The organism is Acanthopleuribacter pedis, from assembly GCF_017377855.1.
Taxonomy (GTDB): Bacteria; Acidobacteriota; Holophagae; order Acanthopleuribacterales; family Acanthopleuribacteraceae; genus Acanthopleuribacter; species Acanthopleuribacter pedis.
Map to the genome: position 1 here is coordinate 115343 of NZ_JAFREP010000008.1, position 57671 is coordinate 173013.

Annotated in this window: 28 protein-coding genes (1 of these 28 cut by a window edge); 12 read left to right on the forward strand and 16 right to left on the reverse strand. The window is 58.1% G+C overall.

From position 1 onward, the window contains the following. Positions 1–46: 46 nt before the first annotated feature. Positions 47–928, reverse strand: coding sequence for a LysM peptidoglycan-binding domain-containing protein (locus J3U88_RS34970; protein ID WP_207858835.1), 882 nt, complete (start codon positions 926–928; stop codon positions 47–49). Positions 929–1048: 120 nt separating this feature from the next. Between J3U88_RS34970 and J3U88_RS11170 the strand changes: the two genes are divergently transcribed. Beyond that, on the forward strand, positions 1049–1753 hold the full coding sequence (locus tag J3U88_RS11170; RefSeq protein WP_207858836.1) for a hypothetical protein: 705 nt from the start codon (positions 1049–1051) through the stop codon (positions 1751–1753). A gap of 46 nt (positions 1754–1799) precedes the next feature. Here J3U88_RS11170 and J3U88_RS11175 read toward each other — a convergent pair whose 3' ends face one another. Together J3U88_RS11175 and J3U88_RS11180 are read right to left on the reverse strand one after the other, a co-directional pair. Beyond that, positions 1800–3899 (reverse strand): PP2C family protein-serine/threonine phosphatase, encoded by a 2100-nt coding sequence (locus J3U88_RS11175; RefSeq protein WP_207858837.1) that lies wholly within the window; start codon positions 3897–3899, stop codon positions 1800–1802. Positions 3900–4357: 458 nt separating this feature from the next. Then, positions 4358–5377 (reverse strand): serine/threonine protein kinase, encoded by a 1020-nt coding sequence (locus J3U88_RS11180; protein ID WP_207858838.1) that lies wholly within the window; start codon positions 5375–5377, stop codon positions 4358–4360. A 395-nt stretch (positions 5378–5772) separates the two neighbouring features. On the opposite strand from J3U88_RS11180, the gene rpmB reads away from it, so the two are divergent. From rpmB to J3U88_RS11200, 4 genes are all read left to right on the forward strand, one after another. Next, the gene (gene rpmB, locus J3U88_RS35300; RefSeq protein ID WP_207858839.1) at positions 5773–5970 is read left to right on the forward strand and encodes a 50S ribosomal protein L28; all 198 of its coding nucleotides are present in this window, start codon (positions 5773–5775) and stop codon (positions 5968–5970) included. A 1753-nt stretch (positions 5971–7723) separates the two neighbouring features. After that, positions 7724–9367 carry a PfaD family polyunsaturated fatty acid/polyketide biosynthesis protein gene (locus tag J3U88_RS11190; protein ID WP_423842045.1) on the forward strand — a complete coding sequence of 548 codons (1644 nt, stop codon included), beginning with the start codon at positions 7724–7726 and terminating at the stop codon, positions 9365–9367. A 92-nt stretch (positions 9368–9459) separates the two neighbouring features. Next, a complete protein-coding gene (locus J3U88_RS11195; protein WP_207858841.1) occupies positions 9460–16746 on the forward strand; it encodes a type I polyketide synthase in 7287 nt (2428 codons plus the stop codon). Positions 16747–16810: 64 nt separating this feature from the next. Then, positions 16811–24550, forward strand: coding sequence for a beta-ketoacyl synthase N-terminal-like domain-containing protein (locus J3U88_RS11200; RefSeq protein WP_207858842.1), 7740 nt, complete (start codon positions 16811–16813; stop codon positions 24548–24550). Between the two features lie 141 nt (positions 24551–24691). Here J3U88_RS11200 and J3U88_RS11205 read toward each other — a convergent pair whose 3' ends face one another. The 5 genes from J3U88_RS11205 to J3U88_RS11225 all read right to left on the reverse strand — a co-directional run bounded on the left by J3U88_RS11205 (position 24692) and on the right by J3U88_RS11225 (position 36146). After that, entirely contained in the window at positions 24692–25390 is a 699-nt protein-coding gene (locus tag J3U88_RS11205) for a HEAT repeat domain-containing protein (RefSeq protein ID WP_207858843.1), read from the reverse strand. Between the two features lie 34 nt (positions 25391–25424). After that, positions 25425–26123, reverse strand: coding sequence for a HEAT repeat domain-containing protein (locus J3U88_RS11210; protein ID WP_207858844.1), 699 nt, complete (start codon positions 26121–26123; stop codon positions 25425–25427). Then, positions 26120–31468: an RHS repeat-associated core domain-containing protein gene (locus tag J3U88_RS11215; protein ID WP_207858845.1), complete on the reverse strand. Its 5349-nt coding sequence runs from the start codon at positions 31466–31468 to the stop codon at positions 26120–26122. The genes J3U88_RS11210 and J3U88_RS11215 overlap by 4 nt, the downstream gene beginning before the upstream one ends. Before the next feature lie 296 nt (positions 31469–31764). Continuing rightward, positions 31765–33936: a M48 family metalloprotease gene (locus J3U88_RS11220; protein ID WP_207858846.1), complete on the reverse strand. Its 2172-nt coding sequence runs from the start codon at positions 33934–33936 to the stop codon at positions 31765–31767. Positions 33937–35366: 1430 nt separating this feature from the next. Then, on the reverse strand, positions 35367–36146 hold the full coding sequence (locus J3U88_RS11225; protein WP_207858847.1) for a HAMP domain-containing protein: 780 nt from the start codon (positions 36144–36146) through the stop codon (positions 35367–35369). 446 nt (positions 36147–36592) lie between these two features. Here J3U88_RS11225 and J3U88_RS11230 point away from each other — a divergent pair, with 446 nt between their 5' ends. Next, positions 36593–38968 (forward strand): amino acid permease, encoded by a 2376-nt coding sequence (locus J3U88_RS11230; protein ID WP_207858848.1) that lies wholly within the window; start codon positions 36593–36595, stop codon positions 38966–38968. A 66-nt stretch (positions 38969–39034) separates the two neighbouring features. Here J3U88_RS11230 and J3U88_RS11235 read toward each other — a convergent pair whose 3' ends face one another. From J3U88_RS11235 to J3U88_RS11245, 3 genes are all read right to left on the reverse strand, one after another. After that, a complete protein-coding gene (locus tag J3U88_RS11235; protein ID WP_207858849.1) occupies positions 39035–39718 on the reverse strand; it encodes a DUF8082 domain-containing protein in 684 nt (227 codons plus the stop codon). Beyond that, on the reverse strand, positions 39715–41271 hold the full coding sequence (locus tag J3U88_RS11240; protein ID WP_207858850.1) for a serine/threonine-protein kinase: 1557 nt from the start codon (positions 41269–41271) through the stop codon (positions 39715–39717). Before J3U88_RS11240 ends, J3U88_RS11235 begins: the two co-directional genes overlap by 4 nt. Positions 41272–41464: 193 nt before the next feature. Next, a complete protein-coding gene (locus J3U88_RS11245) occupies positions 41465–42826 on the reverse strand; it encodes a sigma-54-dependent transcriptional regulator (protein WP_207858851.1) in 1362 nt (453 codons plus the stop codon). 983 nt (positions 42827–43809) lie between these two features. Between J3U88_RS11245 and J3U88_RS11250 the strand changes: the two genes are divergently transcribed. The 4 genes from J3U88_RS11250 (at position 43810) to J3U88_RS11265 (ending at position 49166) form a co-directional block, all read left to right on the forward strand. Then, positions 43810–44811 carry a type 1 periplasmic-binding domain-containing protein gene (locus J3U88_RS11250; RefSeq protein WP_207858852.1) on the forward strand — a complete coding sequence of 334 codons (1002 nt, stop codon included), beginning with the start codon at positions 43810–43812 and terminating at the stop codon, positions 44809–44811. 165 nt (positions 44812–44976) lie between these two features. Next, entirely contained in the window at positions 44977–45708 is a 732-nt protein-coding gene (locus J3U88_RS11255; RefSeq protein ID WP_207858853.1) for a hypothetical protein, read from the forward strand. Beyond that, positions 45693–46709, forward strand: coding sequence for a type 1 periplasmic-binding domain-containing protein (locus J3U88_RS11260; protein WP_207858854.1), 1017 nt, complete (start codon positions 45693–45695; stop codon positions 46707–46709). The genes J3U88_RS11255 and J3U88_RS11260 overlap by 16 nt, the downstream gene beginning before the upstream one ends. 165 nt (positions 46710–46874) lie before the next feature. Further along, entirely contained in the window at positions 46875–49166 is a 2292-nt protein-coding gene (locus J3U88_RS11265; protein ID WP_207858855.1) for an ATP-binding protein, read from the forward strand. A 100-nt stretch (positions 49167–49266) separates the two neighbouring features. Here the strand turns inward: J3U88_RS11265 and J3U88_RS11270 are convergent, their stop codons facing one another. From J3U88_RS11270 to tgt, 5 genes are all read right to left on the reverse strand, one after another. Continuing rightward, positions 49267–51492: a RelA/SpoT family protein gene (locus J3U88_RS11270; RefSeq protein WP_207858856.1), complete on the reverse strand. Its 2226-nt coding sequence runs from the start codon at positions 51490–51492 to the stop codon at positions 49267–49269. 308 nt (positions 51493–51800) lie between these two features. Continuing rightward, positions 51801–53207, reverse strand: coding sequence for a protein translocase subunit SecF (secF, locus tag J3U88_RS11275; protein ID WP_207858857.1), 1407 nt, complete (start codon positions 53205–53207; stop codon positions 51801–51803). 19 nt (positions 53208–53226) lie between these two features. After that, positions 53227–54834, reverse strand: coding sequence for a protein translocase subunit SecD (gene secD, locus J3U88_RS11280; RefSeq protein ID WP_207858858.1), 1608 nt, complete (start codon positions 54832–54834; stop codon positions 53227–53229). Between the two features lie 75 nt (positions 54835–54909). Further along, on the reverse strand, positions 54910–55236 hold the full coding sequence (gene yajC / locus J3U88_RS11285; protein WP_207858859.1) for a preprotein translocase subunit YajC: 327 nt from the start codon (positions 55234–55236) through the stop codon (positions 54910–54912). Then, positions 55227–56417 (reverse strand): tRNA guanosine(34) transglycosylase Tgt, encoded by a 1191-nt coding sequence (tgt, locus tag J3U88_RS11290; protein WP_243435889.1) that lies wholly within the window; start codon positions 56415–56417, stop codon positions 55227–55229. Before tgt ends, yajC begins: the two co-directional genes overlap by 10 nt. Before the next feature lie 582 nt (positions 56418–56999). On the opposite strand from tgt, the gene fliS reads away from it, so the two are divergent. Both fliS and J3U88_RS11300 read left to right on the forward strand, forming a co-directional pair. After that, positions 57000–57458, forward strand: a complete 459-nt coding sequence (gene fliS / locus J3U88_RS11295) for a flagellar export chaperone FliS (protein WP_207858860.1) — start codon at positions 57000–57002, stop codon at positions 57456–57458. Between the two features lie 190 nt (positions 57459–57648). After that, positions 57649–57671, forward strand: the beginning of a protein-coding gene (locus J3U88_RS11300) for a GspE/PulE family protein (RefSeq protein WP_207858861.1). The gene runs 1759 nt beyond the window's last position; only the first 23 of its 1782 coding nucleotides appear in the window; the start codon lies at positions 57649–57651; its stop codon lies beyond the right edge, outside the window.

Here is a 57671-nt window from a genome sequence, read left to right on the forward strand (position 1 = left end):
GGCTTCGTAGCAGAATTCCTTGTGAGTAATGCGGGCTAGCCCGCTACTATAGGATGCGCAGGGGCAGGCCCACTTTGATCGAGGTCGACTTCAAGCCGTTGAGCTCTTGCAGCGAGGCCACGTCGGTTTCGTACTTGCGCGCGATGACGTGGAGTGAATCGCCGCGGCGGACCGTATGAACCTTGAAGGAGCGTGAAGGCAGCATAATGGTTTTGCCGACGCGGGGGATGAAGCGGCCGCCGTTGTGCATGAAAATCTCCCGTTCTTCCACATCGTATTTCGCGCTTAAATTGCGAATGGTTTCGCCCGGTCGAATCCGGTGGGGTTTCCAGAGGGCGCTCGCCTTGGTGTTTGGTGTGAAGGCCGGGGTTGCGACGGGTTCGCTTTGCGCCGTTTGGTTCGTGGACGCCGCTTGTGCCGCGGCGGTTTCAAGCTCGGGTTCGCGCGGTGGATCGGCTTCAACCACCGTCGCGGGCAAATCGCCGAGCGGTGGCAGGGCGGTATTTAACGCGGGTTCGGTCGCGGGCGGGTTGGGCGCGGGCATGGCCAGAAAGGCGATGATGCCGCAAAACAAAAAACCCAGCAGGAAACTGGCGGCATGGCTCAAAAACCATGCGTTCTTAAACGCGCCCGGTGCTTCACTTATTCTGAATCGGCTCATAACGGCAGAAAGGCCGCCGCCGCGACGGCGCGCCTTGGCGGGTTCCGCGGTCGGTTCCGTGACCGGCGCCGGCGCGATGGGTTGAAGCGGTTCGATTACCAGGGGTTCCGATGGGGGTTCATCCAAAGGCACCCGTTTCAACGGGCGTTCCCAGGCGTCTTCCTCGGCTGCCGGTTCGGCGCCGGTTTGTGCGTGCGGTCGTTTCTGTTTGCGTTCTCCGGCGCCTTCATAAAAAAATGGTTCGGTCGAGAATTCAGGATGCGACACGGCAACACCTCCTGCGCCGATAGGGAAGCACTTGTGCCATTTCTTACAGCCGGCTTTGCACTGGACGTGCCATGTTTCGTGCGAGAATACTGCGCAGCATCAAACGTGTTGGGAGACAGGATGGACGACGCGACAGCCAAACAATCCGTTGCCCCGGACCCGCGCCGCATACAACGCCGTGCTTGGCTGTGGTGCCTGCTGTGGTGGCTGTTTTCCGTTTTTGGTTTCTTCCAACTCCAGCACCATTTCCTCATTTACTGGGATCACCGCGAACCGCTGGCCCTCAGTTTGGACGCCTACCTCGATTTCCAGCCCCGCGACCGCCTGCTCGAACTTTCCCATTGCAGCATCAACTACACAGAGGCTTGGCGGGCCGATGGTGACGCGGACGAGCCGCCCTTGCTGTTGGTTCCCTTGCGGCGCGACCACGACTTTACCGGTGCGGCGCGGATTGTGATGCTGGAGCGCGGGCAAGGCGAAAAGTTGGCGCTGGTGAAGCAGCTTGAAATGATTGAAGAAGCGCCGGCGCGCGAGGCTTTCCTCAAAAAGCATTACAACGCTTTGTTTCGCGAGGAAACCGTGTCCGGTTGGTTAACCCCGGCAAGCGAGGTACCGCGCGGGTTACGCGCCGCCTTTGAAGCGGCGGAAGGGGAAATCGATGCCCATTTTGTGTTGCTCGAACGGGATTGGAATCCCGGATTGCGGCCCTTCCGGTTGTGGCTGATTTTTGCCCTGGTGACCTTTGGAATTGGTTTGGGTCAATTGGCCTTAGGCAAGGCGCTTGTGCGTCGCGTGGAAGCCAAAGCCGCGACCGGTGTCGATTAGGCGGCTCGGAGCTGGGATTGGCGGAACCCGGTTTGGAAGCGCGGGGTTACTTGCGCTCGGGCAGGCCTGACACGACCAAGGTCAAGTCGTCGTTTTGTTCGCCGGACGAAAGGAAGTTCAGCACGTCCTCAAGAATCGCGTCTTTTAATTGGTAGGCGTCGAGGGCGGCGTTGTTGCTAAGCACTTCTTTGAGCCGTTCGATGCCGTACATCTCGTTGTGGAAGGTCATTTCGTCCAAGCCGTCGGTGTACAAAATGATTTTGTCGTCGGCTTCCATTTCGAGCTCTTCCACCTTAATAATGCGGCCGAAGACCTGGTTTTTGGCGATGCCGATGGCCATGCCCGGCGGGGCCAGTTCGTGGACAGTGCCGTCGCTTTTGACGTGGTACGCCGGGCAGTGGCCCGCGCGGGCCAAACGGCCGCGTCCCGTGACCGGGTCAACCAGCAGGTACGCACCCGAAATAAACACATTTGATTTGAGCGCGCGAAACAAAATTTCGTTCATCTTGAGCATCAGCTCGTGGGGATCGTTCCACAGGTGGTTTAGCGCCAGCAGCACGCCTTTGAGTTCCGCCATGTAAAAGGCGGCCGAGGTGCCTTTGCCGGAAACGTCGGCGATAAACATGCCGACCTCGCCGCTTTCCACGTCCAAAATCTCGTAGTAATCGCCGCCGACCTCGCGCGCGGGAATACAGGTTGCAGCGATGTTGCCCACCCATTTGAGCGCGGCCACGTCGGTGAGCAGGCTCATCTGAATGTCGCGGGCAATGCGCAGTTCTTCCTTAAACTTTTGCTGCTCCAGCACCTGCTGGACCAAGGACTGAATGTTGTCGACCATGCTGTTGAAAGAGCGCCCCATCGAGCCGATCTGGTCCTTGCCCAGGTAGGGCAGGCGGTAGTTGAGTTGGCTTTGGCCGACGCGCTCGTGGCCGGTGGCGATGATGTTCAGTGAGCGCGTGATGTAGGAAACCAGCGAGATGCCGTAAATGATGGCGATGAACTCACCCAGCAGCAGGAATAAGGCCACGCCGATGATGATTTTGAGCACGTGCTCCTTTTCTTCCGAGTGGAAGATGTTGAGCGCGCCGCCGCGGTTGGTGATGTCGGAGAGCAGCGAGGGTTCGATATCAAAACGCATTTTGCCGTAGTGGTCGTAATAACCCGTTTCCCAATCCAAAACCTGAATGTCCCAGGCTGAGGAGAAGATACGCAGTAACAAACGCAGGTACCACTTGCCGTCGGAACGGTCCGAGCTAATCGTTCCCGCGATGCTAACCAATGAGATACGCGCGTTTTCGGCCTCGCGTAATTTGTTCAAAAAACCTTTGTTGGTCGGCAAGGAGGCCACCACTAGGTAGCTGCCGTTGTCTTCCATGTCGACCTTGCTAATGTGGGCCAGGTAGAGGTTGCCGTCGCGGCTGATGATGTCGGTGAAGCGGTGGCGCATCCAGTTGGGGTAGATGCGTTCAAATTCCGGGGTGTCCTCCGAAAGGAAACCGGCGGGAATCGAGGGATTGCTTTCGGCAAGGATCGGCAGCATTTGGCGCGGCGCGCTTGGGAACTTGGGGGTGAGGTAGTAGACGTCGACAAAACACTCGCCGCTCCCCGAAAACCGAGGCAACTCTTTTTTGCGGACTTCATTGATGAACTGCGCGATTTCTTCCTCGTCCATCTGCGACTCGGAGGTGAACTTGAGTTCGTTTTGGATGCGGGTCACGTATTCTTCCAGCTCGTTTGCGAACTGGTCGAAGGTTTTTTCGACCGATTTCACGCTGTACAGACCGAAACCGGTACGGACCATTTCGCTGAAGATCATGGTGGTGGTGATGATCGGAATAATCGCAAAAACCAGGTACGACAAAAACAGTTTGCGGTTGAGGTAATACCTGGCCCATTGCCGCAGGCCCAAGAAGAAAAAGACATTGAACAGCAGCCCCGAGACCACCAAAAAGAACAGCCGCGGCAGGGCGTGGTAGGCCACTTCCGGGGCCTGGCCCTGGGTTTTGTTGGCCGCGTAAACCAGCTCGTGAAGCGGCTCCACCGAGAACAGCGTCTGCAGGGTCAAATACCCAAACAGCACCGCCAAGACGGGGCTCACATAACCCTTCCAGGAATGGTTTTTAAAAAGCTCTGGCAAAAAGTTCATGCTGGAGTGTCTTTTCCATAGGTTCGGTTGCGGGGCGAATTGACACGGAAGGGGGAAGGGCTGGGCAGCACATCGCTTAATCTACCCTGTTTCGGGATCAGAAGAAAGCGAGGGTTTGGGGCGGAATTGCGCGGGCCGCTCTTGGCGGGGGAGCGGCGGTGATCCGTCTTGAACCCGCCCGACCCAATCTGAATGCGCCGGCTCGATTCGCGTGCCCTGTGCGGGAACACCTTGGTCGACAGCACGAAGCGGGCCAACTTGACGGGGCAAGCGGCTCCCGTGGTGGAACGGATGGGTCGATCCTGCAAAATGGTCCAAGGCGCGACATCCTACTAGACGTTTCACGTCCTAAAAAGTGATCAAGGAAACCTAAAAAAACGGAAAATTTGTGAAGGTGTTGTCAATATCGCCGGGTGAGTTGGTGAAAAGTGCCGTTAAATGGCGAAAGGTTGCGTGCGTTAACGCAGGTCCACGTTGCAGTGGGGGCAATGGTTGGAGCGGCGTTGGACTGGACGACTACAATTCCAGCAAAAGAGGTCGGACAATTCGCGCGAGGTGACTTCCTTGAAGCGGCGCGACAGTTTGACCGGTTCGACTTGTTCTTCAACGAGTTGTGAGAGGTGTTGGGAGCCCGTGGCGGGGGGGGCGGTTTGGGGCGCGGTTTCTGAGAACTTCATGGTGTGCAAGGTGACCTTGCGCAGCGCGGCTTGGAGCGCGCGCGCATCGGCGAAACGCGAGCCCATCATGCGGTGCATGGCTTTGCAAATCAGTTGGGAAAGTTCGAGCGGGACCTCGGGGTTCCAGCGGTGGGGCGGAACCATGGCACCCTCGCGGGCGATTTTGGCGAGGCGCACGGGGTCGCGGTCGAAGTAGGGCAGGCGGCCGGTGAGGCATTCGTACATCAAGACGCCGAATGAGTAGATGTCGGATTGGAAGGTGGCCTTGCCTTGAAAGTGTTCGGGTGCCATGTAGGGCGGTGAGCCGATGCGGGTGGAGGCGAAGTGTTGGCTTACCAGGAATCGGCTGGTGCCGAGGTCGGCCAGTTTCACTTGGTTGTCGGAGGAAATCAGGATGTTGGCCGGGCGGATATCGCGGTGGAGCACGTTTTTGCCGTGGGCGTAGGCGATGGCGTCGATGATGCGTTCGAACCAGTGGAGGGCGAGATCGAGGGCGAGCCGTTTGTGTTGCCGTAGATACTGTTCGAGAGAAATGCCGTCGACGTACTCCATGACGATAAAGAAGACATCGTTAATTTGTTCGGCGGTAATGACGGAAACGATGTTGGGGTGGTTGAGTTCGGCCAACATGCGTGGTTCTTGGAGCAGTTTTTCGACGTTTTCGCCCTGTTTATGGGGAACCTTGATGGCGACCCGTTTACCGATCCAAATGTCCTTGGCCAGGTAGACGCTACCGAACCCGCCGGAGCCGATGGTGTCTTGTATTTCGTATTTGCCAATCCGCTGGTTTTTAAAAAACATGGGGGTCGACTTCCTGGGGCGAAGGATGGGGATCGATGAGCCGGATGAGGGGCAGAGGTCGTTGGGCTGTTTCCCGCTGGGCGTTTTGCGCGGCTCGGTGTCGGGCAAAGGCCGTGAGGACGGGGGTTTTCCCCTGTTTGACGGCTTGTGGATGTGTGGGCGCTCGTCCAATATAGCATAAGCGTGTCGGCGCGTTTGCATCATCAAAAGCCCGCGGCGGTGAACCGTTGCCGGTGAGTCTCGCGCGAGGGGGTTGGTTTGGTTGGGGGTACGGCAAGCCGTTATTTTAATGAACTATTCATTGTTTTCTTGTGGATAATTTGCTAGCATCAGCGTTCTGCGCCGGTTTTCGGCCTCACGAATAAACCGTGAACTGATGTAATGGAGCAATTACCATGGCTAAGAGTTGTTCAGTTTGCAGCAAAGGCTATCAAAAAGGGCACAAGATTTCCCACGCACACAACGTGTCCTTGAAGCGCTGGTACCCCAACCTTCAGCGCGTTCGTGTGCAACAGCCTAACGGCGGTACCAAGCGCCAGTGGGTTTGCACGAGCTGCATTCAGAAAGGCATGATCACCAAGCGTTCTGCTTGATTTCAGCCGACACCGAATCAAAAAAAGCGGTCGTCCCTCGGGGCGGACCGCTTTTTTTATTTGGAGCTCCATTAATAATGTAGGGACGGTTCGGCTGGATATGAATCGGGTGAATCGCTCTGGGTACCTGGGTGGTGATCCGGTGGGCCTCCTGCGCACACGCATTGGCGTGGGCGTGCACCAGCGAGGGTCGCATAATCGGATCGTTGGTTGATGAATGTTTCCGGCGCGCCTCCTGCGCATACGCATTGGCATGTGGGTGCACCAACGGGGGCCGCATAACCGGACCGGTGGTTGATGGATCGTACCGGGGCGCCTCTTGCGCACACGCGCGGGCGTGTGCGTGCCCCAACGGTGGCCGCCCAATCGGATCGGTGGTTGATGGATCGTACCGGCGCGCCCCAACGGGGGCCGCACAACCCGATCTGTGGACCATGCTTTGATTGAATGCCGGGCGAAGCCCGGTCACTTTGGACGCACCCTAAAAGGGTGCAATATATTAGCCCAGGGTACGACCATTGAAAATGGTCGTACCCTGGGTGCCTGGGGTTCACGAAGGGTAAAACGCTGAAGGCGTTGACCCCGCGAGGCGTTGTGGGTTGTAATCCGGGTCGAGGCGTTGTGGGATGTAATCCGGGTCGAGGCGGTGTGGGTTGTAATCCGGGTCGAGGTGTTTTTTTGGTTGTTGGGCCGGCGCCTTCAGCGGCCTGCACGACGGGAACCCCCGGGGACCCTGGGTAAACGGTTGCCCCGCAACCATTTACCCAGGGCTGAAATCTCATGACGCCTTCAGCGTAACCAATCGTTGTTCGGCTCTGCCTCACGTTCAAACTAAGGGTGGTCCCTGCATGGCGGTGTGCGTACCCACGTTGGGGTACGCGGGATCACCACCCAACCAAGCATGGGTTGGTGGGGATCAATGCCCGGCCAAGCATGGGTTGGTGGGGATCACCACCCAACCAAACATGGGTTGGTGGGGGTCAACGCCCAGCCAAGCATGGGTCGGTGGGGATCATCGCCCAGCCAAGCATGGGTTGGTGGGGGTCAACGCCCACCCAAGCATGGGTCGGTGGGGATCATCGCCCAGCCAAACATGGGATGGTGGGGATCAACGCCCAGCCAAGCATGGGTTGGTGGGGGTCAACGCCCACCCAATCATGGATTGACATCGATCAATACCCAATCAATCATGGGTCGAGAAGGATCATCGCCCAGCCAATCGTGGGTCGGTGCGGATCAAGGTCCCGCCAATGATGGGTTGGGACGGGCCGGCGCCCCGTCAAGCCCGACAGCACCCAAACCCCCTTCAACCATCCTACTTGGAAAGTACTGTTGCCTGCACCCTCGGGTGGTGGAATACCGGACCCTGGCGAAAGGAAAATGACGCATGCGTCGGTTTTGCGTCCGGCCGTACATTCTTGACCGAATAGGGTTCGGTGTTGTGACACAACCCTTCCGAACCACCCCGCGCGTAAGAACTTGCCGGGAAAATCCGCTTTTTCGCCGTGAACAATGGGCCGAGGCGCTTGTCCCCCAAGGCCTAACCTGCTTGACGTCGCTATCAAAATCGGTGAACATAGCGGGTTTTAAGCCGAACCTTGGGCCGCGGTTTTTCCGAGGCCTTTTTAAGACTTCGCGCTCCTGCCGCATGTTATTCGGTGACGCTATTGAATTTGTCACCGACGGGCCGCCCCCAAGGGCTTCCCGCTGAATGAGTCAGGCACCCGCCTGCACCTACCTGGAGAACCCTTTTATGACCCAGCATCCTTTTTCGCCTTTGGGTTTGTGGTGTGCCGAGCAACACCCACCCGCATTTGATCCCGAGGCGGTCACCGCCGCGCTGCAACAAATCCGGCAGCCGCTCCACATTTTAAGAGACCCGCACAGCGGTGTCGTTGGTGTCGGTCTGGAAGGCCAAGCCGTGCGCGGCGACAGCGATGTTGCCGGTTGGCCGCACTTGGCGACCTTGCCCGCGCTGTTCCCCGAATGGTTGGGGGATCGGAGCTTTCAAGAAGTACACGGCGTGCGTTTTCCCTACGTGGGCGGCGCGATGGCCAACGGCATTGCCACCGCGCGGATGGTGGTCGAACTGGGTCGGGCCGGGATGTTGGCGTTTTTCGGGGCTGCCGGTTTGGATCCCGAACGCATTGAACCGGCCCTGGACGAAATTGAAGCCGCGCTGAACCCCATCGGCGCAAGCTGGGGCAGTAATCTGATTCACTCACCCAATGAACCCGACCTGGAACGCAAGGTCGTTGAATTGTACTTGCGCCGCGGTGTGCATCGTGTGTCGGCCTCGGCCTACATGAAGCTGACGCCTTTTGTGGTGCGTTACGCCGCCACGGGCCTCTACCGCGACGCCGAGGGCCGCATCCAGCGCACCAACCTGCTGTTCGCCAAAATTTCCCGACCCGAGGTGGCCCGTCACTTCCTGTCGCCGGCCCCCGCGGAGATGCTGGACCAACTGGTGCGCGAGGGGTTGATCACCGCCGAGGAAGCCGAACTGGCGCGCCAGGTGCCCGTGGCCGAGGACATCATTGTGGAATCCGACTCCGGCGGGCACACCGATAACCGTCCGCTGGCCTCGCTGTTCCCCAGCATCGCCGCCGTACGCGACCAATGTCAGGCCGAGTTTGGCTATGCGCGCCGCATTCGTTTGGGCGCCGCCGGGGGGTTGGGGACGCCGACCGCCGTGGCCGCCGCCTTCGCTCTTGGCGCCGCCTTCGTGCTGACCGGTTCCGTCAACCAGGGCGCGGTCGAGTCCGGCTTGGCCGAGGACGGCCGTAAGATGCTGGCCCAGGCCGGCTTGGCCGATGTCATGATGGCGCCCGCCGCCGATATGTTCGAACTCGGCGTCGAGGTGCAGGTCCTGCGTCGCGGCACCATGTTCGGGGTGCGCGCCAAAAAGCTGTACCACATTTACAGCAGCTATCCTTCCCTTGAAGCCATTCCCACCGCCGAACGGGGGCCGTTGGAGAAACAATATTTCCGGGCCACGCTGGAAGAAGCTTGGGAGAGCACGCGCCGTTTCTGGCAAGACCGCGATCCCCGCGAGGTACAGCGTGCCGAGGCCAACCCCAAACACAAAATGGCGCTGACCTTCCGTGCTTACCTTGGTTTGAGCAGCCGGTGGGCCATTGCCGGCGACGCCTCGCGCCTGATGGACTACCAAATTTGGTGTGGCCCCGCGATGGGTGCCTTTAACGACTGGGTACGCGGCTCCTTTTTGGAAGCACCGGAAGCCCGCGGCGTGGTGCAAATCGCGCTCAACCTGCTGGAAGGCGCCGCGGTCGTCACCCGCGCCCACCAACTGCGTACCTACGGCGTGCCTGTCGCCGACGCGGCATTCCACTTTACACCCCGACCCTTACACGCCGCGGCGGCGACCCATGCCTAATCGCCCCAGCTTTTTAGCGGCCCCGGACACCCCTGCTGTGTCCCAACAAATTGCCCGATTTTCGGTTGTGTAACCGAACCCAAGGAGCTTTTATGTCTGCCTCATTTCCTCCCATTGCCGTTGTCGGCGTCAGCGCCCTTTTTCCAGGTTCCCTGGACAAAGGCGGTTTCTGGCGCGATATTCTCGCGGGCAAAGACTTGATTTCCGATGTTCCGCCCAACCATTGGTTGATCGAGGACTACTACGATCCCGATCCCAGCGTACCCGACAAAACCTACGCCAAACGCGGCGCCTTTTTGGACAAGGTCGTTTTTGATCCCATGACCTGGGGCATTCCCCCCTCGCTGCTGCCGCAAACCGATACCGCCCAATTGTTGGCGTTGATCGTGGCCCGCAAGGTATTGGACGACGCCAGCCAAAACCAATTCGACACCATGGACAAAAACCGTATCTCCGTCATTCTCGGCGCCACCGGCGGCCAGACCTTGATGGGTGAGATGGTGTCGCGCCTGCAGCGTCCCGTTTGGGTGAAAGCGCTGCGCGAGGCCGGTTTACCCGAATCCCGCGTCACCGAAATTTGCGACGCCATCGCCGGCAACTACGCCGATTGGAAAGAAGGCACCTTCCCCGGTCTGCTCGGCAACGTGATCGCGGGCCGCATCGCCAACCGCCTCGACCTGGGTGGTACCAACTGTGTGACCGACGCCGCCTGCGCTTCGTCGCTGTCCGCCATCAGCATGGCGGTTAACGAATTGAACACCGGCCAGTCCGATGTGGTGATCACCGGCGGGGTTGACACCATGAACGACATTTTTATGTTCATGTGTTTTTCCAAAACACCCGCGCTCTCCAAAAGCGGCGATTGCCGACCCTTCTCCGATCAAGCCGACGGCACCATGTTGGGTGAAGGCATCGGCATGGTGGCGCTCAAGCGCTTGGAAGACGCCGAACGCGACGGCGACCGCATTTACGCCGTGATGCGCGGCATCGGTTCCTCTTCCGACGGCCGCTCCAAAAGTGTTTACGCGCCTGTTTCGGAAGGCCAAGCCAAGGCGCTTGCACGGGCTTATGGGGGTGCGGGTTACGGTCCCGAGACCGTGGAACTGGTTGAAGCCCACGGTACTGGGACCAAAGCAGGCGACGCCGCCGAATTCGGCGGGCTTAAGTTGGTGTTTGACACCGAAAAGAGTGCGCAACGTCAGTGGTGTGCGCTCGGCTCGGTGAAAGCGCAGATCGGTCACACCAAAGCCGCGGCCGGCGCCGCCGGTTTGTTTAAAGTCGTGATGGCCCTGCACCACAAGGTGCTGCCGCCCACGCCTAAAATTGATCGACCCAACCCCAACCTCGGTTTGGAAGACAGCGCCTTTTACCTCAACACCGAGGCCCGTCCTTGGGTACGGGACGCGGCCCATCCGCGCCGGGCCGGTGTTTCGTCCTTTGGTTTTGGCGGTTCCAATTTCCACCTGACCTGCGAAGAGTACCGCGGTTCCGGTGCGCGGGCCGCGCGGCTGCGTCAGGTCCCCAACGAAATGGTGGTTTTTGCGGGCGACAGCCCCGCCGCCCTGCGCGACCAAATTCAAAAAGTACGTGCCCAGGCCGAACCCGCCGGTGCACTGACGTTTTTGGCACACCAAAGTCAACAGGCCGCCGGTCAAGGTGCTTACCGTGCCGCCGTGCTTGCGGCGGACGAACAACAATTGATCGCCAAACTGGACACCCTCGCCGCACACCTGGGTAAGGGCACGGATGACGCGCTGCACACGCCCGACGGCGTTCATTTTGAAAAACACGAACAGGCCCCGCAAACGGCTTTTGTTTTCCCCGGCCAAGGCAGCCAGTACCTGCACATGGGCGGCGATGTGGCGATGGCTTTCGAAAGCGCACTTTCCGCCTGGGACGACGCCGCCGCGATTCAATTGAACGGCGAGCTGCCGATCCACCGCGCCGTCTTTCCGGTACCGGTGTTTGAGGATGCCGCTCGCAAGGAACAAAGCGCGGTGCTGACCCGTACCGAGGTGACCCAACCCGCGTTGGCCGTCTCCAGTTTGGCCCTGCTGCGTGTGCTCGAACAGCTCGGCGTTAAAGCCGACGCCGCCGCCGGTCACAGCTTTGGTGAAGTCGCCGCGCTGCACGCGGCCGGTGTGTTCGACACCGAAACCTACCTCGCGGTTGCCGTGGAACGCGGTCGCTTGATGGCCGAGGCCGCGGTGAAACCCGGTAGCATGCTGGCGGTTTCCACCACGCGCGAAACGCTGGAGCCTTTGGTGAAGGAAGCGGGCCTCGACGTGGTACTCGCCAACCACAACGCGCCGGAGCAAGTGGTGCTCGCCGGCGATACCACCGCGGTGGAGACGGCCAAGGCCTTTTTGAAAGAAAAAGGTTTGCGTTGCAAGTTGTTGAACGTGGGCACGGCCTTCCACTCGCCGATTGTCGCGGACTCGGCCGAACCCTTTAAACAGTTCCTGGCCGACAAGGTCGCCGGCGAAGCAGCCTTCCCGGTTTACAGCAACTCATACGCTTCAGCCTACCCGACTGAAAAAGAAGCCGTTGCCCAAACCTTGGGTGAGCAAATTGCCATGCCGGTTCGTTTTGTCGAGCAAATCGAAGCCATGTACGACGCCGGTATTCGCGTGTTCCTGGAAGTTGGACCCGGTTCGGTTCTGACCGGTCTGATCGGCCGTATCCTCGGCGACCGCCCGCACCTCGCGGTACCCATGGATCGCAAAGGCCGCAACGGTTTGTTGTCGCTCCACGCGGCGGCGGCCCGTTTGTTCACCGCCGGCGTGTCCCTGGACCTGAGCGCGCTTTGGCAGGATCAAGACGTTCCGCAAGATCCTGCCACAAAGGTCCAGCCCAAGGTGAGTTTCGACATCACCGGTTCCAACCACGGCAAACCCTACCCGCCGGAAGGCGGCACGGCGGCCCTGCCCAAGCCCAATCCCGAGGTGAAAGCGGCACCGGCCAAGACATCGTTGCCCCAAACGGCGCCGCAACCGGTACAATCAGGCCCGGCGGTTTCTGTTGCGGCCACGCGGCAACCCGCCGCCCCGGTCGCGAAACCCGCGCCGGCTACGTCGGTTCGACAACCGGCGGTACCCGCGCCGATGCAACGCGCCCAACCTCGGGCGGCGGCGCCGGGAATGCAACCCAAACCCGTGGAGGCCAAAGCCGTTATGACGAACAAGAACACCTCGAAACCTGCTCAAAATAAACCTGTTAGCAAGCCGCGTGGCGCCATGAACGCCTGGCTGGCGGCCTACAGTGAGGTGCAGCAACAAACGGCCAAAGCCCATGAGATGTACCAACAAACCACGGCCCAGGCGCACTTAACTTATTTAAAGACGGCGGAACAGGCGCTGCAGCAGTTGGCCCAACTCGCCGGCGGCACCGTTGCCGCACCGGCCAAAACCGGGCTGGTTCTAGACACCCCGCTCGCGACATCCGCGCCTGTACCCCCGGCTCAAGTGCCGGCGGTTTCGGTTGCGGCGTCGGCGGCCCCCGTGCCCGTCGCCAAACCGGCGGCCCCCGCGCCGGTTGCCAAATCGGTGACCCCCGCGCCCGTTGCCAAACCTGCGACATCAGCGCCCGTTGCCAAACCGGCCGCCCCTGCACCCGCCGCCAAGGCGAGCAGCGGCCCCTCGGCCGCGGCCTTGCTGCTCAAGGTTGTCGCCGACAAAACCGGTTACCCCGAGGAAATGTTGCAAATGGGCATGGACCTCGAGGCCGATCTCGGCGTTGATTCCATTAAACGGGTCGAAATTCTCTCCGCGATGCGCGAGGCGGAACCCAACCTGCCCGAGGTTGACCCCGCCGAAATGGCTTCCCTGCAAACCCTGCAACAAATCGCCGAATACCTCGGTGATCAAACGCCCCCTGCCGACGCTTCCGGCGCCGCTTCTGGAGCAATACCGGTTGCCTCCGCCGCGCCTGCCGCGTCCACCGGCACCTCGGCCCCGGCTCTGCTGGAGCAACTGCTGACCGTCATCGCCGACAAAACCGGGTATCCCCAAGAAATGTTGGCGGGCACCATGGATTTGGAAGCCGACTTGGGTGTCGACTCCATTAAACGGGTAGAAATCCTTTCGGCCGTTCGCGAGGCGTCACCCGACCTTCCCGAAATCAATCCGGCCGAAATGGCGGAACTCAAAACCATCGACGACATCGCCGGTTACCTCGGTCAGTTCAGCACCGCCGCACCAGCACTAACGGCACCCGCCGCCGCGGTCGCCGCGCCGGCCGGCAACATCGCCACCCTCCTGCGCACCGTTGTCGCCGACAAAACCGGTTACCCGGTTGAAATGTTGGATCTGGGTATGGATTTGGAGGCTGACCTGGGTGTCGACTCCATCAAACGGGTTGAGATTCTGTCCGCGGTGCGTGAAGCCGAACCCAACCTACCTGAAATTGATCCCTCCGAGATGGCCGAGCTGCGCACCCTGCAAGACATCGTTTCCTATCTTGAAAAGCAATTCGGCGGCGCCGCGCCCGTCTCGGCCCCGACCGCTACCGTCGCGGCGGTTCCCGCCGTTGGCCGGCTCAGCGAATTGTTGCTCAATGTCATCGCCGACAAAACCGGTTACCCCAGCGACATGTTGAACATGGACATGGACCTGGAAGCCGATCTGGGTGTCGACTCCATTAAACGCGTCGAAATCCTTTCGGCCATGCGCGAGGCGGAACCCAATCTGCCCGAAATCGATCCCTCCGAGATGGCTGAGTTGCGCACCTTGGCCCAAATCCGCGATTACATGGCGAACGCCGGGGTTACGGCTGCACCGATTGCCGCCGTTGCCGCTCCTGCCGCCCCTGCCGCCCCTGCCGCTTCAGTGAATTCCGAGGCACTTTTGCTGCGGGTGATTGCCGACAAAACCGGTTACCCGGCCGACATGCTCAACTTGGACATGGATCTGGAAGCCGATTTGGGTGTCGACTCCATCAAACGCGTTGAGATTCTCTCGGCCATGCGCGACGAGAACCCCGAGATGCCCGAGGTTGATCCCGCCGAAATGGCTGAGTTGCGCACGCTGGCTCAAATTTGCCAATACATGGACGGGCAAGCCGCCCCGGCCCCCGCGCCCAACCCGGCCCCGGTCGCCCCGGTCGCCCAAGCTCCCGCCGCCGCCCCGGCTGTTAAAGCCGAGGTGAAACGCTACGCGCTCGCCGCGGTGCCCACGCCCGCCGGTGGTTTGGCCATGGCTGCTTTCGGCCGGAGCCGCAAAATCGCCGTCACCCGCGATGATCGCGGTGTATCCGAGGCATTGGTCGTTCAGCTTGCCGAGCGCGGCATTCACGGCGAGGTGGTTAACGCGATTCCCGCCGACGCCGACGGCATCATCCTGCTCGAAGGCCTCAACGATTTCGAAACCGTGGAAACCGCGGCTTCCGTTAACGAGTTGGCGTTTAACCACGTCAAAGCCGCAAGCGCCAACCTCGACGCCGGTGCCTTCCTCGTCACTGTTCAAGACAGCGGCGGTGATTTCGGGCTCTCCGGTCGCGCCGGAGATCGCGCCTGGTCTGCCGGTCTGACTGGTTTACTGAAAACGGCGGCGATTGAGTGGCCCGCGATTGACGCCAAGGCGATTGACCTGGAACGCGCGGAGCGCACGCCTAAGGAACTTGCCGCCGCGCTGATCGATGAATTGACCCTGGGCGGTCCCGAGCTTGAGGTTGGTTTGTGTGCCGACGGCACCCGTCTGACCCTGCAAAGCCGCGACGAAGCCGTGCTGCCCGCCGAGATGAAACTCAATGAATCCTCCGTGATCGTTGCTACCGGCGGCGCGCGCGGGGTAACCGCCGCTACCTTAATCGAACTGGCCGAGGCCACCCAAGCCAAGTTTGTTCTGCTGGGCCGCACCCCGCTAGAGGACGAACCCGAGGCCGCCGCCGGCATTCGCGGCGAGGCCGATCTGAAAAAAGCGCTGCTGCGCGACGCCAAAAGCCGCGGCGAAGCCGTTACCCCGGCACAACTCAACCGTCGTGTGCAGCGCATCCTCGCCAACCGCGAGATTCAGCGCACCCAAAGCGAGATCCGCATCGCGGGCGGCAGCGTCCAGTACCTCGCCGTTAATGTACTCGACGCCGACGCTTTAAACGCCGCGCTCGACGGGGTTCGCGCGAGTTGGGGACCGATCACCGGCATCGTTCACGCCGCCGGCGTGCTGGCCGACAAACTCATCAAAGACAAAACCAGCGAACAGTTCCAGCGCGTGTTCCGCACCAAGGTTGAAGGCCTGCAGCGCCTGCTCGCCGCCACCGCGCAAGATCCGCTGGAAATGATCGTGATGTTCTCCTCCGTCGCCGGCCGTTGCGGCAACCAGGGTCAATGCGATTACGCCATGGCCAACGAGGTGCTGAACAAGGTCGCCGGTGCCGAACGCGCTCGTCGCGGCATTTTGGTCAAATCCTTCAACTGGGGTCCCTGGGAAAGCGGCATGGTGAACGACGCCCTTAAGGCGCGTTTTGAAGCCGCCGGCATTCCCATCATCGGCCTGCAGCAAGGCGCCCAAATGATGGTCGACGAGCTGAAGCAAGCGCAACCCGATCAGGTAGAAATCACCGTCGGTGGCGAACCCAAGGTGGCCGCCTCCCTGGGCGGCGGTGCCGAACGCGAGGCGCGCATGGAAGTGGCCGTCGACGCCCAATCCTATCCCTTCCTAAACGACCACAGTATTCGCGGCGTTCCCGTCGCCCCGGTGGTGATGGTGGTTGAGTGGTTCACGCGCGCCGCCAAAGCCTACCGTCCGCACCAAGCGCTGGCCGCAATCCGCGACATCCAGGTCTTGCGCGGCATCCAACTGGATCGCTACAGCAACGGCGGCAACCGCTACTGTGTCCACTGTCGTCCCGCCGCGGACGGTACCAGTCTGGAACTGGCGCTGCACGGCGACAACGATCAGTTGCACTACCGCGCCGTTGCCGAGTTCGGTAGCGAGCAAAGCCAACCTGCCAAGTTGCCCGAGGGCAAGAAGTTGGAGCAATGGACCGCGCCGATTTACGACGGCGACGTCCTGTTCCACGGTCCCGAGTTCCAAGTGATTCGTTCCCTCAACGGTGTTTCCGAGGAAGGGATTGAAGGTGAACTGGAAGGTACCCACGCCCGCGGTTGGAAAGGTGGTTGGCAGACCGACGTCGCCGCCTTCGACGGTGGTTTGCAGCTTGCGCTCCTGTGGGGTAAACACAAACTCGGCGCCGCCACCCTGCCCACCTCGGTTGGTTCACTCAAGACCTACGCCGCCGAGCTACCGCAAGGGCCGATGAAAGCGAGCCTTGAGTGTCGCGCGGTGGGTGGCACCAAAACCATCAGCAACATTGTTTTTCACGACGGCAAACATGTTTTGGCCGAAATGCGGGACGTTGAAACCCATCTGGTCCCCAGCTAATCCCAGACGCGGGCCGTTCCGGTCCGCGTTTTTTTGTTCGGTTTACCAATTCTAGGAGACAACCATGTCTTTTTCGCCGATAGCCGTCATCGGTGCGTCTTGTGTGCTGCCAGGCGCCTTGTCGCCGCAACAACTTTGGGAACAGGTCGCCGCCGGGCGTGATTTGTTGCAGAGCGCGCCCGCCGAACGCTGGCGTGTGCCCTTCAGCCGTCTGGCCTGTGCACCCGACGCGGACAACCGCGACCGTACCTGGTCGGATCGCGGTGGCTACGTGACCGGCTTCGATCAAACCTTCGATCCCCATGGTTTGAATCTGAACCCCGACCTCATTCAGCAGGCCGACCCCTTGGTGCACTGGCTGTTGCACTGTGGTCGCGAGGCCTTGGGCGGTCGCCGTACCGCAGGGCAACGGGCCGGTGCCGTGTTCGGTAACCTGGGTTTTCCCACCGAGGGTATGGTCAACCAAGCCATCGCCCATTGGCTCGGGCAGCAGGGCGATGCCTGGCAAAATCCCGCCTTGCGCGCCAAGTTGGGCGTCGATCCAGGCTTTCCCATTAACCGCTTCATGTCGGGTTTGCCCGCCGAGTTGTTGGCGCGGGGTTTAAACCTCGACCAAGGCGCTTTTGCCCTCGACGCCGCCTGCGCTTCTTCCTTGTACGCGATCAAATACGCGTGTGACATGCTCAACGACGGCCGCGCCGACGTGATGCTGGCCGGCGGGGTCAACCGCTCCGATGATTTGTTTATCCACATGGGGTTCTGTGCGCTTGGCGCCTTGAGTAAAACCGGTCGCAGCCGACCCTTTCACGCCGAGGCCGACGGCCTGTTACCTGCCGAGGGCTGTGCCCTGGTAGCGCTCAAGCGTTTGGAAGACGCCGTGCGCGACGGTGACCCGATCCAAGGCGTGATTCGCGGGGTCGGCCTTTCCAACGACGGTCGTAGCCGCGGTTTGCTCGTGCCCGCTGCCGACGGCCAGGTCCAGGCCGTCCAAGCCGCTTGGCGTCAGGCTGAATTGCCGCTAGATAGCGTTGACTTGTTTGAATGCCACGCCACTGGAACCACCGTCGGCGACGCCACCGAACTCCAGAGCATGACACGGGTGTTCGGTGAGGCCTTGCGCGGCCGCGACAGCGTGCCCCTGGGTTCCTTGAAATCCAACATGGGCCATTTAATTACCGTGGCCGGGGCCGCCGCGCTCATCAAAGTGCTGGGTGCCTTTGCGCACGAACAACTGCCACCGACCCTGCACGCCGCCGAGGCCCCCAACACGGCCTTGGCCGAAACGCCCTTCCGCCTGCAAAACGAATTAACCGCTTGGCGTGGTGAACGGCCGATGCGTGCCGGCGTTAGTGCCTTTGGTTTTGGCGGCAACAACGCCCACATGATCGTCGACCAATACGAGCCGGGCCACGCCCCGCGGGTGTTTGTGCCCGCTGCGCCGCTGGGTGACATCGTGGTGGTGGCGACCGGTGTGCGCGTGGGTGAGCTGGATACCGCCGCTTTTTCCGATTGCGTGTTTGGCGGCGAGACCGCTTTGCAAAGCGACGCCGACGGTCGCGTCGCGGCGCCTGCGCGTGATATTGAACTGTCCCTGCGTGGTCTCAAATTTCCACCGCGCGATCTTGAACAAACCTTGGGCCAGCAGAACATGTTGCTTCAGGTGGCCCGCCAAACCCTGGAACCGCTGGACTTGCCCCGTTCGACCTCGTTGTTTGTGGGCATGGGCGCCGATAACCAAATCGCCCGTTACGGCCTGCGCTGGAGTTTGGAAGAATGGGCCGCGCGCATGGACCGCGACGCCGCTTGGTTGGAAACCGCGCGGGAATCCGTGTTACCGAGCCTGACCGCCGCCGGCGTGTTGGGGACCATGCCCAATATTCCCGCCAACCGCCTCAACAGCCAATTCGATTTCCGCGGGCCGAGTTTCACCGTGGCCCGCGAGGCTTTGTCCGGTTTAACCGCCCTGCAATTGGCCGCCCGTGCCTTGCGTGCCGGCGAAACCGATGCCGCCGTCGTGGCCGCCGTTGACTTGGCGACCGAATCCGGCAACCAAAGTGCCGCCGCCGCGCTGGGTCGCAACAGCGCGCCCGCCGACGCCGCGGTGGTGCTGGTGCTCAAACGCAAAACCGACGCCCTCGCCGCCGGCGATTCCATTTTGGCCGAGTTGGCCGACCAACAACGGCCGGGGATTGCCGCCCTTCATTTTGGCCCGGAATCCGAGGGTACCGGTTACGACGTTTCGCGTGTGGTCGGTGACGCCCACGCCGCCTCGGGTTTGGTCCACGCCGCCGCCGCCGTTTTGTCCTGCGCCTTTGGGCTTGAACCCCGCCGCGGCGAGGTGGCCGGCCGTTGGTCCGACGCGCGTCTGGCCCGTGTGTCCGAAACCGGTTTGTACGGCGCCGCCACCGAAACCTATTTCCTTAACGCGGGCGCCCCGTTGCGTCCCGACAGCTTGCCCGAGCCGGCCACGCCGCTCGCGCCCACGCTTAACCTCGCGGCCCATCCGTCCGACATCCAGTTGCCGCTCCCGGAGAAGATCGACATGACCCAATCCCATACCCCGCAAACGATGGCCGCCGCGCCCTGGTTACCACCTGTAACCGAAATCAATTCTCATGCTTCCGTTGCGCCGCAACCCGTGCCGGTGCAACCCCAAGCGCCCGCGCCTGCTGTCGCAACGGCGGTTCCCGTCACGCCCGTTGCCGCCGTGCCGGTTGTCCAGGCACCGGTTGCCGAGCCCGCCGCGGTTTGGAACGCCGAGCTTCCCGAGGTTTTGAACGACGGTGTTGGCGACGCCTTGCGCCTGTGGCACCAAACCATGAGCAACGCCCACCAGCAATACCTGCAGCAACAACAGCAGGTCCACCATCAGTTCTTGGCGATGCGCAATCAAGCCGCCCGGGCATTGGTGGAGATGGGTACCGGTCAGGTTGAAGCGGGGTACGGCGACGACTGGGGTGGTTCCGCGCCTGAGCAAACGCCGTCACCTGTTTTTGAGCCGACACCACCCGTGCCCGCCGCGCCCGTGGTTCAGACACCGCCCGTCGCGAAACCCGTTGCCGCCGCGCCACCCGCGCCCAAACCCGCGCCCAAACCCGCGCCTGTTGCGGCCAAGGCAAGCGCCTCGACGCAAGCGAAACCTGTCGCCCCCAAGGCCGCACCTGTTGCGCCCAAGGCAAATGTCCCGGCACCGGCCAAGGCCGCGCCTGTTACAACCGCCGCCAAACCCGCCAACACGCCGGACGGTTGGCAACCCGCCGATGCCAACCCCCGTTTCGACAAACACCAGCCCGAGGCGTTGCCCGGCTTGAAATGCAGCCGTGCCGATTTAGAAGTTCTGGCCTCCGGCCGGATTTCCGACATCTTCGGTCCCGCCTTCGCCGGCCAAGACGGCTACCATCGCCAAGTACGCATGCCCGAACCGCCGCTGCTGCTTGCCGACCGCGTCACCGGCATCGATGCCGAGGCCAAGTCCATGGGCAAAGGCACCATTTGGACCGAAACCGACGTCAGCGCCGACAGTTGGTACCTGCACATGGGCCGCATGCCCGCCGGCGTGTTCATCGAATCCGGCCAAGCCGATTTGCTGCTCATCTCCTGGCTGGGCATCGATTTTCACAACCAGAGCGACCGCATTTACCGTTTGCTCGGCTGCGATCTGACCTACCACGGTCCCTTGCCCGCCGTGGGTGAAACCCTGCGTTACGACATCCACGTTTACGGCCACGCCAAACACGGCGAAACCCGGCTGATGTTTTTCAAATACGACTGCCACGACCGCGAGGGCAACCTGCGCATGAGCGTGCGTAACGGCCAGGCCGGCTTCTTCTCCGACGCCGAGTTGGCCGACTCCGCCGGAATTCTGTGGACGCCCGAGGAAGGCGACCACACCGACAGCCCACGGCTTGATGCGCCCGTCGTCGGCGAGATCGCGCCCGCCTTCGATCAGGCGCGTTTGCGTGCCTGGGCCGATCAAGGCGACCTGTTCCGCTGCATGGGACCCGGTTTCGAATGGGCGCAAACCCACAACCGCACCCCCAACATCCAGGGCGGCCCCATGCTGTTCCTCGATCAAATCGATGTGTTGGACCGCAAGGGCGGCCCCTGGAAGCGCGGCTACCTGCACGCCACCCAGCACATCACGCCGGAACACTGGTTCTTCGAGGGCCACTTCAAAAACGATCCCTGCATGCCTGGTACCTTGATGTTCGAGGGCTGTTTGCAAGCGATGGCCTTCTACCTGGCTTCGCTGGGTTACACCCTCGACAAGGACGGCTGGCGTTTTGAGCCCGTCCAAGGCGAAACCATCGAAATGCGGTGCCGCGGCCAGGTAACCCCGACCAGCAAGGTGCTGACCTACGAACTCTACATCGAAGAAGTCATCGACGGACCTTATCCCACCCTTTACGCCGACCTGCTTTGCACCGCCGACGGCTTAAAAGCCTTCCACGCCCGTCGTTGTGGGCTGCGTCTGGTACCGGATTGGCCGCTGACGACCCAACCCGCCGCCTTGACCGAGGACCACAGCGGGCGTCCTTTCGCCACCGTCGACGGGTTCAAACTCGACTACGCCAGCCTGCTGGCCTGTGCCTGGGGCAAACCGTCCGACGCCTTCGGCCCCATGTACCGACGTTTTGACCAGGGGAAGGTACCGCGCCTGCCGGGACCGCCTTACCACTTCATGTCCCGCATCGCCCACGTTGAGGGCAAGATGGGCGGCATGGAAGTCGGCTCGGCCGTAACCGTTGAATACGACATTCCCGATTCCGTCTGGTACTTTGACGAAAACGCTTGGCCGACCATGCCTTTTGCCGTGTTGCTCGAGGCCGCCCTGCAACCTTGCGGTTGGCTGGCTTCTTATATCGGCAGCGCGTTAACCACCGAACAGGATCTCTATTTCCGCAACCTCGACGGCGACGGCAAACTGCACAATGAGTTGCTGCCCGGTGGCGATCCACTCGTGACCCACACCCGTTTGACCAACATCTCCAAGGCCGCCGGTATGATTATCGTCAGCTTTGATGTGCGTTGCACCCAGGCTGAGCGCGAGATCTACACCCTTAAAACCGTGTTTGGGTTTTTCCCCGCCGAGGCGCTGGCCAACCAGGTCGGTTTGCCCGCGACCAAAACCCGCGCCGAAGCTGTTGCCGAACCCAGCGATTTCCTCGTCGACTTCAAACCCGGCAACACCCCCTACCAAGAGGGGTCCCCGTGCCTGCCCGCGCCCATGCTGCTGATGCTGGACCGCGTTACCGGTTTCTGGCCCGAGGGCGGCAAAAAAGGGCTGGGCAAGATGCGTGGCGAGAAAGACGTCGACCCCGCCGAGTGGTTCTTCAAGGCCCACTTCTTCCAGGACCCCGTCCAGCCCGGTTCGCTGGGGCTTGAGGCCTTGATCCAACTTTTGCAGTTTTACATGCTTGAAACCGGCATGCACCAGGGTGAACGCCCGCTGCGTTTCGAACCGCTGGCACTGGGGCACGATATGATTTGGCACTACCGCGGCCAAGTTGTTCCCAAAAACAAAATGATCACCACCGAAATCGAAATCATCGAGCAGGGCGTCGACGCCGAAGGCAACCCTTACGCTGTCGCCGAGGGGTTCCTGTGGTGTGACGGCCGGTGCATCTACGGCACCGAAAAAATGGGCATGCGTTTGGTACCCGACGAGGGCCGCCCCAAGGGACCGGGCCACGACACGGACGAATCCTTTGTGATCGACCCGGACCAAGACACCTGGCTGTTCGACCATCGCCCGACCTGGACCTTGCCGGCGGTACCGATGATGTCCATGGCCGATTACCTGGCCCAAGCGGTTGAGGCACGTACCAATCAGCCGGTGGTTGCCTTGCAAGACCTCCAAGTTTTTCGGTGGTTAACCCTTTCCGGGCCGACCCAGGTCAAAATCGAGTTGGAAGAAGGTGACGATGCTTGGACCACCGCCACCTTGTCGGCATGGCGTCAAGCGCCCAAGGCCGAGCTTTCTCGATTCGAGAAAGTGGCAACCGCGCGTTTGCGCAGCGGTCCTTATGCCGAGGCGCCCGCTTACGAACCGCTGGTGCTCGCCGACGACGCGACCGACGCGGACCCTTACGGCGAGGGCATTTTGTTCCACGGTCCCGCCTTCCAAATTATGACCGGCCTGAAGCAGGATCATCGCGGCGCCGTCGCCGATCTCGACGCCGACTTGGATACCGTGCCGCGCGGCGCGATTCACCCGTTGTTGCTCGACGGTGTGACCCACATGATGCCCCACGACACCCTGTACCGTTGGTCCGACAAAATCGAAAACGATTGGATTGCTTACCCTCACCGTTTGGAACACGCCGAGTTTTTCGGGCCCGCGCCCAAGGGCTCCGTTCGTTGCGAGGTCTTGTTCGCGGGTTTTGCCGACGAAGGGCGCCTGCCGCGTTTCCAGGCCAAGTTCATCGCGGACGGCCGCGTGTGGTGCGCTTTGGAATTTGTGGAAATTCTGCTGCCGAAGGGGCCGATCGGCCATCAACCGCCCCTGGCGCGACGCGCGTTCCTACGCGACCGCAAGGCCGGCACCGGTGTCGCCTTGAGCCGGGTCGGCGCCGAGGAAACCACGTTGGAGGTGGCCGAGCTGCGCGCCAACGATTGGTTGCCGGGTACCGTGGCCACCATTTACCGCGCCGATGAGGCACAGGGCGAACTCGCCATGCAGGTCGCCGTGAAAGATCACTTCGCCGCTTTGTTCGAACGGCACCCCGACCAAATTCGTATCGACGCCGCACGGCAGCAGGTGTGGGCCGCCCGGCGCCCCATGCAGCGCTGGGCCTACCAGTTGGAAAAAGAGGGGACCACCTTCCGCGTTCGTCACCAGGGCGAAGCGCGCACCGACTTCGGCGAGATGCGTGATTTCTGGCGCAAGTGGAGTGGGTTACCCCACTGGCCGCTCGAGGATATGTACGTTGGTTTGGCCGAGCAATTCGCCGGGGATGTATACCTCGAAGACGCGCTTGCCTTCGAGCAGCTTCGCGGCAAGCCGGCCCTGTTTTTGGCCAACCACCAGGTCGGCGTGGAATCGGTCGTGTTTACCTTAATTGTTTCGGCGCTGACGGGGCTCCCCAGCGGGACCTTGGCAAAAGCCGAACACCGCCAATCCTGGATTGGCAAATTACGCGAGTTCCATCTGGCATGGCCGGGTGCCTTTGATCCGCGCACCATGGTTTTCTTCGAGCGCGAGGACCCCGCCGCCATGCCCGAGCTGCTCAAATCCTGGGTCGGCGCCTTTGAAACCGATCCACGCAACCTGACCGCCCACGTTGAGGGCACGCGCTCTCTGCACGCGCGCAAGCCGGTCACCCGATTGAGCGCCGCCTTCATCGATTTGGCCATTGCCTGCCAGATTCCCTTGGTACCCGTGCGTTTTGTCGGCGGATTACCCGTGGAACCCGTGGAAAAACGATTGGAATTCCCGCTGGGATTCGGCCGCCAGGACATTGTGTTTGGTCGCCCGATTCATCCCGCCTCCTTGGCCTCGCTGCCCTTCAAAGAACGCAAGGAGGCCGTGGTTGAGGCGCTGAACCAAATCGGGCCGCCCCTTGAAAAAGAAACCGCCTGCGTGCCCAACGAATCCTTGGCGGCGGAAATCCGCGACTGGGTCGCCAAATACGGTGTCTCCGAGCCGGCCGCGACCGTGGCGGTGTGTTTGCAACGCGTCGCGGAACCCTGCGCGGCAAGTGTCCGCCTGATCGAGGCGATGCGCCAAGGCGTTCCGGCCTTCGGCGACCTAGACCCCGACCCTTGGTCGGCCAACGTCTACCGCTGGTTCACCGAAGCTTAAACCAAAAGCTACCCGGTGCGTCGCCCCGGCCCGCTCGGGGTGGCGCACCCCGACCCCTGCCGTTTTTTCCCAACAAGAGGCTCGTTTGGCTTGGTGCTTCTCGATAGCCCTATGTGTGAGGATCGATGTCGCCGGTATCAACTAATCTTTGTAGAGCTTGTCTTGAAGCTCAAGCAGTTTTTTGGCTTCCTTACGGACCCAGGGAAACTCATGCCCTAGATAAGGTTCAATAATCTCACGGGGGACCCGAGCTTTCAACCGACGTAAAGCCAATAAAGTATGGCCCACTTCATCATCATTCTGTAGGCTTTCCAACAGAACATCCGCTGCATCTGGGTGTTTTGTTTTTGCCAGAGCTTCAATAACCATCTGTCTTGTGTGGCCCGCTGATCGATCACGAACTATAGAAGCTAGTTCGAGGTAATGATTTTTTGAAGCCATCGATGCCAAGGCATTTCCCACAGCCCATCTGTACCGTTTGTCATATTCATCTGTTGTGCTTTTGAACTCCTGTATAAGAACATTAAATGCAGACTTTGCCCACGATACAGAGAGCAGACTTAAAATATCGTGCTTTAAAGGTTTGTAAGTCACTATAGGTAGCCATTTTGTCAAAATAGGAATAGCGTCTATGTACTTTTTGCCAGTCGTCGAAAGCTCTCCAACATATTGAATACTATAGCCGAGCTGATGAAGTTCTTCGATGATACCCTTTTGAGTTGAGTTGTACTTTTGCCGGCTATTTTCGATGTGAGTCTTTAATTTCTTATCTTTTTGTGAAAGGATGCTTTCTTCCTCAAGGCGAGCCAGTTGCTTGTTATAAAGATCTTTTTTGTTCATTTAACCCGCTCCAAAACGATGTCACCGGCATCAACTAATTTTTGTAGAGCTTGTCTTGAAGCTCGAGGAGTTTCTTAGCTTCCTTGCGGACCCAAGGTAACTCATGGGTAAGGTATGGTGAAATTCGATCCTTGGAAACTTTGGTTTTTAATCGGCGAAGTGCAAATAGGATATGTCCCACTTCTTCTCCATTTTGAAGAATTTCTAACAGAACGTCTGAAGCGTCAGGATGGTTAATTTTGCCTAGGGCTCGAATGACCATTGCTCTCGTATATCCTGCTGACTGATCCTTGACAATTGAGGCCAAGTCTGAGAAATGCTTTTTCTGCGCAACAGCTTCTAAGGCGATTCCTATTGCTGCGCGATAGTTTTTTTCTTCATCGAGAGTAGCTCTTTTGAATTCGTTAATCAGCACCTCGGCAGCCGGTTTTCCCCATGGTACTGACAGTGTTCGGACAATATCATTACGTAGCGCATCATATTTAATCTTTGGTAACCATTTCGCAAGAATAGGAATGGCCCTAGGGTATTTTTTTCCGCTTGCTCGTAAGTCCTGAACCGCGACTATGTCAAACCCCTCACTCCTGAGTTCATCCAGCAATTCCTTACCGGCAGCCAGGTATTTCGCGCGGCTTTTCAGTATATGATTTCTTACCTTTTCATCTTGAGGAGAAAGATTTTCGCCTTTTTCTAATCGATTCAGATGCTGTTGATGAAAATTATCTTTGGTCATTTAACCCGCTCCAGGATGATTTCTCCAGAATCAATTAACTTCTGCAGAGGTCCAGTCAGGATAGTGCTCTGGTTTACGTAAAGTGTGAACGTATAATTTGCTTCTTTTGCAAATTGAAGGTATTCCCTTATCTGGCTGGAAAGGTGAATCTTCTTTGTGGCTTTCGCTTCTCCAATCGTTTTATCGAAATCGTCCAAGAAGTCGGGAACACGGAAATCTACCCGGCTATTTTTTATTATTATCCTACTGGTATTCTTCGGCAGCCCGATCTTCTTCTCAAATGCCAAACCCTTTTTTACGTTTTGCTGGAGCCTGGTGGCCGCGGCTGAGGCCATGGCCATCATTTCAGTGCCGTGTTTTGCCAGCATCGCGCCGGCTTCGCTTGCGCCGCCCGCCGCTTTGATGGCCGTGCCCGCGCCGCCCGGCACGCCCGGAATCAAGGTGGCGCCGATGTCCAGTGCCACACCGCCCGCGTCAATGGCCGCCGCGCCCCAGTTGCCCTGGCTGATGTTGTCCACCGCCGAGACCACGCCCATGCCGATGTTGGCCACGTCCCACAAGGTCTCGACGACTTCGCCGCTTGGGTCGTAACCCCCCATTGGATTGGATCGCGCGTATGCGTACAGATTATAGCTGGTCGGAATCGTCGCATCAAAGTCCCGACCCGGATCCGGCTGGGTGAAACAGCCCGCTTCCGGGTTGTAGAAACGGGCCCGCATGTAAATCAATCCGTCCGGGTCTTCCTCATGGCCGGTGAATCCGTGCGGTCCTTCGAAGGTGTTCCCCGCCACCATCTGCAAGCCGTAGGGCGAATAAAACTGTTGCCGCGCGTTTGGCGCGTCTTGCGGCGCCCACGTCAGGATCGGGTTACCGGTGCGGTCCGGCATGCGGTACCGATAAGCTGTCGATGCCAAACCACCCGCGATGAACCGTTGCGTCTCCGTAAACACGGCCTGTCCCTGGTGGGTGATGTACTGACGGCGCGCCAATAAGGCGTTGCCGTCACTGAGCCCGTTGGTGGCCACCTCTTCCTCGGTGATGACGCTGTGGTTTTGGTCCCGAATCGAATAGGTGATTCGGCTTTCGTTGGGTCGGATCGACACCACCCGTTGCCCGAAGGCATCGTAAAAATGTTTGGCTTCCACGTTTGAACGAAGGAAGCCGGGAACGTGCTTTGTGCCCACCAACACCAGGTCGAGACGGCCGTTGCGCCGGTAGCGGCTGTGCTTGCCCCCGTTCGCAACCAAGCGACCCAGGCGGTCGAATTGGTTACCCGTGCCGATTTGGTAGGGGTTGTCACCCGCGAGGTTTGCTTGGAAGGCGGGCAACTGGAGACGCGTTTTGCCGGCCCAGAGTGTCAAACCGGATCGGGTCAGCAAGTTGCCGGCATCGTCATACCCGTAGCGGTTGGTTTCGGCGCCGAGGCTAAAACCGGCCAATCGCCCGAGCGCGTCGTAGCCATGGTTGATGTGGATACCCTCGGGGAACATCGCGTCTTGGCGCTCGAAGCCGGTGATGAACCCGAATTCGTTGTAGCGAATGTGGTTCATCGCGACCAAGGCTTGGCTTGCCCCGGCCGCGGTTATTCGAGAGGCGACGGCGCGATGGGCGGCGTCGAAGGTGTTAAAGAAAGTGACCATTTGGATGGGCGCGGCGGCGCGGTTGCTCCCGTCTTCCAAATCAAGGTAATCGGCCAAAGCTTGGTGCTCCGGCGCATCAGCCGGGCCCGTGCCGGATCGCGTGCCCGCGGGTGAAATCGGGGTTTGGGCAACCCGCGCCACCACATCATCGATCAATGCTTGCAGGGTTGCATCGTCGGTGGCCGGCCCGGGAAATACCGGCAGGCAATCGCTGCTTTGGCAACGCCCGCCGTCCAGCTTGCGCCACCAGGGTGCCGAACCCGGGGTCCAAAAATGGGTCGCGCCAACCACCTTAAAGAAGTCGGGTCCGGCCGGATCCTCGGGGCCGCGCCCGTAATAAACCTGCAATTCCTGGTGGTGGTAGGAATGGTTGCGCGCGGCCACCCGTCCGTTGGGATGCTGCACCTCGCGAACCCGCCCCAAATGATCGTAGGCCTGCTTGATTTGGTAGGTTCTCACGCCGGTAACATCGCGGGTCAAACGACCCTGTTCCGCCAGGTCGCCTGGTTGCAGCCTCGGCAGGCGAAGCTCGATCACGCGGGGTTGGTGTTGCGCGTTGAAATCACGATAATGGGTGACAACCGGCGCCGAAAAACCGTCGTCGTTATAGGCGGTTGCCCGCACGAGCCGGTTCAGATCGTCGAAGGTGAACTGCTTGATCGGGCGTAACACCTCCTGCCCGACGGTTAATAAGTTGCGTCCTTCCTGCAACACCAACCGGCCGAGCCCGTCATAACGGTTCCAGACCTCCCAAACCGGGTTTGGCAATTCACCCGCGTATTGGTGCACCCGCAAGCCGCGCCCGTCGTAGGCGTAACCCATGGGTTCATCCATCTCGGGATGGCGTTCCTCCATCAATTGCCCCAACCAACTGGTCACCTGGCGCCGTGCATAGGCGGGGTTGTTGAAGGGGGTGGTGACGGTTTCCGTGCCGCGCGGATGGGCGGTGTGGGTGACCACGGTTTCGTGGCCGTTGGTTGAGGCCCGCACGACCCGACCCAAAATGTCGTGTTCCACCCGTTTGACCTTGGCGGTTCCATCGCGATGGGTTCTGGCTGTTTCCACGGTGATCAGGTTGCCGTCCGCGGTACGGGTATAGGCGAAATCGGTGGTCGGCGCTTGATCCAGGCCGACACTTCCGCCGAGGGCGAACAACCACGTTTTCACGACCCGCCCGACCACGTCGTAGCGGTAGGCAATCCCACGGGCGCGCGAATCGGTTTCGTAGGCGACGCGCCCAAAGGCGTCGTACTTGGTGGTGGTTTCGTAGTCCGCGTAGGACCAAACGCCTTGCAAACGTTTGACGACACGGCCCATGCCGTCGCGGGTGATGGTTTCAATGGGCACGGTTGGGGTGACGAAACCAACACCCAGCGCCGGGGTCGGAAAATCGAATTGGATCACATCGCTGTTGGCAACGCCCTCGGTGAATTCCCAGAAACGGGAAGAACCGAGGTGGTCGTCACGGTAGCGGGTGACCTCGTCGGGACGACCCGGGCGCAAAATGCGCGTCAGGCGCCGGTCGTTGTCGTAGCGGTATTCAGTGGTGATGCCGTTTTTGGTTTCCGATTCGAGGGTGCCGTCGAAGTTCAGGTAACGAATGATGGGCGTGCTTTCGGGCTGCACCTCGTAGCGCGGGATACCAAACTGGTAATCCTGGGTGTGAATGGTGCTGACACCGCCGAAAGTGCGCGTGGCCAAATAGCCGCGATTCCGTCCGCCGGGATGGTAGCTCAGGGTTTCCACCTCGGTTTCGGTCGCGTTGCGGTGGTAAATCTTGGTGGTCGGCAGCGGAAAGCGCGGATCTTCGTATTTGAGAACGGTGCGTTTGAGCGTGGCGGGTCCGTCACGGGTCAGCCCGCGTTCTTCCAGCATGGTCGGCAAACTGAGCGCATAGGCATCGAAACGGGTGTCGTCCGTGCCGGCGAAATCGGCAACAACACGGTGGTCGTACTCGAAAACCTGCTCGCGGTAGTAGGCGCTGTCGCGAGCTTGCTCGCGGATCCTGAGCGGGGCCAGGTAACCTTCGTGGATGCGGGATGCGTCGAGACCGGTGTCGGCGCCGTACCAGGCGTAGCTATAGTGGCGATCCAGCCAGACGTTGTCGATCAAACGACCGTGTTTTTTTACCGCGTGAATGCGCACCGCGTCGCCGCCGGCATGGCCGCCAATCGACAACACCGGCGTGTAGTCCCAAGATTCTCGCGCCACCTCAGAACCGAACAGGGTGCGTTGGGTCGCGGGCAGGCCCACCAGGTAATCGAATTCGAAGGTTTGGTAGAGGGTGTGGTGAATCGGGGTGTTGATGTAACGCGTGGTCCGTTCGTTGAAGGTTTCCATCATCTCTTCAAAAACGGTGACCTCGATAAAGCCGCGGCCGTCGAATTCCCATTCTTCATCGGGCGAACCCTGGCGGTAAGAAAGCGCCAACCAAGATTGGCCGTGGCTCACCGAGGAAAGCCGCAAATAGTCGCGCTCGCGGGTCTCAAGTTCAATGCAATCATCGTCGGCACGCCGCGGTCGGCAATCGCCGTCATCCACGTGGACGTACTTAAACGGCTGCACGGCCCAGTCATAATGAATTAAACCGCCGCCGGGGAGTTGTAAATCGGTCACAACGGGTTTGTCCCGTCCCTCGAGCCCGGCAGTGATGGTAAAAGTGCGGCCCTCGGCAGTGGTCACGGTGTGCAGGCTTTGGGTGCGGCGGGTTCCCGCAACAACCGTTTGATACCCAAACCGGGCCATCAGCTTGGTTTGCGAACCGTAACGGAGTTCGACTTTTTCCGGCAGGCCTTGGTGGACGCTTTCGGGTCCGTGGTAATCAATAACGAGGCGGCGCCCGTCTTGGTCGACCAACGAGGCGATGCGCGCCGGCTCGGGAACCGTCCCGTCGGCATCCAAGCCACCGACATAAGTCACGGTCAGGGAACGGCCGTTGGGTTGGGTGATGCGAATCGGATAGAAACGTACGGCCGAACGATTGGCTTCATCGGTAACGCGCCGTTGCGCCAAAAACTCGGTTACCTGGCCGTTGGGTTCTTTGAGGTAATAATTACTTTGGGAAAAACCCTGGAGCAGGCTGCCGTCGTCGCGCCATTGCCGTGTGATGCGGCGCAAACTCCGGTCGATGAAATGCACGTCGGCCTGCTCGGGCAGACAACCGAAGGTGTCGCAGGCGTCCCGTGCGCCGCCGTCGAAAGGTCCCTTTTGGAACAAGGCGTCGCGACCGAAAACCGCGGCATTGCCGGCAGAGTCGACAAAACGCACCCGTTCCCAATCGGCAAAAGCGCTGCTGATCACGCGGTTACGCGCGACGATGTAACCCAGATTAAAGCGCCAGCCGAGGCCGAGGTTATGGCTGTCGGGCGTACCGGAGAGTTGGCAAAGCTGGAAGTCGGAGCTGTTGCGGCAGTAAGGTTCCTCCGGTGTTTTGTAGATTGGGGTCAGGCTCAGGCCGGGAACACCGACGGCTTCCAGGGTAATGTTGAGTTTGCCGGTGAACTCGTTGATGTGGGTATAGGGGATCTCGGTGCGCAACCCGATTTGGTCGGCATCGGAAGAAAGCGGTTCGATTTTTTCCCGCTGGGTGGGCAACTCACGGGGCGCGATGCGGGTTATCGGCGGTTCTTGAAAAGCAAATAGGGGAAAAAAGGAAAGGACGGCGAGGGCGAGGGCGCAAGTCCGAAAGAAGGTGCTTCGTTGCATAGGGGTTCCGTCTCCTGCCAAACGCTGAGGCGTGAAGAAAGAGGACATGCAAGCCGAGCGGCTGTTTCTCTACATAAACCGTCGCTTGCAAAAACGCCGCGGTTGTTCATTAAAAAGCACCTCCAGCATAACACTCGGTTATGACAGCCCTTGTCGCCGTGGCGAAAAAATGGTGCAACAGTCCTGGGCGGGTCCTTGCGTTGGGAAACGGGTGTCACTCGCCCGCATTACCTTGGGACGTAGGGTCTTGCTTTTCCGAGCCAGGACCCGGGTCCCTTTTGGGCATCATCTTTTTGCTAAAACAACACGTTGGTGGGGGCGTCGGCGGGGTCCGGTTGGGGTAAGGGATCTAAGCCGGCGTCGGTGTCGGCGTGTTCCGCCAACAAACACAAACGGCCGATGACACGGCAGCGCAAATCGTGGAATTGCTCGATAAAGAGGGTGGCGGCCTTGAAGATTTCGCGGGGGCCGCCGTGGCGGGGTTGGTGGAATGCCGGCAAGGTGCCCAGATCCGTTTCGCGGCCTCCCGATTCCGACGAAAGCTTTTGGTGCAGCAAGGGCTCAACGATGACCCGCGTCATGGTGTACAAGGTGGTTGCTTTTTGTTTGAGCAGCAGGTCGCGGGCGCGGTTCCTTTTGGCGTCGGCCTGCTCCTGTTCCAGCAGGGCCGCGACCTCGGCCCGCACCAAGCGCAGTTGCTCCACCTTGGGCAGGCTTTGGTTGAGCAACCGCAGCAGCGCGCGCCAATTGGGTAAGGCCTTCAAGGCCTCGGGCACCCAGGTTGAATGGCCGATTTGATCAAAAAAGAAACCGCGTTGCCACCACAGCAGGCCTTGGCGGGTTTCGTGGCGTGCGATCAGGCGACGTACCTTGAGCATTTGCCCATTGAGGATTTCGATGTGGTTGTGGCTGAAGGGTTTGCTTTCGTTGGGCTCGGACTGGGCGAAGGGTGCGCACAAAAGCACCCTTTGGCACTGCATTTTTTGCTGTAACAAAACCTCGTATTGGTTGAGGAGGCGGCGGTAATCGGCTTGTTCCTCTTCGAAAAAGCGGCGCGCTTGTTTGGCCAAGGCCAATGGGTTGGGAACGAAGCCTTTTTTGTCCCGTTCCCAGCGTGAGGGGAAGCGCAAGCTGCCCGAGGAGAGGTTGAGGGGGCCGCGGTAGAAGCGGGCGAGCGCTTGGCCGGCCTCGTGTTCGATCTTGCGTTGCAAGGTGAGGGTTTCCACGTCGTGCAACATGTTTGGTTGGAATTGTTCCTTGAGCAAGGCGCGGTAATAAGCGCTGGTGAAGGAACGGCAGAGCTCGGAAAAATCTTGGAACAAGCTGGTAGCGCGTTCTTCGCTGACGAGGATGGCCTGCCCGCCGGCCTTGCGCACATTTTCGATGCGTTTCTGGAAGGTTGGGTGTGAATCGGAAAGGGAACGGGTTGTTTCGGCCTGTAATTGGTTAAAACGTCGCAAGGTCTCGCCGCTGATACGTTGACGGTGGTAGGCGGTGAAGGCGGCGAGGTTGTCGACCAGTTTCCCCTCGGGCACATAAAGCAAAAGTTCGTTCATGGCGAGCTCGTGGGCGAGTTGGATGTAAAAGAGTTCGCGTGTGGTTTCGGTAAAAACGTCCATGCCGATCAGACGGGCCTCGTACCGGTCGGCGTCGTACTCCATTTGACGCAGGAGGAAGCCGGTCACGAGATCGGCGGCGGCGCCAAAGGCGACAAAAAAGAAGCGGGTAATCACCAGCAAGGCACGCGCGAACATAATGAAGATGCCGATGACCCGCCATTCCTGGGACAAGCGTTGCGTGAAGCGCTCGAGGTTGTGGTTTTCGTCGGCGACGACGCGGTGGAACCAGGATTGAACCATGCGCATCAGGGTGACCAGAAATTGGCCGTTGCGTTGGCTGAAATGACCCAGTTCATGGGCGATGATACCGCCGAATTGTTTCACGCTGAGCAGCTCGGCCAGGGGCAGGCCGATGACCAGGCGGCGTTTGCCGCGCAACATACCCCACAAACCGTCGGCCGGTCCCGCGAAGGCGTTGGCCTCGTGGGTGACGCTGATCAATTGCGGTGGTTTGACGCCCAGGACCCGTGAGAGTTGCGCGACGAACGCGTAAAGGGTCGGCTGTTCTTTTGGCTCGAGCACCTTTTGGGTGAGGTGGGTAATTCGGGTGGTGAAAACGGGGTAAAGCAGAAACGCGACCAAGGTGGCGAGGCTGATGGCCGGACCCAAATAGAGGGGTAGCCACATCAAATCTTGGATGTGGTTGAACTTCCAACCCAGGTAGTCATAGTAGACCCAAAGCAGGGAACTGAGCCCGGTGATGAGTGCCAAGTAGGCGGCGGGGAGGAGGATCACCGCGCAGGCGGCAACCAACAGCGCCAGCAAGTAGCGCGGTGATTTGGCGACGGGTTGGATTTTTTGGTGCTTCAGTTCGTTTAAGGTGCGTGAAACGGCTTCTTGATCGGGCACCACATTGTTGCCTTTGCGAAATTTTGCCCATCCTATCACTAATTGGCAGCTGGGATGGCATGCAAGGCTTCATTTCCGCGGCGAGTAGGGTCTTAATCACCAAATGAGCCGCCTTTTTTACGATCAAGAAAAGATAATCGTCGTCTCGCGCCTTGGTAGCGTGGGCAAAACAAACGGCGGCCGGCTGCTCTCGCCCCCACGGCAAAAACAACCGGCCGCCGTTCGATCCGGCTCAGTGGTTGGTGTTGAACCGGTGCGCCGGTGTTCAGAGGTGGAACCCGGACGCGCCTGTTTTTTGGAGAAAACAGACTGAGGCGAGGATCAGGGAAAACGTCGGCGGGTCCCATTTCGCCCCCACGGCAAAATGGGACGGCCGACGTTCTGGTCGGTTCAGTGGTTGGTGTTGAACCGAGAAGCCTGTTTCTGAGGAGGGAAACAGGAGGGGAGCGAGGAAGGAGGAAGGCGGCGGCAGGCCCATTTTGCCCCCACGACAAAATGGGACGGCCGCCGTTTGCTCCGATAGGCGACCGGGATAGGGGGACGCTGTCGGAGCGGAGCGAGGATAAGGGGTTATTTTGTGAAAAAAAGGGAGGCGGTTTGCCGCCCCCGTAATACAGGAACCATGCAGGATCGGAACAGGTCCGGCATGTTTTGTTGGAGATTGGACTTTTCGGGTGGTTCGTGGAAAAGGTCACCCGGTTGAGGACTTGCCCGCATTTCCCGCCAGGGCTTCGACTGAAAAGCTGAGCCCTGGTGAGCAATGCGGACTTGGAGGACGGCGCCGGAGGGCGGAATGGGGTGGTTGGGCGCCCCATTCCGCGAGGCGTCAAAGCGGGTTCCCTCGCCGTTGGGTTTCGGGAGTTGGGTGTGGCGAAGGAACGCGGAAAACACAAGTTACGGAAGCGTTTGAGATGGCCGTATGTGTTTTGTGTATTGAGATCAAATCTCAATATCGACATTGAACCACAGCACCCCAGGTGCGTCAACGCCAAAAACCAACTTTTTTAAATTCAGGCGTTTTGTTGTTGTTTGGGTTGGTGTAAATAATTTTAAATAAATGGTTTAGGTGTGGATTTGGAAATAAAAAAAGCGGCGGTGAAGACCGCCGCCGCGATGGTTTTTGCTGAATGGGATAGGTTAGCCCGCATTTCTCACAAGGAATTCTGCTACGGGGCAAGCCATGCGATTACGAGGGTTTGCCATCCGCGGGGCGGCCGGCCGCCTTACTCGTTCGAGCCGCCTTCGCCTCAGCTGCTACGCCGATAGGTCGGACCCCGAATGGTCGGACCCCGAATGGTCGGACCCCGATAGGTCGGACCCCGAATGGTCGGACCCGGGAATGGTCGGACCCCTGTGCCGTGGCTTGGTCGTCATCTTCGTACTCACAAGGTTTTCTGCTTCTCGCGACCAATCCTTGTGAGAATTGCGGGCTAGTCCAGCATTTTGGCCGCCATGACCAAACTTTCGCGCATGCGTTCCAGAGAACCGCCCAGTTTGGCCACCTCGTCGCGGCCCTTCACTTCAATCGGGGTATCCATTTTCCCTAGGGAAATGCGTTCGGTAATGTTGGTGAGGTAGACCAGCTTACGGGTGACCGATTTGGCGAGGAGCACGCTTAACACCATGGCGACCAGCGCGAAACCCATGGCCTTGAGCATGAGGTAAATGAATTTTTCCCGCAGGAGTGCAAAGAAGGTGTGTACTTCATAATCGGCCTCAAGCAAACCGCTGATGTTGCCGTCCGCGTCGAAGATCGGGGCATAGGCGGAAATCCATTCACCATGGTGGTCGCCGTAGAGTTGGGTATGCGCCGGTTTCCCTTTAATTAGTGTATCGCGCATTTCCGGGCGGATTTGGTAGGTATCACCGATGAAGGGTTTCTCATTGGTCATGATCACGAATTCGAGGGTTTCGCCTTTTTGGCGGAAGGTATACACCTCGGTTTCCAATTCGTTGGCGGTTTTGATTTCGCGTAAAACATCACGCAGTTCCAAAAAAGCGGGCGCGTTTTGGTCGGCCATGCCGCGCACTTGATCGTGCTTGTCGCCGTCGATGCGGGTGGCGCCGGTGCGGACAATGGCCTCCAATTGCAGGCCTAGTGATGATTCTAATTCTTTGTAACTAATGCGGTAGGAAAGGTAGGTAATGCTAAAAATGACCGCAACGCACAAGGCCGACGTGAACAAGGCAAACTTGGCTGTCAAACTCATGAAACTTCCTCCATCGCCCCGCTTCCGGCCGGCCGTTGTGATTGGAAAAGGCTAGCCCGCATATCTCACAAGGCTTTTAGTTGCTCGCGACGAATCCTTATAAGAAATGCGGGCTTGGATCCGCGGTTCTTCGAATGGATCGGCGGCGGTTCTTGCGGGTTCAAGGAAGAAACAAAAAAGGTCGCGGGCTTATTCACTTTTGACGGGGCCTTTTTGGTGATGCCTTCTCTGACGGTCTCTCTTTATCACCAACACCACCCTCGCTATGGGCGCGGACAAGAACATGCCGTCAGCCCGTCTGCGACCCGTATCTTGTAAACAACATCCTTGACCGGAACGTGTTAGGATGAATCGATTCCCACACTTTAAACGAAGAAGCGCCCGGATTTCAGCGGTGATGCATTCGTTATTTTTCCACCGCCTTATCAAAAAATGGAGATCGTTTTATGAGTACACCTGGACCAAAGCTTGGTACTGCACCCGTTTTCCTCACCGCGATTTCGACCATTTTGGGTGCGATCATGTTTCTGCGCTTTGGGTATGCGGTGGCCCATGTCGGCGTTTTGGGTGTTTTCCTTATTATTCTCCTCGGTCACCTGGTCACCATTCCCACCGGCATGGCCATCGCCGAGATTGCGACCAACCAGAAGGTCGAGGGCGGCGGGGAGTATTACATCATCTCCCGCTCCTTCGGGATGACCATCGGTGGGGCCATTGGCTTGGCCTTGTTTTTGTCGCAGGCCGTCAGCGTTGCCTTTTATGTGATTGCCTTTGCCGAGGCCTTTCGTCCCGTATTCGCTTGGCTGCAGGCCGACCACGGCATTGTGATCACCGACATGCGGGTTGTCAGTATGCCCGCCGCGTTGTTGTTGTGCGCCATTGTTCTGTATAAAGGGGCCGACCTGGGCATGAAGGTCCTCTATGTGGTGGTCGCGGTGCTGGCTCTCTCGCTTGTTTTCTTCTTTTTTGGTGCGCCGATTAGCGCGCCGCCGGAAGACATGAGTTTCCTCACCCGGACCGTCGCTGATCCCGACCCCTTCTTCTATGTATTTGCCATTTGCTTTCCCGCCTTTACCGGCATGACGGCCGGCGTGGGACTGAGTGGCGACCTCAAAAACACGCGCCGCTCCATTCCATTGGGAACCCTGTCCGCCACGATCTTCGGCATGGTTGTTTACCTGGCCCTTGCGTACTTTTTGGGCTACCGCGCCACGCCCGAGGAACTCAACAGCAACCCGCTGGTGATGGGCGAAATTGCCATTTGGGAACCGATCATCCCTATTGGTCTCGCCTGTGCCACCTTCTCCTCCGCGGTGGGCTCGATTTTGGTTGCGCCGCGAACCCTTCAGGCGATTGGTGCCGACGATTTGTTTCCCGGTAAGGAGGTAGGTAAATGGCTGTCGAAAGGTAAAGGCGCCTCCAACGAACCCTTTAATGCAACCCTGGTTGTCAGCGTGATCGCCGTTTTATTTGTCGGCCTGGGCGATGTCAACTCGGTTGCCGAAATCATTTCTATGTTTTTCATGGTGGCTTACGGTTCGATCTGCTTGATTTCCTTTTTGGAGCATTTCGCCGCTGATCCCGCCTACCGGCCCACGTTTAACTCGCGTTGGTACATCTCGCTGTTCGGCGCCGTGATGTGTTTCTTCATGATGTTCCAGATGAACGCTTTTTATGCGTTCCTCTCGTTGTCCATCATGACCTTGGTTTATTTGGTGATTAGCTATACCAACCCGGATAAATCGGGGTTGGCCGCCATTTTCCAAGGCGTGATTTTTCAGTTTAGCCGCCAGATTCAAATTTTTATGCAAAAGAGGCGTCAGGCTCAGGATGTGCTCAATTGGCGTCCTTCCGTGGTTTGTGTTTCGGCGAGTACCTTTACGCGAACTTCCGCGTTGGATTTGCTCCGCTGGATGTCGCACCGCCACGGGTTTGGAACCTATATCCACTTTATCCGCGGTTACCTTTCAAAAGAAACCAAGCAGGTTGCCGACGAGACCATGGCGCGTTTGCTGCGATTGATCAAGGTAGGGCGCGGTCGGGTATTTGTGGACACCATCGTGTCGCCGTCCGAGACCTCCGCCATTTCTCAGGTGATCCAGTTACCGGGTGTGAGCGGTCACGAGAACAACGGTCTGTTGATGGAGTTTAGCAAACGTGATCCGGTTGATTTGGCGGGCATTATTTCTCACGCAACGCTGGTCGCCGCCAACCAATTTGATTTCTTTATCCTCGCCAGTTCGGATCGCAATTTTGGCTACCGCAGCGAGATCCACCTTTGGATTACACCTCAGGATGAGGACAACGCCAACCTGATGATTCTGCTGGCTTACATTTTTCAGGGTGATCCCGATTGGCGTGACGGCGCGGTTAAAATCTTTGCAGCCTACCCCGAGCGGAAAATGAGTGAGGAGGAGGAGCGCTTGCGGGTGCTGGTTCGGGCGGGCCGGCTACCGATTTCTCCCAATAACATCACCATGATTCCTTATGCTGATACCGTCAAAGCGCTGGTCAACCAGCATTCACGAGATGCCGATTTGGTCATCCTGGGGTACCGCAATGAAATGGTCAAACACTTCGGCGAGGGCCTGTTCCAGGGTTATGACGCGGTGGGCGATGTGTTGTTCGTGCGCGCTTCCTCGCAACGTGTTGTGGCCTCGCCGGAGGAAATTCGCGACGTGCCGACACCGCCGGAGGTGAAAACAGAAACTGAACCGACGGAGAACGTTGAGGCGGCGTCGGACGGCGAAGCGGGTGATCAGGCTCATCGGCCGCCGGCAAAATCGGAGCAGATGCCCGAGGACTCGGGGTCGGGGATCTAGTCGGCAAGGCGTGGGCGATCTGCTGAAGAACGGGATTACGCCGTCGCAACGGCGGTGGGTCCTGTCCTAAAATGCCTTGCGGAGCAAGACCGCTTTGTCCAAAAACCGTTCCCGCTTCTCCTCGTTTTCGATGACGTCGGCCAGGAGATTTAAGGTATTGGTCCAGTTTCCGTGGACCAGGTGGTCTAAGTTAATGCCGGCTTTTTTGCAGGTTTTGCGGGCGACCATCGGCGCCAGCGGGCCCAGTTCTTCCGTGAAATAGGTCATCAGGTTCGTGACCACGCTTTCGGGGATCGGGGTCGACGGTGGGGCGGTTCCGTTTCCGAAGCTGACGCGGGTCATGCTGCCGGCGGTGCCGGAGTTGCCACCGCCTGAATCGGCGGCGGAAAGGACCTGGCTGCCACTCCCGCGGCCGGCAAGCGGCGGGGTAAGCTGGGTGGAGGCGTCGGCGTGGTTGAACAAGGCATCCAGGGCCGTGCTGATGATGGAACGCCGCACCAGTTTGTCGCAAAACAACACCACAATGCCGCCGGCGACCACGCGCACGAACACGCGTCCGTTTTGGAAGGAGTAGTCGGCGAGGGTGATGTTGGCGGGCAAGGTTTGCCAGAGCGCGTAAAACTGTTCCGCCTGACGTCGGTCGTCGATGTGATTCTGGTGGGTCGCGCTGAACTGGTAAGTTCCGTCGTTGCCCACTTGAAAACCCCAGCGAAAACCAGGGATGGTTTCAATACTGCCGAAATCGATCATGGTCCCACCTTGAGGAGTGCGCGCAAGACGTCGGGATGGTAATGGCGCAGGGATTCGCCGGCCTTGGGGGCCTCGGAATACACCATGGCTGTCCCGCCGGACTGGGCCAGCAAGGCCGCTGAACCACCGGGATGATCGAGGCTACCTTGTTCAAATGCACCCAGTTCGGGGTGATGTTCGCCGAAAAATTGGAACAGGGCGTCCAGGCGTGGGAGCGCGTCGAGCAAGGCACCGTCACGGGTTTGTTGTGTACCGAGTTGGGTCCGTTGGTCGCGGAAAATCGCGGTGCTGTAGGGGGTCAGCTCGGCCGCGGCGAACTCCGGGGCCACATTGGTTTCGGCGCCTTGCGGTTCTTGGTAGCGGGCCAGGTATTGGGTGAGCGCTTCCTTGGCCGCGAGGGCCGTGGGGTACCGTTGATCGCGGTCCTTGGCGCAAAAGGTTTCCAAGATGGCAAACAAGGCCGGGTCGAGGCGACGGCCCAAGCTTTCCGGTTTTGGGAGGGGCTGGTTGAGGTGTTTCATCAGCACCGAAACCAAGTCTTTGCCGCGGAAGGGGGCCACGCCGAGAACCATTTCATAAAGGATGATGCCGACCGCGTAAAGATCGATGCGCCCGTCGATGGATTCGCCGTTGATCTGTTCCGGTGCCATGTAGCGTGGTGTTCCCAGTAGGGCACCGTGTTGGGTGAGATTTTGGGTTGAATTGCCGCGAACCAAGCCGAAATCGAGCAGGACCGCCTCGCCGCGCGTGTTGAGCATGATGTTGGCCGGTTTCACATCGCGGTGGATTTGTTGGTTGCGGTGGGCCTCATCCAGTCCGTCCAGTACTTGTTGGGCCAGGGCGACCGCCTCTTTGACCGGCAATACACCGCGTTGGCGCAGGAAACTGTCGAGGGGCGGGCCCTGCAGCCATTCCATCACCGAATAGGGGCGTTCCTCATGGGTTCCCGTAAAAAAGATTTGCACAATGTGGTTGCTGCGCAGGCGTGCCACGGCGCGTGCCTCGTTGGCAAAGCGGCGGGCGGCGTCCGGGTCCTCGCGCAGGTATTGGTGGTTAAGGAATTTGACCGCGACCTTGCGGCCCAGCGCCTCGTCGCAGCCTTGGTAGACCGTTCCCATGGCGCCTTCGCCCAGGCGGCGTTCGATTTCCACCTGCTGTCCCACGGGCCCGAGTTTGACGCCGATCATGGGGTCGTCACCGCGTTTCATCTGTTGCATTTTGGCGTTGACTTGCGGAATTTTTAGCGGGAGTTTGAGGAACTGGCCGTTGTCGCGATGAATGCGGAGTTGGTATACCAGATCGGCCGCCTTGGGGTGTTCCAGCACCAGACAGGGGATGCGTTTGGCGGCGGCCGTTTCGAGGAGGGCGACCGCTTGTTCCAGGTTCTCGCCGGGATCCAGATCGATGAGGAGGAAGCCGACACTTCCTTGTTGGAGCAATACCGCGGCGTCGGCACAACGGTTCACATACAGTGGCTCGTGGTCGGGAAGGGCGAGGTGTTTGCGGAAACTTTCGATAAATTTGGGTTTCTTTTCAACCACCAACAGAATCATGATTGGTCCTTCAAGGGGCTTAACCCGCGGTGTTTGTCACCCATGCACCGGCGGGGTGTTTCGGTGTGAGGTCACCATCGGCATCATCACAAGAACACGTGAGAGACAAGGTCTATTCACTAAAAAGCGACGGCTTGCGCGTTTGTCGGAATTTTTTTCGGGGCGTGGGTTGGTCATGCTCCGAGGTGGTTATTTAGGGTTGCGTCGAGGGTGAAATTTTGAGCTGCTTCATTTTTTTGTGAAGGTTGCTGCGCTCGAGTTTGAGTATTTCGGCGGTTTTGGTGATGTTCCCACCATTTTCGTTGAGTTGGTATTCGATGTAACGCCGCTCGAAATCCTCGCGGGCTTCGCGCAGGGAATCGAACTTGCCGAACCAGGATGAATCTTCGCTTTTACCGGAAATCTGGCGGGGTAAGTCGCCCAGGTCCAGGACGGATTTGCGGCTCATGATGACCAAACGTTCCGCAATATTGCGCAGTTCGCGTACATTGCCCGGCCAATGGTAACCGCACAGGCCGCGTTCGGCTTCCGGTGTAAATGCCAAATTCGGGCGACCATAGCGGCCGGCGAACTGTTTGATGAAGTAGGCGATCAGCAGCATGATGTCCTCGGGACGTTCGCGCAGGGGCGGTACCCGCAAAGGGATGACATTGAGTCGGTAATAGAGATCCTCGCGAAAATGGCCCGCTTCAATTTCCGCTTCCAGGTCTTTGTTGGTGGCGGCGATAACGCGCACGTCGACCTTGATCACCTTGCTCCCGCCGACACGGTGGAAGCGTTGCTCCTGGAGGACCCGCAAAACCTTAGCTTGGGTGTTGAGGGACATGTCGGCGATTTCGTCGAGAAATAAGGTGCCCCCGTCCGCTTGCTCAAATTTGCCGGCTTTGCTTTCCTTGGCATCGGTAAAGCTGCCTTTGTGGTGGCCGAAGAGTTCGCTTTCGATGAGGTTCTCGGGAATGGCGGCGCAGTTCATTTCAATGAAGGGTTCGCGAGCACGGTCGGAAAAAAAGTGTATGCGTCGCGCGGCCAGCTCTTTACCGCTCCCACTTTCGCCGAGGATCAGCACACGACCGGTGCTGGGCGCGGCCATTTGGATGTCTTCCTTAAGTGCGACGATGGCGTTGCTGCCGCCGATCATCTCTTCCTCGGGAATTTGAGCCTCGAGTTGGGCCTGGCGGCGTTCCAACTGCTGCTGCTTGAGCGCGTTGTTGAGCGTCACCATCACTTTGTCGAGGTTGAGCGGCTTTTCGAGGAAATCAAAAGCGCCCAGCTTGGTGGCCTTGACGCCGAGATCCAAGGTGGCATGGCCGGAGATGACGATCACCGGCATCTGGTAACCTTGCTCGCGCATTTTGGCGAGGGTTTCGACCCCGTCTATGCCCGGCAGCCACACATCGAGAAAAACAGCGTCAAAGCGCGCCTCGGCGCGGCGCAACTGATTGAGCAGGGACTCGCCTGAGTCGGCGGTATCGCAGTCGTGGTTTTCGTCCTCGAGAATTTCGGCCAAGGTTTTGCGAATCGAGGGTTCATCGTCACAAATCATAATTCGGGCCATGGCTGCCTCCGATACGGGGTTTCGTCGGCGGGCGACGAGGGGATCTCCCTAATCTAGAGGATGATGGTGAAATTTCAAAACCATTCACACGTCGGCACAGCGCGTGACCGCGGCGGTTGACTGATCGGCGCGCGCACCGAAGCATGATTTGTGGAAAGGAGGCGGGGTAGCAAAGCGTACGGTAAAGAAGCGGCCCCGAAATTATGTGAGGTGCGGGGCGATTTCGTCGGAGCGGGGTTACGAAGGTCGCGGAGCAATGCTTTTGGGATCGCCAATGGCGAATATATTTTTAGTTATCTTTGCTTTGTGCCGATATAAAGTAAAAGTTCGCAATTTCACGAAAAACACCGTTAGAGATGATGTTTGTACGTGAAATAACTGAAAGAAAACCTTTTTGCCTCTGACGCAGGGGCGAGGAACTTTGTGACTGCTGTTTCGTTGTTTAACCTTCTCGTTTGCAAGGTTTTCGGGCATGACTCTTGGATTTTATGTGACGCCTTGAAGGTGCTGTCTTTCCCATTGTGCATGGTTGCCCTGCTTGCGAGTGGTTTAAAACCCAAATGGCGCTGAAGCGAGGGCTTTTGGCTAAAAATCTGAATCGAAATGGTTTGAAAAAAGCGCACCGGGTCGCGCGGGACCGAGCCCGTTGGATGCGGTGCGCATGGTTGAAAACCGTTGTGCCCCGGAGGATTAGCGAAAATCGCCGCGAGCTTTTGCGTTTCTCAGGTGGAAGCATGTTGTTATCCGAGGTGTGTTACCTAAAAAATTGTCGTTGATTCTGAGCTTCGCAAGCGCGTTGTATTGAACACGGCCTAATGCGCCGGTGCCTTTGTGCTCCCTCGCATTCCCCGGCTGCACGCGTTTTCCCGGTTCCCGTTTGGTGATCGCGATGCCGCCCAACGGTTGTTCCGGTTCCGGTGCGGCCTGCTGTTAACCACCCGTTTTCGGGGTCATCCTGTCCTGAGCTTTTCGTGAGAAACCCTATGAAGTGTCTCTCTTTCATGCACCGAACCACTGTCGTCCTGCTCCGTATGGTTTCCGGGGTGGGGCTTTTGGTTGGTACCTGGTTGCAGGCCAACACCGATATCTTGGTGTTGACGCCTGAAATTCCACACTTCCAGTTGGTCGTCAAAGGGTTGGTCAACGAACTGGGTGAAGATTGCCGCATCGAGGTGGTTTCTTTCGATCAGTATTCGGCGATTGAACGCATGGGGTGGATGATCGAGGTGTACGATCCCAAGCTCATTGTGTTGCTGGGAAATCACACCCTCAAGTCCTACAAGAAACTACTTAAAATCGGGCCGGCCTCTATGCAACTTCGTCCCGTCATCGGCCTAATGGCGGTGTTCGTGGATCGCGAAATGCGAACCATCCGCCACGGGGCGGGCATTCATTACGAAATTCAAGGGCTCACCATACTGACAAATTTGCGGTCGATGACGCAATTACCCGTGCGTCGGGTGGGTGTGTTGTACCGGCGAAACCTGCGCCCCTTTTTCGAGGACCAACAATCCCAAGTGCGCCGCGAAAAAATTGAGCTGGTGGGATTCGAAATACCGACCAAGGAAAAAATCGCCCCGAAGGACCTGCGCCGAGGTTTGCGACACCTCACCGAAACCGAGGCGGTTGATACCTTGTGGGTCCTCAACGACAGCGAACTTTTGACACCCCGGCTCATTCGAAAGGCCTGGCGGCCGGTGCTTAAAAGATTTCAGGGTCCGGTGGTGGTCGGCGTCGATCAGCTCTTGCGCGACTCGGTGGCCTTGGGACATTTTGCCGTGGTCCCGGATCACCTTGAGTTGGGGGTGCAAGCCGCCGATTTAGTTTGGGAAGTACGCCGGCAGCAATGGCAGATTCCGGAAAACCGCTTTCGCGCACCCATTAGCGTGGAAAAAATCCTTAATTACCGCAATGTCGGCTACAGTCTGCTGCTGCGAAACGGCGCGGAATTGGAAGTTGATTACATTGTCGGGGAAAACTTTTGATGAGGGGTCTTGGCGAGGATGGCTTTGAATTGCTTCCATCCGCTTGGTTGGTCATCGAAGTATTTCAGAACTCCTTCCCAATAAACCCCTTTTATCCTTTAGAATGCTCTTAAACCAATCGAACCTGGAAGAAACATCGATGGGTCCTCTATGAAATGGCAAGGCATGAAACGCATACTTTTGTGGTTTCTCCTCTTTGAGGGGCTGCTACTGCCGTGCTGGTCTCAAGAGAAACCCACGGTTTACGCCTTTTTACCGTCCAATTTGCGCCCCCACGCCCTGCAGAGCTTGATGAACCGCGAGGCGCCCGAGGTCGATATCGTTTTTTTTGGGCGTTTCCGCGAATTTGAAGTTCAGGTTCTCCAAAACAAACCCGACGCCGTCTTGACCTACCCGATGGTGGTCGAGTATTTGTCCCAAAGTGAAAATTTATCGTACAAACCTTTGGTCACGGGGATTCGGGCGGAAAAACGGGTAGAACCTTTGATGCTGATGTCGGTCGACCGGCAGATTGAGGTGACCTCAATCGATCAAACCGCCATCGGGGTGGTCAGTCTGATGGGCCGCCGTCAGATGGGTCATTTTCTTGCCGACAAATTTAAAGTAGGCAAGATATCGATCAAAACGGTGACCAAGCTGGAAGACCTCCTGTCGCTGTTACAGTTTGAGGATGTCGACGCGATTCTCGTTCCTGAAAGCCGGCTAGATTATTACAAACAGCGTTCCAAATTGAACTTGGTGATTACGCCTTTACCGGATGTTTCTTACCGCCTCCCCATTTTATACGTCGGTCCCGAGGCGAAGGAGGAGGATCAGAAAGCCCTGCGCGAGGCATTCGGGAAAATGGAAAAAGGCGTGATTAACTTGTTGGGGGTGGACCAATGGCAAACGCCATAGCCCCCATATTGCACGCCTTATTTGACCCGCGTCTGTGGTTGCTGGTGTTTTTGTTTCAGGGCGCCACGCTCCACGCCGCCAAAAACCGTCTTTTGGTTTTGGGCCCGGACAGCTTGGGTTACGATCAGGTGCTTACCGCGCTAAACGACGAACTCGAGGATGAATTTGACATCGTCCAGCGCACGGTTCACCGGGAAACGCCCTACCGCGATTTTGAGCGACACATCCTTGAGGTTCAACCGGATCTGATGGTGTTGATGGACAACGTGACGATTAGCTACTACCGGTTTTTCCAAGATCGCCACCGCGGCCGGCTTAAGTTTCCGCCGGCGATTGTGACCATGGCGCTGTTTGTGGATCAATCCATTCTGGGGATGGAGAATGTGGTTGGGGTGCGTTACGAGGTCCCGCCGATTTTGTCGCTGACCCACCTGCGTGCCTTAATCGATAATCCCGTTGAGCGGGTCGGCGTTTTGTACCGCGCCGAGCATGCCAATTACTTTAACGACCAAAAAATCCTCTGCGCGCGTGAAGGGATTGAGTTGGTTGGTTACAAGGTCGAGGTCTCCTTCCAAAAGGGGGGCGGCGAAGCCATGAGTAAAATTTTTTCTAAAGAGATCCGCAACGGGCTTAAGTATCTGGTAGCTACCGAAAATGTGGATGTGTTGTTGGTGTTGAACGACAACAAGCTTTTAAATGAACGCGATGTGCGCAATGTGTGGTTGCCGCGTTTAAAGCGTTTTCGCAAGCCGATTTTGGTCGGGGTCGAAACCTTGATGGACATCCCACATTTCGGTAATTTCGGCGTTTTGCCCGATCACTATGGTTTGGGTCAGACGGTGGGGAACTTGGCCATTGAAATTAAGGAAAACGACTTTGCCCTTTTTTCGAAGGGTGCTACTGATCCGCATTCAGTGCGGAAACACCTTGATCGTAAATTTGCCAGGAAGTATTTGGATATCCAGCCCGATAAGTTAAACGAGGTTGATGTTTTGCGCTGATTGAGGCATGTTCTCGGTCTCGTGCTTTCTCCACCCACCGCTTTTCCCATTTTTGTCTTATACTTAGTGCCATCCCCCTCCCAACGTAACCGAAGGTTGCGTTTCGCTCCATTCTCGCGGAAAGCGCGAGGGCTGAGCTGATCTTCACACGATGCTGGTTGTGCCATGAACGCTGTCAAAACGATTCCACCGAACGGCAAAAGCCTGAAGCAGAAGATGATTGTCCGCAACATGATCGTGATGTTGCTGGTTTTTATCGCCGTTTTGATTTTTTACGCGCTTCAAAACTACGGTGCTTACAACCGTCAAATTGAAAAAACCACAACCAGTTTCCGGCGCAACTTGGACTCCACCTCGCGGCTGCTGATTTCCGACAAACAAAAAGCCTTGCGCACCTACGCAGAAGATAATTCGTGGACCACCTTGCGCGAGATTTTGATCGAAAACGTGCGCGGCCGTTTTGAAAATGAAAACGGGGAGGCCGTGGTTGCCGATCAGCAATCCCTGATCATGGCGGCCTACTTTCGCAATGATCGTCAGACGGTGGCCTGGGTGACCCCGGAAACACCCGACGGGGTGCCGACCGGCTTGCCGCCCGGCAAATTGCAACAAATTGAAGAAACCACCGATTGGGCGTTGTCGCTCAAGGGGATAACCCAACGCGAGGTCCAGCTCGGTGACCACCTCGTGATCCAGTATGCCACGCCGATTTACGCTTCCTCATCCGCGCTCGGCGTGGATATTGACGATTCTCAGGAAATCGTTGACCCATCGGTTGACGCCCATGTAGGTTCGCTGGTTTACGGCTTTTCAACAGCCCAAATGGAGCGGGACTTGGCCGAGGCCAAATCGGAATATCAAGCCGACCTACTGCGCAATCTCATGTTTCTGTTGTTGGTTTCCATCTTGGCTTTGATCGGCGGTTTCTACGCGACCCGTCGGCAAGCCGCCACCATTACCAGCCCGTTGGCCCAGTTGACCGGGGCCGCCGACAGCATTGCCTCGGGTGATTACAACGTGCGTGTCGATCTCAACAGCGGCGACGAAATTGAGGTGCTTGCTTCCTCGTTTAACAAGATGACCACTGACCTTAAACGCAGTTACGACGAGCTGGCCGAACTCAACAAAACCTTGGAAGAGAAGGTGCAACAGCGTACCAAGGAATTGGTGGCCAGTGAGCGCAAGTTCCGCATTCTGTTCGAGGAATCGGCCGACGCCATTCTGTTGGGCGATGAAAACGAGTTATTTGACTGCAATCCCGCCATGCTTCGTTTGATGGGTTGTGAAGACAAAAACGTACTGCTGGCGATGAGCCCGGATGATTTGTCGCCCAAACAGCAGCCGGAGGGCGCGCTTTCCGCGGAACTGATTCGCGACAAATACAAAATGGTTTTGGAAGAGGGCTCTCAACTTTTTGAATGGACCTGCAAGCGGCTTGATAACAGTGAGTTCCCCAGTGAAATTGTTGTGACCGGTTTTGAGTTGGACGACCGACCGGTGCTGCACAAGGTTTACCGCGACATTACCGAACGAAAGAAAACCGAGGAAATGTTGCGCAAGGCCCAGCAGCGGTTGCTGGAGACCGCCCATAGCAGCGGTATGGCTGAAATCGCCACGGGTGTGCTGCACAACATCGGCAACATCCTCAACAGCGTTAACATTTCTACCGAGGAAATGGCGCTTACCCTAAAGAACTCTAAAGTAAAGGGTTTTCTGAAAGCCAACGACATGATTCGCAACCACAGCGGCGATTTGGGAACCTTCTTTACGTCTCATCCCAAGGGCAAGCTTATTCCGGGTTATTACCTCAGTTTGGGTGAAGCGATTAACGAAGAACAGACGACCCTCACCGATGAGGTAACCGCGTTGATCAATAAGGTCAACATGATGCGTGACGTCATCAGTACCCAGCAGAATTATGCCAAGGCGAGCCTTTACACCGAGGATGTCTCGGTGATTGACCTCATTGAGGACTCCCTCAAGCTCAACTTGGCTTCGCTTCAGAAGCAAGGCGTGAAAATTGTCAAAAACTACACCTCCGATCCCAAGGGCAGTGTTGCCAAGGTCAAGTTGGTCCACGTGTTGACCAACCTGATCAAAAACGCCAAAGAGGCGATGCAGGAAAACGACGGCAAAAATAAGGAGCAAATCCTCGAGTTAATCATGCGCGGTGTGGAGAACAACGAGGTGATTGTGATGGTCAAAGACAACGGGGTCGGCATCAGTCAGGAAAACAAAGACAAGATTTTCAATCACGGGTTCACCACCAAACCGACCGGACACGGTTTTGGTTTGCACACCTGCGCCAATTTCATGACGGAAATGGGCGGTACGCTGGAAGTATCCAGCGAGGGGCCGGGCAAAGGCGCCGTTTTCGAAATCCGTTTCCCCTTAGATGAGCGCGGTCCCGAGTTTCAATCGCCACCCCCAAAAGCGATGCTAAGCCAGGAAAATTAGGCCGCCGGCAGACGGCCTGAAACTTTGCCGTGGTGCGCGCCCAACACGGGACGATTCGCTTGCTTTGGGCGAGGGCGGCCGTGGTTTGCCGGTGAGTTTCTTAACGAATGCGGTCGTATCCCAGGAAGCCGCGAACCTTTTTTAAGTTACCGATCACCTTGTCGAAGTGGGTCAGGGCGTTAACCTGGAGCACGAACTCGAACACACCCATGCTTTTTTCGGTGTCGGTATTGGCTTTCATGTTGGATACATTGGTCTTTGCGTCGGAAATGGCGGCCGTCACGTCCGCGATCATGCCGGGACGATCCTCGGTGTATACCCGAATGGCGACCTCGAAGACCTGATTATCCGAGGGGCCCGCCCATTCTACCGGGATCTTTCGCTCCGGTGGCACGTTTTGGCTTTGAAGGGTTTTGCAGCCCTTTTTGTGAACCATGACCCCGCGGCCTTGGGTGATGTGTCCGACGATGGGGTCGCCCAGAATGGGGTTGCAGCATTTGGAAAGGTTGACCAGCACCTCGGGCGTGCCTTTGACCAACACCATGTTGCGCGATTTGCGGGATATGCGCTGGAAAGCTCGCTGCAAGCGGCTTTCACGAACTTGGTCGGCGGAGGGACCGGTTTCCGTTTGATCTTCGGGAAGGAAGGGTTTGACGGCCTTGTTGGGGGTAATGTTGCCGAAACCGATGGCGCTGTAGAAGTCATCGATTTTTTTGTAGCCCAGCGTCTTGAGCCGGCCCTGGATCACGTTGTTGGATATTTTTTTGAGGGGAACCTTGCAGCGTTTGAGTTCCCGTTCAAACAGGTTGCGGCCCATCTCCACCGCTTTCTCCCGCGCTCGGGCGCGCAGCCAGGCGCGGATTTTGGACCGGGCGGAGGAAGAACGGACGTACTGAAGCCATTCCTCGCTGGGCGTTTGCCCCGCGCTGGTGATGATCTCCACGATGGAACCGCTTTGGAGCTCGCTGCGCAAGGGCACCATTTTGCCGTCGACCTTGGCCGCCACCGCCTGGTGGCCGACCTCGGTATGGATGTGGTACGCGAAATCCAGCGGGGTTGCACCCTTGGGCAGGGTTTTGATTTCACTGTTGGGTGTGAATACCAAAATTTCGTCCGTCTGGAGTTGGCCCTTGATGGTTTCTAAGAACTCGTCGCTGTCCTGTACCTCTTTTTGTTCGTCGGCGACGCGGCGCAACCAGCTTACAAACTCGTTTTTACCGACGGAAAGCAAGCGACCGTTTTTGTACGTCCAGTGGGCCGCAACCCCTTCTTCGGCGATGCGGTGCATGGTGTGGGTACGAACCTGGACTTCGAACGGCTGGCCGCGCTCGGAAAGCAAAGTGGTGTGGATGGATTGGTACAGGTTGGATTTGGGCGTGGCGATAAAATCCTTAATCCGGCCCGGGATGTGGCGCCACTTGGAGTGGAGCAGGCCGAACATTTTGTAACAGTCGCCAACCGAGTGGGTGAGGATGCGGAACGCATAATAATCGTAAAGGCCGTCGAGCGTACATTTTTTGCGGCGCATTTTGCGGTAGATCGAATAGTGGCTTTTGATGCGTGAGGAGACGTCGCCTTGCACATCAAATTCTTCCATCAACCCTTCCATTTCGTGTGCGATGCTTTCGAGCACGCCTTTGTTGCTGCGTTCGCGATCGGTAAGCTGTTTGTCCAATTCGGCGTAAGCGTCGGGTTCCATGTGCAGGAATGAGAGCCGTTCCAGCTCCAGTTTGAGGTTGCTCATACCGATGCGGTGCGCCAGCGGGGTGTAAATATCCAAGGTCTCCTGGCTGATGCGGCGGCGTTTTTCTTCGCCCAAATGGCCCAGGGTCGACATGTTGTGGCAGCGGTCCGCGAGTTTGACGACCAAAACACGAATATCCTCGGACATGGCGAGGATCATCTTGCGGTAGTTTTCCGCTTGGGCTTGATCTTTGTTTTGGAACTTGACCTTACCGATTTTGGTGACGCCGTCGACAATCCGTGCCAGCCCTTTGCCAAAGTGTTTTTCCAACTGACTGACTTCGACCTCACAATCTTCGACCACGTCGTGGAGGAACCCGGCCGCTACCGTTTCCAAGTCCAGTTTGCGCTCGGCCAGAATATAGGCCACGGCAACCGGATGGATGATGTAGGGTTCGCCGGATTTACGGGTCTGGCCCTCGTGTGCTTGGTGGGCGAACGCGTGGGCGCGGCGCAAATAATCGGCGTCGGCGTCGGGGTGATTCTCTAGGAAGACGCGTACCACATCGTCAACGGTGCGGTTTTTGGTCTTGGACAGACCCGCCCACTCCTTGATTGCCGATAGTTGTTCTTTTAAGGTCATATGTCCGCCGAAACCAGGGCGCCCACGTGATTGGGCTCGGTGTTGGTCCGTGACCGTGGAGCATGAGGGCTGTTTTGCGCGTTGAACCGTTGACCAGGAAAAACGCGAGAAGGTTTTGCAGCATTGTACAGGTTTTGTAAGGGAATGGGAGCCGACAAATAAAAAAGTCGTGAAAAGATTCAGCGAGGGGTGTTCAAAAGCGTCCTGTTTGCCGTGTGTGCATAAAAAAAGGACGCTTACAAAACCTGCTTGTAAGCGTCCTTTTTTAGAAAATGTTGCTCACGAATGAGCGGGTTGGCGAACCCGTGTTAGCTGTCGATGGGGCGTGAAGCGTGCCACAACAGCAGGGTGGGGCTGGCCACAAAAATCGAAGAGTAGGTACCGATCACGATGCCGATCAAAAGGGGCAAGGCGAAATCTTCGAGCGTGGCGTTGTTGGAGAACCAGTAGATGACACCGACAACGAAGAAGGTCGTCAAGGAGGTCACGATGGTACGGCTCAGGGTTTGGTTGATGGAGCGGTTCATGTGGTCGACGACCTGACCGCCCTTGGCCGCATTCAGGTTTTCGCGAATGCGGTCAAACACAACGATGGTGTCGTTCAGTGAGTAACCAACGATGGTCAAAAACGCGGCAACAACGGGGTTGGACAGTTCGGAGCCAAGCACTTGGCCGGCAATGGCGAACACGCCCAGGGCGATGACGACGTCGTGAACCAGGGCCACGACGGATGCGACCGCGTAACCCAGGCGGAACCGGAACGCGATGTAGATCAGGATGCCGATCAAAGCCAGGATGATTGCCTCGGCCGCCTCGGTCAACTGCTCAGAGGCAATTGAGGGTGAGAAGGTTTCGTTCGAAACGATGCGGAAGCTGCCCAGCATGAAGTTCTTTTCGAAGAACTGTTGCAAGCCTGCCTTGTCTTCGTTGGCCCGCAAGGTGATCGCCTCGGTCATGGTCGCGAAATCTTTGACGAAGTCGTCTTTGCTTTCGCGGTAGGCGATGATGTCACGGGCAACGTCCTCGTAATGTTCCGTGGAGGCGCGGTTCAAAGGATTTTTCTCGCGCAGCAACACGGCGAGGAGGTCCTCGGTGGTGCGGTTCAGCGCGGGGGTGAGCAGCAGCAAGGTTTGGCTCAGTTTGAGTTGCTTGTCGGCGTCGGTTTCAACCGCGGCGGCCAGGGCTTCGATGTCGGCCACTTCGCCGTCCAGCGCGCTGACGATTTGACCCGCGAGGGTGCCGTAGGTCGATTGCTTTTCAGCATCGGTCCCTTCGACCAGGAAGGGGTTTTGGGCGACCAAACCCTCGGCGATGGTTTGTTGACCGAGGCCTTGCAGCAGCGCAATGCGCTTGGCTTCGGCGTCGAAAAATGAACCGAACGCTTTTTCCAAGCCGCGCAGACGGGCAAGTGAGGCTTCGCCTTCTTTCCCTTCGGCGACTTCGGGGTTTTTGATTTTGACGCTGTACTCTTTGTTGAATTCAGGGTCCATGCTGGCCAGTGAGGCTTTGTTATCGACCTGGCTAATTTGGGCGCGCAGGTCGGCGATTTGCACGTCGCCGGTTTCAAATTGAACGGTGAGTTTGGTGCCGCCTTCGTAGTCGACGCTTTTTTCAATGCCGACGGTGAAGATCACGCCGAGTGAGGCAATGAACAGGATGACGGAGAGCAGCCCAAAAGCGCCGCGTTTTTCCATAAACTGAATTTCGCGCATCATTGTGTTGTTCCTCCGTGGATTATTGGGGTGAGGTCGCGGCGGCGCCACGCCACAACGGCCAGATGGATAGGGTGCGATGGGTGGTACTGCTGCGCAGGTAGGTCATGAAGAAGGTACGTGAGCAGAAGACGGCCGTGAAGATGGAGCACACGATACCGATCATCAGCATGATCGCAAAACCTTTGATGGGGCCTTCGCCAAGGAGCAGCAAACAGAAGGCCGCGATGAAGGTCGTGATGTTGGCGTCAAGGATGGTGACAAAGGCGGACTGGTAACCGATGTCGACCGCGTTTTTCACGGCCGTCCCTTGCCTTAGCTCTTCGCGTATCTTCTCGAAGATCAGCACGTTGGCGTCAACCGCCATACCGATGGTGAGGATGAAACCGGCGATACCGGGCAAGGTCAGGATGGCGTCGATTCCGGCCAACATACCCAGCATCAACAACAAGTTGATGAACAAGGCGCAGATGGCGAACAGGCCGGCGATACGGTAGTAAATCACGATGAACACCATGACGGCGCCGAAACCGATGACGGCGGCGGTGGTACCCTGACGGATGGCGTCGCGACCCAAGGTGGGACCGATCACGCGTTCTTCCAAAATGCGAACCGAGGCGGGCAGGCTGCCGGATTTGATTTGCAGGATTTTGTCGTCGACCTCACCGGCGGAGAAGCTGCCGCTGATCACGAACGAGTTGCTCAAACGTTGGCGAATGACGGGCGCGGTCAAAACCTTGCCGTCCAAAATAACCGCCAACTGACGGCCTACCGCGTCGGGTTGGCCGGTCACGCTATCCATGATTTGGCCGCCCGCGCGGTCGAGGTTGATGCCGATGGCGGGGAAGCCGGTTTCGTCGCGAGACGCCATGACGCGGCTGACATTGGAAGCGGTCATCATGACGGGTTCCAACAGGTAGAAACCTTCGCCTTCTTTCATGGGCAGAATTTTGTAACCGGGTTTGAGGTAGGGCTGCAGTTCTTCCGCGCGTTGGGCGAAGTTGAGTGCGCCTTTGGCGACCATGCGCCATTCCAGTTGGCCGGGTTCTTTGACCAGCTTCTGGACACGGGCTTGGTCGTCGGTGCCGGCCAGTTCGACAACGATGCGGTTGGTGCCGACCACTTGGTTGATGTTGGGCTCGGAAACGCCCAACTGGTCAATCCGGTTTTGAATTTTGTAAACCGTTTGGGTGACGGCGTCCTTTTTGACATCGTCAATCGCGCCTTCGCGCAAGGTCAGGGTGAGCTGGTTGGCATCACCGCGGATGTCCCAACGGTCGCGGTACAAACGCTTGACCTCGGGAACCACCTCTTGGTTGATGGTGCTGCCCAGGTTCGCCAAGACGACGCGGCGTTCTTTAATTTGAGGATCGGAACTGCCGACCGTCATGTTTTCGGCTTCCAAGCTGGCTTTGATGGTACCGGCTTGCTCCTCAACGTAGTGGTCGACGGCATCCTCGACATCCACTTCCAATTGCATGAAGATCCCGCCCTTGAGGTCGAGGCCGAGCTGGATGTTTTTGGTAATGTTGTCGGTCGAGAATGTCCAACTGTCTTCGGTTTCGTGCGAGAGCAGCACATAGCCGCTATAGACAATGGCCACTGCGATGACAATCCATCTAGTTTTCATGGGTTAACTCCTTGACCGATGTCTCGACCGCGGTCTGCGTGCCGGCGTTCAGGTTCTGCCACCTTTGACCGATGATCATTTCGAGGCCCCCTCATCATTGAGTGGTTGGGGACCGGTAATCGCGGAGCGAGTCATTTTGATTTTGGTTTTATCGTGAACTTTGAGGATGACCACCTGTTGATCGACCGAATCGATTTCGCCCCACACCCCACCGGATGTGATGACTTTGTCGCCTTTTTTCAGGTTGTCCACATAACGTTGCTGCTCTTTTTGCTGCTTGATCTGGGGACGCATGATCAAAAAGTAAAAAATGGCGATCATGCCGACAATCGGTGCGATCTGGAACCAGAGTGGCGGGGCACCGCCGCCTTCGAAATAGAAAAATGCCAGGTTTAGCCACATGATGGATGGTCCTCCACGTTGCGCGCGTGAGCCTCGATGGTTGCGTTATCCGGCAAGGTGTAGTCGAGAATGTCGCGCGCCCCGTAAACTTGAAGAATCTGTTCTTTAAAAGCTGGGAACCGGTCCGCGGCAATCGCGCGGCGCATGTTCGCCATTAGGTTCTGATAGAAGCTGAGGTTGTGAAGGGTCATCAGCACCGAGGCGAGGATTTCGCCCGCGCGGTAAATATGGTTGAGATACGCGCGCGTGAATCGGGTGCAGGTGTAACAATCACAGTTCGGGTCAAGGGGCAGGTCACTGTCCTTATGCGCCGCTTGTTTGATGGAAACCGGACCTTCGCTGGTGAACGCGTAGCCGTTGCGGGCGTTGCGGGTCGGCATGACGCAGTCGAACATGTCGATGCCGGCCGAAACCGCGTTGACCAAGTCGGCGGGTGTGCCGACGCCCATCAAGTAGCGGGGTTTGTCCTCGGGAAGTTGGGGTGCCGTGTGGCGCAGGATGGGGTACATCAGTTCTTTAGGTTCACCGACGCTCAAACCGCCGACGGCGAAACCGGCAAAGGGTTTCGCACAAAGTTCGCGCACGCTTGCATCGCGAAGATCGGCGTACATGCCGCCTTGGACGATGCCGAACAGCGATTGGTGACCACCTTGAAAATAATTCAGAGAGTGGTCGGCCCAACGATGGGTGAGTGCCATGGAGGCGCGTGTGGCGGCGTGGTCCGCGGGATAGGGGGTGCAGTCGTCAAACGCCATTACCACATCGGAGCCGAGGTCGCGCTGCACCTTCATGGATCGTTCCGGGTCGAGGCGAATCAAATCACCGTCGATGTGGGAACGGAAGGTCACGCCGCGGTCGTCGCGTTTGGTTAGGTCGGCCAGGGAGAAAACCTGGAAGCCGCCGCTGTCGGTCAAGATGGGACCGTCCCAGGCCATAAAACGATGCAAACCGCCCAGTTGGGCGATGCGTTCGGAGCCGGGGCGCAACATCAGGTGGTAGGTATTACCCAGCACCATGCCCACGCCGCAGTCGCTTAACTGCCGCGGGGTCATGCCTTTTACGGTGCCCTGGGTGCCGACGGCCATAAAAACAGGCGTATCGACACCGCCGTGAGCGGTTTCCAGACGCCCTAAACGGGCGCCGCTATCTCGATCCTTCTTGGATATGGCGAACTTAAACAAGGGTATGCTTCCGCGATCAAATGTATCCTCATACCCGGCTGAAATCTGGACCCGTTTTTCCTGAAACAAACATCATGCTTTTGAAAAAAACCGAAACCCAATGCTACGGATAAAGTGTCCCGTTCGGTTCTTGACCCAAGCAGCCGAATAACAAAGTCGGAACTATATCACAGGCCGAGTCGGGGTTCCAGCCTGCAATTTTGGGGAAGGACGCCCGCGGTGATCTCGCTCGCCCCGGCGCTGAAGCGCTTGGGGCACCGAAAAAAGCGCGCTTGCGCGGGCGGTACCGCACCATTTGGCTCGCGAAAAAACTTTGACCGCGCTTGGAAAAATGACCCCCGCTCGTGCTAAAATGGACCGTTTTGTTCCAGTGGCACGAAATGCATTGTCAAGGTCGGTCCACGGAAACCCCGGTGCCAAAGCCCGTCAACCCGGTTGTTGCTTCGGTGGCTCGGTCAAGTTTCCTCAATCAACAACCTTACAGAAACCCGGTAGCTTCGGTTAAAGATTTGCTTCCGCGCCCCCGATAGGATGTTCAAGGCACGGAGGCCGATTGATACCAGAGAACATGGAGGCTCTTGAATGCATGCATACAACCCCAAGGGGGGTGGATATACCGCCAACTATTCGGCGAACGCTTACCGCACCAACAGCGTAAACACCTCACCCTTGCAACTCGTTGTCATGTGTTATGACGGCATGCTGCGGTTCATAAAAAAAACCCGCGAAGCGATTGAACAAAACAACATTGAAGAAAAAGTTAAATTCTTAAATAAAACACTGGCGATTGTCGACGAACTCCAAGGCAGTCTCGATTTTAACCGCGGCGGCGAAGTCGCCCGCAACCTTGACCGGGTTTACACCTACTTCGCCAATGAACTGATGAAAGTCGGCATGCGCAACGACCTTAAGATTCTTGCCCATGTTGAAAAACTCGTCGGTGAATTGCGCGGCGCCTGGGCCAAGATCGCCAATGACAGCCAGGCCGCCACCCCGCCGCCCCCACCACCCGGCACCAGCCGCTTCACCTTTACCGGCTAGCCTTCATTTCGTTCCACACGGTTCAGCGCGATACGCAACCCCATCTTCGCTTGCGTTCGGCGCAAACTGAATTTTTTTTAGACCCTTTACCTGCTTGATGCGTCACACCCTTTGCCGTGGGTCCGTCACGAACTTTTTCGTGGTGTGGTACACTCCCCCACGCTGAAATTTGTTCGATGAGGTTGGCGTTTTGAGTAACGAAGAAGAAATCCC

Coding starts and splice junctions, on each gene's coding strand:
- J3U88_RS11270 (WP_207858856.1), bottom strand. CDS start 51,492: ATGACCTTAAAAGAACAACTATCGGCAATCAAGGAGTGGGCGGGTCTG.
- J3U88_RS11205 (WP_207858843.1), bottom strand. CDS start 25,390: ATGAACAAAAAAGATCTTTATAACAAGCAACTGGCTCGCCTTGAGGAA.
- J3U88_RS11255 (WP_207858853.1), top strand. CDS start 44,977: ATGAAACGCATACTTTTGTGGTTTCTCCTCTTTGAGGGGCTGCTACTG.
- J3U88_RS11210 (WP_207858844.1), bottom strand. CDS start 26,123: ATGACCAAAGATAATTTTCATCAACAGCATCTGAATCGATTAGAAAAA.
- J3U88_RS11175 (WP_207858837.1), bottom strand. CDS start 3,899: ATGAACTTTTTGCCAGAGCTTTTTAAAAACCATTCCTGGAAGGGTTAT.
- J3U88_RS11195 (WP_207858841.1), top strand. CDS start 9,460: ATGTCTGCCTCATTTCCTCCCATTGCCGTTGTCGGCGTCAGCGCCCTT.
- J3U88_RS11260 (WP_207858854.1), top strand. CDS start 45,693: ATGGCAAACGCCATAGCCCCCATATTGCACGCCTTATTTGACCCGCGT.
- fliS (WP_207858860.1), top strand. CDS start 57,000: ATGCATGCATACAACCCCAAGGGGGGTGGATATACCGCCAACTATTCG.
- rpmB (WP_207858839.1), top strand. CDS start 5,773: ATGGCTAAGAGTTGTTCAGTTTGCAGCAAAGGCTATCAAAAAGGGCAC.
- yajC (WP_207858859.1), bottom strand. CDS start 55,236: ATGTGGCTAAACCTGGCATTTTTCTATTTCGAAGGCGGCGGTGCCCCG.
- J3U88_RS11225 (WP_207858847.1), bottom strand. CDS start 36,146: ATGAGTTTGACAGCCAAGTTTGCCTTGTTCACGTCGGCCTTGTGCGTT.
- J3U88_RS11170 (WP_207858836.1), top strand. CDS start 1,049: ATGGACGACGCGACAGCCAAACAATCCGTTGCCCCGGACCCGCGCCGC.
- J3U88_RS11190 (WP_423842045.1), top strand. CDS start 7,724: ATGACCCAGCATCCTTTTTCGCCTTTGGGTTTGTGGTGTGCCGAGCAA.
- J3U88_RS11200 (WP_207858842.1), top strand. CDS start 16,811: ATGTCTTTTTCGCCGATAGCCGTCATCGGTGCGTCTTGTGTGCTGCCA.
- secD (WP_207858858.1), bottom strand. CDS start 54,834: ATGAAAACTAGATGGATTGTCATCGCAGTGGCCATTGTCTATAGCGGC.
- J3U88_RS11235 (WP_207858849.1), bottom strand. CDS start 39,718: ATGATCGATTTCGGCAGTATTGAAACCATCCCTGGTTTTCGCTGGGGT.
- J3U88_RS11180 (WP_207858838.1), bottom strand. CDS start 5,377: ATGTTTTTTAAAAACCAGCGGATTGGCAAATACGAAATACAAGACACC.
- J3U88_RS11265 (WP_207858855.1), top strand. CDS start 46,875: ATGAACGCTGTCAAAACGATTCCACCGAACGGCAAAAGCCTGAAGCAG.
- J3U88_RS11250 (WP_207858852.1), top strand. CDS start 43,810: ATGAAGTGTCTCTCTTTCATGCACCGAACCACTGTCGTCCTGCTCCGT.
- J3U88_RS11215 (WP_207858845.1), bottom strand. CDS start 31,468: ATGCAACGAAGCACCTTCTTTCGGACTTGCGCCCTCGCCCTCGCCGTC.
- J3U88_RS11245 (WP_207858851.1), bottom strand. CDS start 42,826: ATGGCCCGAATTATGATTTGTGACGATGAACCCTCGATTCGCAAAACC.
- secF (WP_207858857.1), bottom strand. CDS start 53,207: ATGATGCGCGAAATTCAGTTTATGGAAAAACGCGGCGCTTTTGGGCTG.
- J3U88_RS11230 (WP_207858848.1), top strand. CDS start 36,593: ATGAGTACACCTGGACCAAAGCTTGGTACTGCACCCGTTTTCCTCACC.
- J3U88_RS11240 (WP_207858850.1), bottom strand. CDS start 41,271: ATGATTCTGTTGGTGGTTGAAAAGAAACCCAAATTTATCGAAAGTTTC.